Below are 53,925 nucleotides of genomic sequence, written 5' to 3'. Positions count from 1 at the left end.
GCTGCACGTCACCAACCAGGCCATGATTTTCGGCATCAGCGCCCAGGCGCACAGCCGCCTGGTGGGCGGCTACATGATGTTCTACGCCGCCGGCAGCGGCCTGGGCTCGATCGCCTCGACCGCGGTATACGCGCAGGCCGGATGGCCGGGCGTCTGCGCGCTGGGCGCGGCGATCAGCCTGGCGGCGCTGGCGTTCTGGGCGCTGACGCTGCCGCGCCGCGCAAAGGCGCGGGATGTGAGGTGTGATGTGGGTGATGTGTATGATGCGTGATGCGGGTAGGATGGGTGCAGCGCGAGAATCCTTGAAGAAGAACGCGGACACCCAGCGCGCGAAACCCATCAGGCGGCGATAGCCGCCGTTTTTCGCGGCAAGCAAACGCCGGCTATCGCACGCTCGAGCGGCAGGCCATACACACCCCAATCAAGGCATCGCGTAATCCTTCGACCCCAGCACCACCGCCGCCAGCCCCGGCGCCTGGCTCAGCTTGTGCAGCGCATAGCATTGCGCGGTGGCGATCTTGGCGTCGTGGAACGCCGGGTCTTCGTCGCGGTGCGCCAGGCTGGCGAGCAGGGCGCGCGCCATCTGCCAGCCGGCCAGGGTGGTGCCGGCCAGCAGCAGGTAGGGCACGGCGGCGCCGAACACCGCGTTGGGATGGCTGGCGGCGTTGGCCAGCACGAAATCGACGGCGTCGGACAGCGCCGCGCTGGCCCGGCGCAGGGGCGCGAGCATGCGGGCCGCGGCGGGATCGCCGCTGGCTTCCAGCGCCGCTTCGGTCTGGCGGACTTCGGCCAGCAGGGCGCGGGCGACGGCGCCGCCGTCGCGCAGGGTCTTGCGGCCCACCAGGTCGTTGGCCTGGATCGCGGTGGTGCCTTCGTAGATGGTGAGGATGCGGGCGTCGCGGTAGTACTGCGCGGCGCCGGTTTCCTCGATGAAGCCCATGCCGCCATGCACCTGCACGCCGAGGCTGGCCACGTCGATCGACATCTCGGTGCACCAGCCCTTGACGATGGGAACCAGGAATTCCTGGACCGCCAGGTGGCGCTTGCGCGCTTCGGCGTCGGGGCTGGCGTGGGCCAGGTCGGCATGGCCGGCGGTGACGTAGGCCAGCGCGCGGCCGGCCTCGGTCAGCGCGCGCATGGTGCCCAGCATGCGGCGCACGTCGGGGTGCTGGATGATGGGCACGGCCTCGCGCGAGGAGCCGTCCACCGGCCGGCTCTGCACGCGTTCGGCGGCATAGGCCAGCGCATGCTGGTAGGCGCGGTCGGCGACGGCGATGCCCTGCACGCCGACGGCGTAGCGGGCGGCGTTCATCATGATGAACATGGCGTCCAGGCCGCGGTTTTCCTGGCCCACCAGATAGCCCACCGCGCCGCCGGCGTCGCCGAACTGCAGGGTCGCGGTGGGGCTGGCCTTGATGCCCAGCTTGTGCTCGATCGACACGCATTGCACGTCGTTGCGCGCGCCCAGCGTGCCGTCCTCGTTGACCAGGAACTTGGGCACCAGGAAAAGCGAAATGCCCTTGACCCCTTCGGGCGCGTCGGGCAGGCGGGCCAGCACCAGGTGCACGATGTTCTCGGCGAGATCATGTTCGCCATAGGTGATGAAGATCTTGGTGCCGGAAATCCGGTAGGTGCCGTCGTCCGCGGGCTGCGCGCGAGAGCGGATCATGGCCAGGTCGGAGCCGGCCTGCGGCTCGGTCAGGTTCATGGTCCCGGTCCAGCGGCCTTCGATCATGGGGCCGATGTAGCGCTCGCGCAGCTCGGGCGAGCCGGCGGTCAGCAGCGCCTCGATCGCGCCGTTGGTCAGCAGCGGGCACAGCGCGAAAGACAGGTTGGCGGCGTTGAGCATCTCGGAGCAGGGCGAGCCCAGCAGCCCCGGCAGGCCCTGGCCGCCGTACTCGACCGGATGGGTCATGCCCTGCCAGCCGGCTTCGGCGTACTGGCGGAAGGCCTGCTTGAAGCCGGGCGAGGTGGTCACCGCGCCATCGCGCCAGGCGCTGGGCTCGCGGTCGGCCGGCTGGTTCAGCGGCGCCAGCACGTCGCCGGCGTAGCGCGCGGATTCCTCCAGCACGGCCTGCACGGTGTCGGGCGTGGCTTCCTCGAAGCCGGGCAGGGCGGCCACCTGGGGCAGGCCGGCCAGGCGGTTCAGCACGAACAGCATGTCTTTCACGGGGGCTTGGTACGTCATTGCGTTGGCGCTCCTGGATGGGGTGTGGTCAGGCCGTCTTGCCCGGGGCGGCCAGGTCGATGGCCGAGGTCGCGCCCACGGCGGCGCGCAGTTCGAACTTCTGGATCTTGCCGGTGGAGGTCTTGGGCAGTTCGCCGAAGCGCACCGCGCGCGGGACCTTGAAGCCCGGCAGCAGGCTTCTGCAATGCGCGATGATTTCCTCGGCGGTGGCGCTGCAGCCGGGCTTGAGCTCGATGAAGGCGCACGGGGTTTCGCCCCACTTGGGATCGGGCATGGCCACCACCGCGGCCGCCGCCACCGCGGGATGGCGGTAGAGCGCGTCCTCGACTTCGATGCTGGAGATGTTCTCGCCGCCCGAGATGATGATGTCCTTGCTGCGGTCCTTGATGCGGACGTAGCCGTCGGCCGTCATCACGCCGAGGTCGCCGGTGTGGAACCAGCCGCCGGCGAACGCGGCGTCGGTGGCGCGCTCGTTCTTCAGGTAGCCCTTCATGCAGATGTTGCCGCGGAACATGACTTCGCCCACGGTCTGCTCGTCGGGCGGCACCGGTTCCATGGTTTCCGGGTCGCGCACCGACACGCCGGCCTGCAGGTGGTAGCGCACGCCCTGGCGGGCGGTGAGCAGCGCGCGCTGCTCGTCTTCCAGCGCGTCCCAGGCGTCCTGGCGCGCGCACACGGCCGCCGGGCCGTAGACCTCGGTCAGGCCGTAGACGTGGGTCAGCTCGAAACCGATGTCGCGCATCTTGGCGATGACGGCCGGCGCCGGCGCCGCGCCGGCGACCATGGTGCGCACGGTGTGCCGGATGCCCGCCCGCATTTCGGCCGGCGCGTTGGCCAGCGCGCTTTGCACGATGGGCGCGCCGCAGTAATGGGTCACGCCTTCGTCGCGGATCAGGTCGAACACCATCTTGGGGTCGACCTTGCGCAGACAGACGTTGACGCCCGCGCGCGCGGCCACCGTCCACGGGAAACACCAGCCGTTGCAATGGAACATGGGCAGGGTCCACAGATAGACCGGATGCTTGGGCATGTCCCATTCGAGGATGTTGCTGACCGCGTTGAGATAGGCGCCGCGGTAGTGGTAGACCACGCCCTTGGGATCGCCGGTGGTGCCGGACGTGTAGTTCAGCGCGATGGCGTCCCATTCGTCGGCCGGCGGCTGCCAGTCGTAGCGCGCCGGCGCGGCGGCCAGGAAGTCTTCGTAGTCGATCGCGCCGGGCAGGGCGGCGGGCGCGCTCTCCAGGTCGTGCACCGAAATCAGTTTCAGGTGGGGATACTCGGCCACGGCGCGGCGCGCGACCTCGGCGTATTCCGTGTCCACGATCAGCGCCCGGGCCTCGCCGTGGCCCAGCATGAACAGCACGCTGGGAATGTCCAGCCGCGTGTTCAGGGTGTTGAGCACCGCGCCCAGCATGGGCACGCCGAAGTGGGCCTCGACCATGGCGGGGATGTTGGGCAGCATGACCGCGACCGTATCGCCGCGCCGCACGCCGGCCTGCTCCAGCGCGCCGGCCAGGCGCTGCGCGCGCTCGTAGGTCTGGGCCCAGTTGCGCCGCACCTTGCCGTGGACCACGGCCAGGCGCTGCCCATACACTTCGGCGGCGCGGGCGATGAAATCCACCGGCGTCAGGGGCGTGTAATTGGCCTCGCGGCGCGCGAGGCCGTGCTCGTACATGCTGCTCATGCTTGTCTCCTGTCGGATGCGGAAGGCACCCGGATATTCTTTGCGCGGAGGGCGTTTGTTCCGCGTCGCTTGCTAGAGCTTATCGGCGGCCGGAAAATGCAGTCTGTCACCTGCATGACAGACCCATCCCGAGTTTTACACGGATCTTCCCATGTCCGACGTTTCAAACATCGTTTCCGCCGAAGAACCGGCGCCGTTGTTCGCCGCCTGCGCCTGGTTCGGCGCGCTGCAGGCCGAACACCAGGAGCTGGTCCTGGCGAGCTCGCGCGCCGAGCGCGTGGACGCCGGCGCCTGGATCGCGCGGCGCAACGCGCCCTCGGATTACTGGCTGGGCGTGCATACGGGCCTGCTCAAACTGGCCATCTACAACGAGTCGGGGCGCAGCTGTACGTTTTCGGGCGTGCCGCCGGGCGGCTGGTTCGGCGAGGGCAGCGTGATCAAGCGCGAATTGCGCAAGTACGACGTGGTGGCCATCCAGCCCTCGCTGGTGCTGCTGGTGCCGGCGGCGACCTTCCATGCGCTGCTGGCGGCCAGCCTGCCGTTTTCGCATTTCGTCATCGGCCAGCTGAACGACCGCATGGGCGAATTCATCGCCTCCATCCAGAACCACCGCCTGCTGGACGCGGACGCGCGGGTGGCGCAGTCGCTGGCGCAGTTGTTCAATCCGCGGCTGTATCCGTCCACCGACCTGACCCTGGCGATTTCGCAGGAGGAGCTGGGCTATCTCACCGGCCTGTCGCGCCAGCGGGTCAACCAGGCGCTGCAGGCCCTGGCCGACCAGGACATGCTGGCGCTGGCCTACAACCAGATCAAGGTGCTGGACCTGGAGCGCCTGCGCCAGTACGGGCTGGAGCAGATCTGAGCGCGCGGGCCAGCGCGGCGCGCGCCAGGATGCGGGTGGAGTCCAGCGTGGGCAGCGCGCAATTGGCGTCGTCCAGCACCAGCGGCAGTTCGGTGCAGCCCAGCACCACGGCGTCGCAGCCGGCCGCGCGCAGGCGCTCGACCACGGCTTGCAGCCGCGCCACCGATTCGGGCTTGAAGACGCCGTACACCAGTTCGTCCATGATGATGCGGCCCACCAGCGCGCGGTCCTGCGGTTCGGGGCGCAGCCATTGCAGCCCGCGTTCGGCCAGCTTGTCCGGGTAGACCTCGCTGTCGGCCAGCCAGCGCGTGCCCAGGATGCCGAGGCGGCGGTGGCCGCGCGCCTGCGCCTGGGCGGCGACTTCCGCGGCGATGTGCAGCCAGGGCAGCGGCGAGCGCGCCAATATCGGGTCCAGCGCCTGGTGGATGGTGTTGTCCGGGCAGATCAGGAAATCGGCGCCGGCGCGCGCCAGCTTGTGCGCCGAGGACAGCATCAGCGCGCCCACGCCGTCCAGGTCGCCGCGGTCCAGGCAGGCCACGTAGTCGGCCAGCGAATGCGTATGCAGCGAGATCTCGGGGTGCGCGTGCGGACCCAGGCGCTGCGCGCCTTCGGCGCACAGCGTGCGATAGCACAGCGCCGCGCCTTCGGCCGAGCAGGCCACGATGCCAATATGCAAGGGGGCGGGGTTGTCGCTTGCGGTCACCATGCGGTCGGCTCCTTGTAGAGGGACGGGAAGAGGCTGCGCCATCGTAAATGGCGCAGAAGGGTAGAAATGACCTTTAAGGAGTTATTTATACCCTTATGTGTCACGGTAAAAAAAACCTGATAAATCACAATCCATTGATTTAAAGGGAAATTTTTCTGGCACGGAATTCGCATATAGGAGCGTACCCAAAAACCGCAACACTGGAGGGCGTTCCCATCATGGGTCCGTATCGGAAATTATGGTTCACGCTGATCGCCGTGCTGACGATCACATTCGCACTGCTGGGTTTCTATGGCGGCGAAGTCTACCGAAAGGCGCCGCCGATCCCCGGCCAGGTGGTGTCGGCCGACGGCACCCGCCTGTTCGGCCGTGACGACATCCTGGACGGCCAGACCGCCTGGCAATCGATCGGCGGCATGCAGCTGGGATCGATCTGGGGGCACGGCGCCTATCAGGCGCCCGACTGGACGGCCGACTGGCTGCACCGCGAACTGACGGCCTGGCTGGACCTGGCCGCGCGCGACGCGCACGGCAAGGACTACGCGCAGTTGTCCACGCCCGAGCAGGCCGCGCTGCGCGAGGCCCTGAAGGCCGAATACCGCGGCAACGGCACCGACGCCGCGACCGACACGCTCACGGTCAGTCCGCGCCGCGCGCGGGCGATGGCGCAGACGGCGGCCTACTACGACCTGCTGTTCTCCGACGCGCCGTCGCAGCATCGCACCCGCGAAAGCTACGCCATGAAGGAAAACACCCTGCCCGATCCGGCGCGGCGCGCGCAGCTCACGCAGTTCTTCTTCTGGACCGCGTGGGCCGCGGCGACCGAGCGCCCGGGCCAGGACGTCACCTACACCAACAACTGGCCGCACGAGCCGCTGATCGGCAACACGCCCAGCACCGAGAACATTGTCTGGTCCATCGTCAGCGTGGTGGTGCTGCTGGCCGGCATCGGCCTGCTGGTGTGGGCCTGGGCCTTCCTGCGCGGCGAGGAAGAGCCGGAACCCGAGGCGCCCGCCAAGGATCCGTTGACCAGCTTCGCGCTCACGCCCTCGCAGCGGGCGCTGGGCAAGTACGTGTTCCTGGTCGCGGCGCTGTTCGGGTTCCAGGTGCTTCTGGGCGGCTTCACCGCGCACTACACCGTCGAAGGGCAGAAGTTCTACGGCGTCGACCTGTCGCAGTGGTTCCCATACTCGCTGGTGCGCACCTGGCACATCCAGAGCGCGCTGTTCTGGATCGCCAGCGGCTTCCTGGCGGCCGGCCTGTTCCTGGCGCCGGTGATCAACGGCGGGCGCGATCCCAAGTACCAGAAGCTGGGCGTCGACATCCTGTTCTGGGCGCTGGTGGTCGTGGTGGTCGGTTCGTACATCGGCAATTACCTGGCGATCGCCCAGATCATGCCGCCGAACCTGAACTTCTGGCTGGGCCATCAGGGCTATGAGTACGTGGACCTTGGCCGCCTGTGGCAGATCGGCAAGTACGTGGGCCTGTGCTTCTGGCTGGTGCTGATGCTGCGCGGCATCGTGCCGGCGCTGCGCACCAAGGGCACCGACAAGAACCTGCTGGCGCTGCTGACCGCGTCGACGGGCGCCATCGGCCTGTTCTACGGCGCCGGCTTCTTCTACGGCGAGCGCACCCACCTGACGATCATGGAATACTGGCGCTGGTGGATCGTGCACCTGTGGGTCGAGGGCTTCTTCGAAGTCTTCGCCACCACCGCGCTGGCCTTCATCTTCTCGACCATGGGCCTGGTGTCGCGCCGCATGGCCACCACCGCCAGCCTGGCCTCGGCCTCGCTGTTCATGCTGGGCGGCGTGCCAGGCACCTTCCACCACCTGTATTTCGCCGGCGCCACCACGCCGGTGATGGCGGTGGGCGCGAGCTTCTCGGCGCTGGAAGTGGTGCCGCTGATCGTGCTGGGCCACGAGGCCTGGGAAAACTGGCGCCTGAAGTCGCGCGCGCCGTGGATGAACAACCTGAAGTGGCCGCTGATGTGCTTTGTCGCGGTGGCCTTCTGGAACATGCTGGGCGCGGGCGTATTCGGCTTCATGATCAACCCGCCGGTGTCGCTGTTCTACATCCAGGGCCTGAACACCACGCCGGTCCACGCGCACGCCGCGCTGTTCGGGGTGTACGGCTTCCTGGCGCTGGGCTTCACGCTCATGGTGCTGCGCTACATCCGTCCGCACTACACGCTCAACCCCGGCCTGATGAAGCTGGCGTTCTGGGGGCTGAACATCGGCCTGGCGCTGATGATCTTCACCAGCCTGCTGCCGATCGGACTGATCCAGTTCCAGGCCAGCGTGAGCGAGGGCATGTGGTACGCGCGCAGCGAAGCCTTCATGCAGCAGGAGATCCTGCAGAACCTGCGCTGGGGCCGCACCTTCGGCGACGTGGTGTTCCTGCTGGGCGCGCTGGCGATGGTGGTGCAGGTCATCCTGGGCCTGCTCAGCGGCCGCGCCGTGCCCAACGAGCCGCGGCTGCAGGCCCGTCCGGCCCGCGGCTGATCCCGGTTCGCCGCCCTCATTGCGCCAGCGCAAAGAGGGCGGCGGCGGGAGCCGGTCCAATAGATCCAGGTCCCGGGGCGTCCCGCCCCGGAACGCAACCGGAGCCTCATCCGTGCGCAGCCTGTCGATCGCCGCAATCCTCTTGTCGTTGACCGCATGCGGGCCCGCAGACCGGGCCCCTGCGTCCTTGCCGCAGGTGCTGCGGCTGCCGGCCGGCGAAGTGTCGTACCGGCCTTCCGACACGACGCTGCGCGGCGGCTATCCGGTGACCCCGGCGCCGCTGACGGCGCGTTTTCCGCGCGGGCTGTCCATCATGAAACACCAGGTCAGCCAGGCCGAATACGCGGCCTGCGTGAAGGCGGGCGGCTGCAAGCCGCTGGACGGCGCGCATCGAGGCGCGGGCGCGCCTGACATGCCGGCGGTGGGCGTCAGCTGGACCGATGCGTCGGCGTATGCGGCCTGGCTGTCGGCGCGCACCGGGCGGCGCTGGCGCCTGCCCACCTATCCGGAATGGGTCTACGCGGCCGGCGAAGCCTTTCGCGAGCAGGCCGCGCTGCCCGACGCCGGCGACGATCCCGCCCAGCGCTGGCTGGCCGAATACGACGCGCAGAGCAACCGCCAGCGGGAGGACGCCGAGGTGCGCGCGTTCGGCGCCTACGGCGTGAACGCAAGCGGCCTGATGGACATGGCCGGCAGCGTGTGGGACTGGACCAGCGACTGCCATGCGGTGCGGGTCCTGGACGCGCCGGCCGGCGAGGCCGACGGCGGCCGCAACTGCGGCATCCGGATCGCGGCCGGGCGCCACGTGGCCTACCTGCCGGACTTCATCCGCGATCCCAAGAGCGGGGCCTGCTCGGTCGGCCTGCCGCCGGCCAACCTGGGCCTGAGGCTGGTGCTGGACGAGGCTGCCGTCGCGGGCTGATGTTGGAGTTTTGCTGCGAAACCCGGCGGCTGGGGCCGCCTGATGGGTTACGCGCGTTCGAGATAGGCGTCCTCGCTCAAGAACGCTCGCGCTGCACCCATCCTACGGCGCTGCGCGGGCGGCGGCTCGGCCGGCGGCGGGCCGTCCAGGCAGGAAGTACAGCCCGAACAATCGGGCGCGGCCTGGGCGTCGCTGCAGACGCGCGCCAGCGCGGCCGGCGAGCGCAGCACGATGCGCTTGCGGCTGCCGTCGACGATCCCGCGCTGGCGCCAGTCGCTCAGCAGGCGGCTGACGGTGTGCAGCGTGGTGCCCGTCATTTCCGCGATGTCCTGGCGCGTGATCGGAAAACTAATGCCGATGCCGCCGGCGGTGGGCTGGCCGGCGCTTTCCACCAGGCGCAACAGCGTGCGCGCCACGCGCTGCTCGACCTCGTCGGTGGACAGTTCCTGGATGCGCAGGTGCGCGTCCTGCAGGCGCTGGCCCATGGTCTGCAGCGCCATCGCGCCGAGCTGCGGATGGTTGCCCACGAAACGCTCCCACAACTCGTCCGGCCAGGCCAGGCACACGCTTTCCAGCACGGCCTGCACGGTGGCGGGATAGCGCGATTGGCGCATGGCGCGGGCCAGTCCGAACATGTCGCCCGGGTTGACGTAGCGCACCACCACCTGTTCGCCGTCGGCGGTGATCTGCGCCACTTTCAGCCGGCCGCTGAGCAGCACGAAGAAGTGCGAGGCGATGCCGCCCTGGCGGTAGGCGGCGGCGCCGGCGACCAGCCGGCAAGGCTGGGCGCCGCGCAACGCGGACTTCAATTGCGCATCGGAAAGAGGCTTGAAGATCTCCAGGTTGCGCAGCAGCGCGTGACAAAGCGGGGAAGGCATGGCGGTCCTAGAAAACGGGGGGAGACGGACGAATCTCCATGGCTTCATGTTGACACCGCAGTCCCGCGCTGACAATGCGCCCGGCGCGCGCGCCCGCCTTCGAGTTTGCGCTACAGCAAAGAACGGCGCCTGCGTCGGTTCTTCAATAGGGGTGCCGGCTTTCCCGGCGATTGAAGAACTGGATAAGGAGCTGGATATGAACGCACTACGGCCCCCCTTGCTGGCTGCGGCGCTGGCTTTCACGCTGGCCGCGACGGCCGTGTTCGCGCAGGATGCCGACAAGCTGCCGCGCGCCAAGGTCACGCTGGTCGCCCCGCCGATGGTCCACCCGCACGAGCAGGTCGCGACGTCGGGCCCGAAAGTGGTCGAATTCGAAATGAGCATCGAGGAAAAGAAGATGGTCATCGACGACAAGGGCACCACGCTTCAGGCCATGACGTTCAACGGGTCCATGCCCGGCCCGACGCTGGTGGTGCACGAGGGCGACTACGTCGAGCTGACGCTGATCAACCCCGCCACCAACGCCATGCGCCACAACGTGGACTTCCACGCCGCCACCGGCGCGCTGGGCGGCGCCAAGCTGACCAACGTCGATCCGGGCCAGCAGGCCACGCTGCGCTTCAAGGCCGACCGGACCGGCACCTTCGTGTACCACTGCGCGCCCGAAGGCATGGTGCCGTGGCACGTGGTGGCCGGCATGAGCGGCGTGCTGATGGTGCTGCCGCGCGACGGCCTGAAAGACCCGGAAGGCAAGCCGCTGCGCTACGACCGCGTCTACACGATAGGCGAATTCGACCTCTACATCCCCAAGGACGAAAACGGCAAGTACAAGGACTACGCCACGCTGGTGGAAAGCTACGCCGACACGGTCGAGGTGATGCGCACGCTTACGCCGTCGCACATCGTGTTCAACGGCAAGGTGGGCGCGCTGACCGGGGCCAACGCGCTGCAGGCCAAGGTCGGCGAAACCGTGATGCTGATCCATTCGCAGGCCAACCGCGACACGCGTCCGCATCTGATCGGCGGCCACGGCGACTGGGTCTGGGAAACCGGCAAGTTCGCCAATCCGCCGCAGCGTGACCTGGAGACCTGGTTCATCCGCGGCGGCTCGGCGGGCGCGGCGCTCTACACCTTCAAGCAGCCGGGCGTGTACGCCTACCTGAACCACAACCTGATCGAAGCCTTCGAGCTGGGGGCGGCCGGCCACATCAAGGTCGAGGGCAAGTGGAACGACGACCTGATGAAGCAGATCAAGGCTCCGGGCCCGATCCCGCGCTGAACGTCCGGGGCCGGGCGCCCGCGTCCGGCCTTCACCCCCAGAGATCTTCCGACGGAGCTTTGCCATGTCCACATTACGACGCATTCTGCTGGCGGCCGCACTGGCCGGCCTGCCGGCTTCATGGGCGCAGGCGGAAACCTCGGCCACCGTCCATGCGGCCGGCGAAAAAGTCTACAAATCCGCCTGTTTCGTGTGCCACGCCAGCGGCGTGGCCAACGCGCCCAGGCTGGGCGACAAGCAGGCCTGGTCGCCGCTCATCGCCCAGGGCGCCGACGCGCTGGTGGCGACGGTCATGAAGGGCAAGGGCGCCATGCCGCCGCGCGGCGGCTCGTCGGCCGACGAGGCCGCGCTGCGCGCCGCCGTGGAGTTCATGATGGCCGCCGCACAATAGGGACGCAGGACGCATCGGCCCGCCGCGTGGTGTTAAATACGGTTTTCCCAGACACAGAACGCGCGGTCCTGCGGCGGCGCGAAGGAAACATCATGGCATTTGATTTCGACTTGTTTGTGATCGGCGCGGGGTCGGGCGGCGTGCGCGCGGCGCGTTTCGCGGCCGGTTTCGGGGCGCGCGTGGCGGTGGCGGAAAGCCGCTACCTGGGCGGCACCTGCGTGAACGTGGGATGCGTGCCCAAGAAGCTGCTGGTCTACGGCGCCCATTTCAGCGAAGACTTCGAACAGGCCCGGGGCTTCGGCTGGAACGCCGGCGAACCCGCGTTCGACTGGCCCACCCTGATCGCCAACAAGAATCGTGAAATCGAGCGTCTCAATGGCATCTACCGCAACCTGCTGGTCAACAGCGGCGTGACGCTGCTGGAAGGGCATGCCCGCATCCAGGACCCGCACACGGTCGAAGTCAACGGCAAGACCTACAGCGCCGCCCACATCCTGGTGGCCACGGGCGGCTGGCCCCAGGTGCCGGACATTCCGGGCAAGGAACATGCCATCACCTCGAACGAGGCCTTTTTCCTCGAGGCGCTGCCGCGCCGCGTGCTGGTGGTGGGCGGCGGCTACATCGCGGTGGAATTCGCCTCGATCTTCAACGGCATGGGCGCGCAGACCGTGCAGGCCTATCGCGGCCCGCTGTTCCTGCGCGGCTTCGACCAGGGCGTGCGCGAGCACCTGCGCGACGAGCTGGAGAAAAAAGGCGTGGACCTGCGTTTCAACGCCGAGGTCGCGCGCATCGACAAGCGGGCCGACGGCACGCTGGCCGCCACGCTCAAGGACGGCTCGGTGATCGAGACCGATTGCGTGTTCTACGCCACCGGCCGGCGCCCCATGCTGGACAACCTGGGGCTGGAGAACACCGCCGTCAGGCTCAAGGACGACGGCTTCATCCAGGTGGATGACGAGTACCGTACCGCCGAGCCTTCCATCCTGGCCATCGGCGACGTGATCGGCCGCGTGCCGCTGACGCCGGTGGCGCTGGCCGAGGGCATGGCGGTGGCGCGGCGCCTGTTCCGTCCGGAGGAATACCGCAAGGTGGATTACCAGCTGATCCCGACCGCGGTGTTCAGCCTGCCCAACATCGGCACGGTGGGCATGACGACCGAAGAGGCCCGCGCCGCCGGCCACCGGATCAAGCTGTTCGAAAGCCGCTTCCGTCCCATGAAGCTGACCCTGACCGAGTCGCAGGAAAAGACGCTGATGAAGCTGATCGTCGACGCCGACACCGACCGCGTGCTGGGCGTGCACATGGTGGGCCCGGACGCCGGCGAGATCATCCAGGGCATCGCGGTGGCGCTGAAGGCCGGCGCGACCAAGCAGGTGTTCGACGAAACCATCGGCATCCATCCCACGGCCGCCGAGGAATTCGTGACCCTGCGCACGCCGGTCGCGCAATAAGCCTACAAGCGCTCGATCAGGGCGCGCGCCGCCGCCGGCGCGCGTTCCTTGGCGCCGTTGATGAAAAAGGCGTAGACGTCGCGCGGCTGCGCCGCGGCCCCGGCCGGCTCGCCGGCCCGCGGCAGGTCGGCGGGCCGCGCGCCGCCGGCCCAGGTCTGCAACCGCGCGGCCCAGGCGTCCAGCGCCTTGGGCGCGTAGCCGGCCTTGAAGCCGGCGCTGGCGCGCATCAGCCGCGCGTACACGAAATCGGCCGTGCAATCGGCCATCGAGGGGTAGTCCTCGCTGTCCGTGTACACGGTGGCGGCGCGGTGGCGGCGCGCCAGCCTCAGGTAGTCCTCGCACAGGAAGCTGGGGTGGCGCACGTCCAGCACGTGGCGCAGCGCCAGCCCGTCCACCCGCTCCGGCAGCAGTTCCAGGAAAGCGCCGAAGTCTTCGGCGTCGAAGGTCTTGGTCGGCGCGAACTGCCAGACGATGGGGCCCAGCTTGGGGCCGAGCTCGGCGATGCCGCTGTGCACGAAGCGCTCGACCGAATCCTTGGCGCCCGCCAGCTGCCGGCGGTTGGTCGCGTAGCGCGAGGCCTTCAGCGTGAACACGAAGCCGTTCGGGGTGGCGTCGCGCCACTTGGCGAAGGTGGCGGGCTTCTGGCTGCTGTAGTAGGTGCCGTTGACTTCGATGGCGGTGAGCTGGCGGCTGGCGTATTCCAGCTCCTGCGCGTGGGGCAGGTCTTCGGGGTAGAAGACGCCGCGCCAGGCGGGGTAGGTCCAGCCGCCTATGCCGACGCGGATCGCGCCGGCGCGGTGTTGTGGGGACATTCCGGACGCTCCAGGGAAAACCGACCGCTCAACTGTATCGCCGGCGCCACTGGCGCGTAAACGCCCCGCGGGAAAGTTTCTGTTGCGCCACCGTTTTGCGCTAAGGTGTCTGTCTACGCTCCCCACTTGCCGCTCCATCATGCCAGATCTCGCCCATTTCCTGACTTTCGCCCTGGTGGCCCTGGGCATGGTGCTCACCCCCGGGCCGAACATGATCTACCTGGTGTCGCGCTCGATCTCGCAGGGCGCCCAGGCCGGCCTGATCTCGCTGGGCGGCGTGGCGGTCGGCTTCGTCTTCTATGTATGCTGCGCCGCCTTCGGCATCACGGCGCTGCTGATGGCCGTGCCTTACGCCTACGACGCGCTGCGCATCGGCGGCGCGCTGTACCTGCTGTACATGGCGTGGCAGGCGCTGCGCCCCGGCGGACGCTCGCCGTTCCAGGTGCGCGAACTGCCCAGGAGCAGCCCGCGCACGCTGTTCATGATGGGGCTGCTGACCAATCTGCTCAATCCCAAGATCGCCATCATGTACGTATCGCTGCTGCCGCAGTTCATCCAGCCCGAGCGCGGCAGCGTGTTCGCGCAGTCGCTGGCGCTGGGCATGACCCAGGTCGCCATCAGCCTTTCGGTCAACGCCCTCATCGCGATCATGGCCGGCTCCATCGCCGGCTTCCTGGCCGGCCGTCCGCTGTGGATGGCGGCGCAGCGCTGGCTGATGGGCACCGTGCTGGCCGGACTGGCCGTGCGCATGCTGACGGACGCGCGGCGCTGATGGGGGCCGGCGACGGATTCTTCGCTTCGCTGGGCGGGATGCTCGGCGAAGCCCTGCGCAGCATCGTGGCGGGGCTGAAGTGGCTGCTGGGCGGCATCGGCGGCGCGCTGGGCGATTTCTATTCGGGCCTGGCCGGCGCGATGGGCATGAGCCCGTCCGTGTTCAACCTGGTCCTGCTGGTGCTGGGGCTCATGCTGCTGTGGGCGGCGGTCAAGTCGCTGCTGCGCCGCTCCATCCTGGGCTTCGTTTTCTGGCTGTTCCTGGCCGTGCTGGTGCTGGGCGGGCTGATCAACTGAGCGGCCGGCGCCGCCCGCCGCATTCCAGCGCGACCTCGCGCAGCCGCCGCAGCAGCGCCGGAAAGCGCTCCGCGCCCGTGTTGCCGTAGCCGATCACCAGGCCGTTGTCCTGCGGCCGGGGCGACACCGCGAACGAGGACAGCGCGCTCGGGTTCATCCCCAGCGCGCGCGCCTGCCGCACGATTTCCTGGTCCGGGTACGCCGGCGGCAGCCGCACCGTCAGGTGCAGGCCGCTGTGTCCGCCCAGCACTTCGTGCTCGATCCCGAAATGGGCGGCCAGCGCGTCGCGCAGCGCCGCCTGCCGTTCCCGGTACAGCCGGCGCATGCGCCCCAGATGGCGCGAGAACTGGCCGTTTTCGATGAAGGCCGCCATGGTCAGCTGTTCGAGCCGGTGGCCGCCGCGCAGCATCTCGGCGACGGACGGCATGGCCTGCGCCGCCAGCGCCCGCGGCAGCACCAGATAGCCCAGCCGCAGGGCGGGGAACATGGTCTTGCTGAAGGTGCCCACATACAGCACGGGCGCGTCGGCCACCAGGCCCTGCATGGCCGCGATGGGTTCGCCCTGGTGGCGGAACTCGCTGTCGTAATCGTCTTCGATGATCCACGCGCCGGCCTGCCGCGCGCGCTCGATCAGGTCCAGCCGGCGGGTCAGCGACAGCACCGCGCCGGTGGGGTACTGGTGCGACGGCGTGGTCTGGATCAGCCGCGGCGGATGGTCGCGCCAGGCGCTGTCGGGGATCACGATGCCGTCGTCGTCCACGCGCAACGGCAGCATCTCCAGGTCGCCGCCGTGGAAGGCGGCCTTGGCGCCGCGGTAGCCGGGCTCTTCCAGCCAGGCGGTGTCGCCGGGGTTGGTCAGCAGCTGCACGCACAGCGCCAGCGCGCCTTGCGCGCCTTCGGTGATGACGATGCGCGAGGCGTCGCAGCGCACGCCGCGCGAGACCCGCAGGTATTGGGCGATGGCTTCGCGCAGCGCCGGTTCGCCCAGCGGATCGCCATAGCCCAGCGCGGCGGCCGGCGCGGCCTGCAGCGCGCGGTCCTGCGCGCGGCGCCAGGCGCTGGCCGGGAACTGCGTCAGCGCCGGGGTGCCGGGCGTCAGCGGCAGCGAACCGTCGTGCGCGTAGCGCGTGGACACGATGCGCGCCAGGCGCCGGGCCGTGGCCGGAACCGGGGAGGGCGGCGCGGCGGCATGGCCGGCCGCGCCGGCGGCGGCCGACAAGGGCGCGACCCGCGTTCCCTGCCGGTCGGCGATCACGAAGCCTTCGGCCGTCAGCTGCTCGTAGGCGATCAGCACGGTGTTGCGCGAGATCTCCAGCTCTTCGGCCAGGGCGCGCGACGAGGGCAGCTTGCCGCCGGCCGGCAGCTGGCCGGCCAGGATGGCCTGCTTGAGGCGCTGGATCAGCTGGCGCTGGCGCGGCAGGGCGCCGGGGCCGCGCGCCAGCGGGCTGGCGAGCAGGGCGGAGGAGGTCATCATGGCCCTATTAAAGTCCTTAGGCGTGGTGCTTTTTATCATGCCACGGTTCCGATATCGTGAGGCCATGCAGATTGCGTCCCGCCATACCGGCGGCGCGCCAACCAGGAAGAGGTCCGAATGCCCGCCCGCGTCAACGCTTTTCAGCAACCCATCGGCCCGGAAGTGCCCGGCTGGACGGCGCGCCCGCGCCCGCCCGCCACGCCGCTCTCCGGCCGCTACTGCCGGCTCGAACCGCTGTCGGCCGAGCGCCACGCGGCGGATCTGTACCAGGCCTTCAGCCGGGCGCCCGACGACAGCGACTGGACCTACATGTCGGTGGGCCCCTTCGCCGACGAGGCCGCCTACCGGGCGTTCGCCGAAAAGGTCCAGGATGGCCCCGATCCCATGCACCACGCCATCATCGACCTGCAATCGGGCCGCGCCGTCGGCACGCTGGCGCTGATGCGCATCGATCCGCCCAACGGCGTCATCGAGGTCGGCTTCGTGTCTTTCTCGCGCCAGCTCAAGCGCACCCGCATCGCCACCGAGGCGCAGTTCCTGCTGATGCGCCGCGTCTTCGACGAACTGGGCTATCGCCGCTACGAATGGAAGTGCGACAGCCTCAACGCGCCGTCGCGCGCCGCCGCCGCGCGCCTGGGCTTCGAGTTCGAAGGGGTGTTCCGCCAGGCCACGGTCTACAAGGGCCGCAGCCGCGACACGGCCTGGTTCTCCATCGTGGACGGCGAATGGCCGGCGCTGCGCGCGGCCTACGAACAGTGGCTGGGCGCGGACAACTTCGACGCCGAAGGCCGCCAGCGCCGCGGGCTGGCCGCCATGATCGCAGAGGCCCGCGCCGCGTGCGCCTGATTCCCGTCGCGCTGGCCCTGTTCTGGGGGCTGAACTGGCCGGCCGTGAAAATCGTGCTGGGCGTCGTCCCGCCCTTCACCCTGCGCCTGCTGGGGCTGGGCAGCGGCGCCTTGCTGTTGCTGCTGCTGGCGCGGGTCAAGCGGCTCGATCTGCTGCCGCCGCGCGCTTCGTGGGCGGGCATCGTGGTGGGCGGCCTGCTGGCCATCGCGGTGTTCAACCTGGCGGTGGCCTGGGCGCAGCTCAGCACCAGCACCTCGCGCGCGGCGGTGCTGACCTTCACCATGCCCATGATGTCGGCGCTGCTGGCGTGGGCGGTGCTGGGCGAACGGCTGGACCGGCGCCGCGCGCTGGCGCTCGCGCTGGGCGCGGCCGGCGTGGCCATCCTGGCATGGCCGGTGCTGCGCGCGGTCTTCGGCGGGCATGACGCGGCGGCGGCCCTGGGCCTGGCGTATCCGCTGGTGGCGGCGTTCGGCTGGGCCGCCGGCACGGTCTACCTGAAAGCGCGGCCGGTGGCCGGCCACCGCATCGTGGTCACGGCCTGGCAGCTGGTGGTGGGCGCGGGTTGCGCGCTGGCGGGCGTGCTGCTGTCCGGCGAACGCTTTCCGCTGCACGGCTGGAACGGACGCGTCGCGGGCGCGCTGACGTTTCACATCGTGCTGGGCACGGCGGTGGCCTATTGGCTCTGGTTCGTGCTGAGCGAGCGGGTCAGCGCCACGGTGGCCACGCTGACCACGCTGATGGTGCCGGTGGTGGGCGTGCTGGGCGCGATGGCGCTGGTGGGCGACCGGCCCGCCGCCATGGACTGGTGGGGCTTCGCCCTGGTGCTGGCGGGGGCGGCGCTGATCGTGCTGAACCTGGACGCGGCGCCGCGCCGGCGCCGGGCCTGATCAGCGCACGCGGCGCAGCTTCTCGCGCAGCAGCTCCGCGCCGCTGACCAGCGTGATGCCGGACAGCACCAGCGCCGCGCCCAGCACGAAGGCGGCGTCCAGCGGCTCGTCCAGGATCAGCACGCCGAAGCTCACGCCGAACAGCGGGGTCATGAAAGACAGCACCGACAGGCGCGAGGCCAGGTAGCGGCGCAGCAGCCAGAACCAGGCCAGGTAGCTGGACAGGGCCACCACCACGCACTGGAAGGCCACGCTGGCGAGCGCTTGCGGCGTGTAGCGGAAGCCGTCGTTGCCGGTGGCCGCGGCGTAGGCCAGCAGCGCCACCGCCGCCACCGCCATCTGGTAGAGCAGGGTCTTGGCGGGCGCGGCCTCGGACAGCGAGGTCTTGCGGATCGCCACGGTGGTGGCGCCCCACAGCAGGCCGGCGAGCAGGCCCATCGCGTCGCCCAGCAGCATGTCGGGCGCGCCGGCCTGGCCTTCGGGGCGGCCCTTGCCCAGGAACGCGATGGCGATGCCGCAGAACGCGATCGCCACGCCCAGCCACTGCAGCGGCTTCATGCGCTCTTCGGGCAGCAGCCAGTGCAGCCCGAGCGCGGCGAAGATGGGCGCGGTGTACAGGAACACGGACATGTGCGAGGCGGTGGTGTAGACCAGGCCCTGCGCCACGAACAGGAATTCGCCGGCGAACAGCAGGCCCACCACCAGCCCGGGCAGGGCGGTGCCGTCGCGCACGGCCTGCGCGCCCTCGCGCCGCCACACCACCGCGGCCAGCACCAGCGCCGCGAAGGCCGAGCGCAGGCCGATCTGCATGATGGGCGCGACGTCGTCGGCCACCAGCTTGATCGCGATCTGCTGGAAGCCCCAGCAGACGCACAGCAGCAGCATGGCGCCGGTGGCCAGCGCGTCCAGCGGCTGGCGCAGCGGCCGGGGAGCCGGCAGCGCGCTCATGGCAGTTCCGCCGGATAGCTGTCCAGGGCCAGGCCGATCTGCTGGCGCAGGTCCCATTCCGCCAGGCTGGCCTGCACCGGGCCGAAGAACGCGCCGTCGCGGGTCACGAACATGGCGGGCAGGTGGAAGACTTCGTAGCGCTCGACCAGGCCGCCGTTCTCGCCGGCGTCCACCCAGCACAGGCGCTCCACCGGCAGTTCCAGCCGCGGCAGCTGCTCGCGCGCGACCCGGCAGTTGCCGCAGGTGCGGCTGTGAAAGACCAGCAGCGACAGGCCGGGGGCGTCGAGCAGGTAGCGGTCGGCGGTGCAGTCGTTGAGTTCTATCTGTTCCATGGTCTCAGGCGCCGCGCAGCACGCGGTCCAGTTGCAGCACGGACTGGTACAGCACGCGGGTGCCGTCCAGCAGCTGCGCGGGTTCGATCGATTCCTCGGGGCAGTGGCTGCGCCCGTTCAGGCAAGGGATGAAAATCATGCCGATGGGGCCGGTGGGCGCCATGTAGACCGCGTCGTGGCCGGCGCCGCTGGGCAGGCGCATGCTGGCGTAGCCCAGCTGGCCGGCGGCGGCCTCGACCGCGTCCATCACCAGCGGCGCGCAGTCGGTGGGCCGCGCGCGGCTGAGCTGGGTCCAGCCGGCCGACAGCCGCAGCGCCTTCAGGTCCTGCGCCACGCCGGCCATCAGGGTTTCGGGAAAGGCGTCCAGCACCGCGTCGCTGTCGCTGCGCACTTCCAGCGTCAGTTCGACCAGGCCGGGCACCGCGTTGGCCGCGTTGGGCGTCATCGACAGGCGCCCGACCGTGGCCACCACGTAATGCGGATTGCCGCTGGCGGCGCTGGCCTGGCGGTTCGCGGCGTCGATGATGCGGGCCGCGCCCACCAGCGCGTCGCGGCGGATGTCCATGGGCGTGGTGCCGGCGTGGTCGGGCTGGCCCTGGACCGTGATCTGCACGCGGCGGATGCCGACGATGTTGGTGACCACGCCGATGGGCAGGCCGCGGCTTTCCAGCACCGGGCCCTGTTCGATGTGCAGTTCGACGAAGGCCGCGGTTTCGCCGGCGCGGCGCAGCGGCGCGCCCAGCGCCGCCGGGTCGCCGCCGATGCGGGCGATGCCTTCGGCCAGCGTCTCGCCCTCGGGGTTGCGCGAGGCCAGCATGTCGGCGCTCAGCTGGCCCGACAGCGCGCGGCTGCCGACACAGGAGATGCCGTAGTCGCTGGGCTCTTCGGACAGGAAATCGATGACCTCGAAGGGGTGTTCGAGCTGCACGCCGTGTTCGCGCAGCGTGTGGGCCACTTCGATGCCGGCCAGCACGCCGATGATGCCGTCGTAGCGGCCGCCGCTCATCACGGTGTCGCAGTGCGAGCCGGTGGCGATGGGTTTGCGCGCGGGATCGCGCCCGGGCAGCGTGCCGATCAGGTTGCCGCCGGCGTCCAGGCGGGTGGCCAGGCCGGCGGCTTCGAATTCGCCGCGCAGCCAGGCGCGGGCCTGGTCGAACTGCGGCGAGAACGCGCGGCGGGTCCAGGGCTGGTCGGGCAGGGTGTAGCGGGACAGGGTTTCGGCGCGGGCCCAGAGGCGCTCGGCGTTCAGCGGAGGAAAGGCGGAGGAGGTGGTTTGCGGCATGAGACTTCCTGGAGTGCGCGTGCAATTATGGCATGCGCGGCAGCGGCCATCGCGGCGCGCGCGGCTTACTATATCGGTGCCGGCGCATGGCCCGGATGCCGCGCGCCAACGAGAATTCAAACCACGAGAGACAAACCATGCTGTCCAGAGCCGATTCCTACGCGCAGCTCGCGTCCCAGTTCCAATGGCAGGTGCCGGCGGCCTACAACATCGGCGTGGACGCCTGCGACAAATGGGCCGACGGCAGCGGCCGCCTGGCCCTGATCTACGAGAAAAGCGACGGCGCGCAGTCGCGCTATACCTTCGACCAGATCAAGGCGCTGTCCAACCGCCTGGCCAACAGCATGGCGCGCCACGGCGTGCGGCGCGGCGACCGGGTGGCCGTCTACCTGCCGCAGGCGCCCGAGACCGCCGTGGCCCACATCGCGATCTACAAGATGGGCGCGGTGGCGGTGCCGCTGTTCACGCTGTTCGGCGTGGACGCCATCCAGTACCGGCTGGCCGACAGCGGCGCGGCCGCGCTGGTGACCGACGCGGCCGGCTGCCGCAAGCTGCGCGAAATCCGCGCCGGCCTGCCGGAACTGAAGGTCGTCTATTGCATCGACGACGAGGCGGTCGACGACGCCGTGCCGTTCCATGCCGCGCTGGCCGCCGAATCCGACGACTACGCGCCGGCGGCCACCTCGGCCGACGATCCGGCCGTCATCATCTACACGTCGGGAACCACCGGCAAGCCCAAGGGCGCGCTGCATGCGCAGCGCGTGCTGCTGGGCCATCTGCCCGGCGTGGAGATGTCGCACGAATTCTTTCCCGAAAACGCCGCGCTGATGTGGACGCCGGCCGACTGGGCCTGGATCGGCGGGCTGCTGGACGTGCTGCTGCCGTCCTGGCACCACGGCGTGCCGGTGCTGGCGCGCCGCTTCGAGAAGTTCGACGGCGCCGCCGCCTTCGAGCTGATGGCGCGCCACGGCGTGACGCATACGTTCCTGCCGCCCACGGCGCTGAAGATGATGCGCGCCGTGGCCCAGCCGCCCGCGGCCGGCTCGCTGGCGCTGCGCTCGGTGGCCAGCGGCGGCGAGTCGCTGGGCGCCGAGCTGATCGACTGGGGCCGGCGCGTGCTGGGCGTCACCATCAACGAGTTCTACGGGCAGACCGAGTGCAACATGCTGGTGTCCTCGTGCTCGTCGCTGTTCGATCCGGTGATCGGCTCGATCGGCCGCGCCGCGCCGGGGCACCGGGTCGCCATCGTGGACGACCGGGGCGTCGAAGTGGCCGATGGACAGGAAGGCAATATCGGCGTATTGCGGCCGGACCCGGTCATGTTCCTGGGCTATTGGAACAACCCGCAGGCCACGGCCGAGAAATTCGCCGGCGACTACCTGCTCACCGGCGACCAGGGCGTGCGCGACGCGCAGGGTTTCATCCGCTTCGTCGGCCGCAACGACGACGTCATCACCAGCGCCGGCTACCGCATCGGCCCGGGTCCGATCGAGGACTGCCTGCTGGGCCATCCGGCCGTGCGCATGGCGGCGGTGGTGGGCGTGCCCGACGCCGAGCGCACCGAGATCGTGATGGCCTATGTGGTCCTGAACGACGGCGTGCAGGGCGACGAGGCGCTGGTGAAGTCCCTGCAGGCCCACGTGCGCACCCGGCTGGCGGCGCACGAATACCCGCGCGCCATCCGCTTTGTAACCAGTTTGCCGACCACTGCAACGGGCAAGATCATCCGCCGGGAGCTGCGCGACGGACGCTACGGATAGCCGTCTCAACCCGTGACACTTCGTCCAAGAGGATGGGTTGACGGGCAGCCTGTGGCTGCAAGTATGATGGCCCAAATTGATACGGCCCCACTCAAACTGGGGCCGTATCATCATTCGCTGACTAGTATGGAGATAACCCCGATGGATAAGCCTTTGGATGGGGGATTGGCGGCCTTGAACGTACCTGCCTACGTCAAGCACCGTGGCCTGATCGACTGGGTGGCGAGCTTCGTCGCGCATGCCAAGCCCGAACGCGTCGTCTGGTGCGACGGCTCCCAGGAGGAGTACGACCGGCTCTGTGAGCAGATGGTGCAATCGGGAACCCTGCGCAGGCTGAACCCCGCCAAGCGGCCCAATTCCTATCTGGCCTGGTCCGATCCGTCCGACGTGGCGCGGGTCGAGGACCGCACGTTCATCTGTTCCGACCGTCCCGAGGACGCCGGCCCGACCAACAACTGGGCCGATCCGGCCGAGATGCGCGCCACGCTCAACGGCCTGTTCGAAGGCGCCATGCGCGGGCGCACGCTGTACGTGGTGCCGTTCTCGATGGGCCCGCTGGGTTCCGACATCGCCCACATCGGCGTGGAGCTCTCCGACAGCCCCTACGTGGCGGTGAACATGCGCATCATGACGCGCATGGGCAAGCAGGTCTACGAGGTGCTGGGCACCGACGGCGAGTTCGTGCCCTGCGTGCACTCGGTCGGCAAGCCGCTGGCGCCCGGCGAGGCCGACGTGGCCTGGCCGTGCAACCCCACCAAGTACATCGTCCACTTCCCGCAGACCCGCGAGATCTGGAGCTACGGCTCGGGCTACGGCGGCAACGCGCTGCTGGGCAAGAAATGCTTCGCGCTGCGCATCGCCTCGACCATGGGCCGCGACCAGGGCTGGCTGGCCGAGCACATGCTGATCCTGGGCGTGACCTCGCCCAAGGGCCGCAAGTACCACGTGGCCGCGGCCTTTCCGTCGGCCTGCGGCAAGACCAACTTCGCCATGCTGATCCCGCCCCAGGGCATGGACGGCTGGAAGGTCACCACCATCGGCGACGACATCGCCTGGATCAAGCCTGGCCCCGACGGCCGCCTGCACGCCATCAACCCGGAAGCCGGCTATTTCGGCGTGGCCCCGGGCACCAGCGAGCAGACCAACTTCAACGCCATGGCCACGCTCAAGGCCAATGTCATCTTCACCAACGTGGCGCTGACCGACGACGGCGACGTCTGGTGGGAAGGCATGACCGACACCCCGCCCGAGCACCTGACCGACTGGCAGGGCCAGGACTGGACGCCGGCCATCGCGCGCGAAACCGGCCGCAAGGCCGCGCATCCGAACGCGCGCTTCACCGCGCCGGCGGCGCAATGCCCGTCCATCGACCCCGAATGGGAAAACCCCAAGGGCGTGGTCATCGACGCCTTCATCTTCGGCGGACGCCGTTCCACCACCGTGCCGCTGGTCACCGAGGCCCGCAACTGGGTCGAAGGCGTCTACATGGCCGCCACCATGGGGTCGGAAACCACCGCCGCGGCCGCCGGCCAGCAGGGCGTGGTGCGCCGCGATCCCTTCGCCATGCTGCCGTTCTGCGGCTACAACATGAGCGACTACTTCAACCACTGGCTGAAGCTGGGCAAGCAGCTCGAAGCCGCCGGCGCCACGCTGCCGCGCATCTATTGCGTCAACTGGTTCCGCAAGGGGCCCGACGGCAAGTTCGTGTGGCCGGGCTTCGGCGACAACATGCGCGTGCTGCGCTGGATGCTGGGCCGCATCGACGGCCAGTCCAAGGGCGTGGAGCAGGTGTTCGGCATTTCGCCCAGCTACCAGGACATCGACTGGACCGGCCTGGAATTCAGCCCGGACAAGTTCGAGCAGGTGATGTCGGTGGACGCCGCCGCCTGGCGCGACGAGCTGGCGCTGCACGACCAGCTGTTCAAGCAGCTGGAGCAGGGCCTGCCCGCCGATCTGCCGGCCGCCAAGGCCCGGATCGAAGGCCGCCTGGCGGCCTGACGGCCCCATGAGGCTCGACGCCGAGGACCTGGCCAAGATCAGTGCGCTGACCCTGGCGCACTACCAGGAGAACGCCGAATCGTTCGAGGCCGGCACGCGGGACCACGATGTCAGCCAGAACATCGCCGCGCTGCTGCGCCACATCGAGGGCGCGCCGCCGTGCGACATCTTGGACTTCGGCTGCGGTCCCGGCCGCGACCTCAAGACGTTCACGGCGCTGGGCCACCGCGCGGTGGGCCTGGACGGCACGCCGCGCTTCGTCGAGATGGCGCGCCAGGCCAGCGGCTGCGAAGTCTGGCTGCAGGACTTTCTCAAGCTGTCCCTGCCCGCCGGCCGCTTCGACGGCATCTACGCCAATGCGGCGCTGTTCCACGTGCCCGGCCAGGAACTGCCCCGGGTGCTGCGCGAACTGCGCGCCGCGCTCAAGCCGCGCGGGGCGCTGTTCAGCTCCAATCCGCGCGGCGGCAACCAGGAAGGCTGGAACCGCGGGCGCTACGGCGCCTACCACGACCTGGACGGCTGGCGGGGGTTGATGAAAGAGGCCGGATTCGAGGAACTCGAACATTACTATCGGCCGCAGGGTTTGCCGCGAGATCAGCAGCCGTGGCTGGCCAGTGTGTGGCGGCGGGTTTAGGGTGATGGGTTTCGCGCGTTCGATGATTGGGTTCTTGCCCGTGGATTCTCGCGCTGCACCCATCCTACGATGCGATATTACGGCCGTAGGATGGGTGCAGCGCGAGAGACCCTGACCAAGAACACGAACGCCGAACGCGCGAAACCCATCAGGCGGCGCAAGCCGCCATTCATCCCCACACCCCCCCCTCAAGCAAGCACCACCCAATCCCCCCCCGGCAGCGGCGCCACCTCGCAATCCACCTGCGCGCCCGCGCGCTCCAGCACCGCGAAATCCCCATCCGCCAGCGCCATCAGCGGGTGATGCCAGACGCCGCGGCGCAGAGTGACGCCGGCGCCGGGCGCGGCCAGGAAGGCGCGCAAGGTGGCCGGGTCGGGCGCGTCCGCGCCCAGCGCCACCAGCACCACATAGGGCGCGGCGGCCAGGGGCAGGAAGGTCTGGCTGCCCAGGCGGTGGCGTTCCAGTTCGCGCGCGGCGAAGGGCAGGGCGATGGCGCGCGCGCGGAACACCGACAGCGACGGCCGGCCGCCGTCGCCCAGGATGTCGGGCTCGTCCATCTCCACCCGCAGCGAGGTGCCGGCATTGATGCTGCGGCCGCCGCGCCCCGCGCTGCTGACGACTTCGCCATAGGGCGCGAAGGCCTCGGCCGTGAGGGGCTGCGCCGTCAAGGTCCGTGTATCCATCAGAAATTGATCCCCAGCCATTCGCGCACCTGCTCGTGCAGGTCGCCGGCGAAATCCTCGGGCGAGCCGGAGGCGGTGATCTCGCCCAGGCTCAGCACGTAGATGTGATTGGACATGGCCACCACGCGGCGCACGTTGTGGTCCACCAGTAGAATCCCCATGCCCGCGTCGGCGAAGGCGCGGATCCACTGGAACACCTCGGCGGCCACGCGCGGGGCCAGGCCGATGCTGGGCTCGTCGATCAGGCAGACCTGCGGCTGCACCATGTAGGCCTTGGCGAATTCCAGCGATTTCTGCTGCCCGCCCGACAGGTTGCCGGCCTGGTCCTTGAGCTTTTCCTTCAGCACCGGAAAGCGCTCCAGCGTGTCGGCGTAGCGCGCCTCCAGCACGTCGCCGTAGCGCTTGCGACGGCCTTCCAGCGGCAGGCGCAGGTTCTCCTCCACCGTGAGGTAGGGAAACAGGCTGGATTCCTGCGGGATGTACCAGAGCCCGTCGTCGATCATGCGGTGCGGCGCCTGCCCGGAAATATCGCGGCCGGCGCGCGTGACGCGGCCGGACTTGGGCGGCAGGAAGCCGCAGATGGCCTTCATGAGCGTGGACTTGCCGGCGCCGTTCAGCCCGATCAGGCCGCTGATGCGGCCGGCCTGCACCGTCAGCGAAACGCCGCGCAGCACGTCGATGTCGCCGAGGTAGCCGGCGGTCACGTTCTCCATCGCCAGCAGCGTGTCAGCCATGATCGCGCTCCTCGTGTTGTGCTTCGCCGAGGTAGGCCTCGATCACGGCCGGCTCGCGCAGCACCTGCTGGGTCGGGCCGTCGGCCAGCACGCGGCCGGCGTTCATGCAGACCGAGCGCGGGCACAGGTCCACCACCACCGGCATATCGTGGCTGACCAGGATGAAGGTCTGGCCGTCCTGGTTGCGGCGGCGGATGAACGCCGACATGGTTTCCTTCATGACGGGGTGCACCGCGGCGAAGGGCTCGTCCAGCAGCGCCACGCGCGGCGGCACCATGAAGCACGCGCCGAACTCCAGCAGCTTTTTCTGGCCGCCCGACAGCTGCCCGGCGTCCAGGTGCATGACGTGGCCGAGTTTCAGCTCCTCCAGCAGTTCCAGCGCGCGCCGGCTGGCGCCGGCCTCGTCCAGGCCCAGCGCCAGCCCGCACACCACCAGGTTGTCGTAGGCGCTCACGCGGTTGAAGACCCGCGTCATCTGGAACATGCGCAGCACGCCCAGCCGGGTCAGGCGGGTCGGCCCCAGGCCCAGCACGCTGCGCCCGTCCAGCCGGACCTCGCCGGCGTCGGCCTCCAGGTGGCCCGACAGCACGTTCAGCAAGGTGGTCTTGCCCGAGCCGTTGGGGCCGATCAGCCCCAGCAGTTCGCCGTCGGCCACGTCCATGCCCGCGCCGTTGACGGCGAGCAGGCCGCCGAAGCGCTTGCGTATTCCGGATATCTGCAGCAGCGGCATCAGGCCCCCTTGGCGTTGGCGGAACGGCGCAGCGCGGCCCGGCGCGCCAGGCCCCACAGTCCTTCGCGGAAGAAGCGCGCGAACACGATGACCAGCAGCGCGAACACGATCATCTGGATATTGCCGGCGTCGCGCAGCAGTTCGGAGGCGACGTACACCAGCACCGCGCCCAGCAGCGGGCCGACCAGCGTGCCCATGCCGCCTATCACCACCATGGCGATGACGATGCCGGTCTGCGCCACGATGCCCAGCTCCGGGCTGACCAGCTGCGCGAACGTGCCGTACAGGCCGCCGGCGAAGCCGCAGATCGCGCAGCTCACCAGAAAGGCCAGGGTCTTGTAGCGCACCACGTCTATGCCCCGGCTGGCCGCGCCGATCTCGTCGTCGCGGATCGCCTGCAGGAAACGGCCCGGACGCGCCCGCAGCAGCAGGAACACCAGCAGCGTGACCGCCGCCAGCACGCCCAGGAACAGGTAATAGTTGCCGAGCCGGCTTTGGATCAGCGCCGGCACGTTCAGCCCCTGGTCGCCGCGGGTGAAGTCGATGGAGTTGTAGATCACCAGGCGCGCGATCTCGGCGAACGACAGTGTGGTCAGCGCCAGGTAGGGGCCCGACAGCCGCAGCACGATGCGGCCCAGCACCAGCCCGACCAGCCCCGGCACCACCGCCGACAGCGGCAGCCCCAGCCACAGCGGCGCCTGCCAGTGGTAGGCCAGCAGGCCGGTGGTGTAGCCGCCCAGCATGGCGAAGGCCGCCGGCGCCAGCGAGAACTGGCCGGTGTAGCCGGCCAGCAGGTTCCAGCCCGTGGCCAGCATGGCGAAATACATGCTGACGATGAGCACGCCCAGCCAGTACGGCGAGGACACGCCCAGCGGCAGCAGCGCCAGCACGGCCAGGAACACCAGCGACAGGCGCATTTCCTGGCTGAGCTTGTTGCGCAGCAGATTGGGATGAGCCAGCGGTTCCATGTTCAGACCTCCCGCGCGCGTTCGCCGAACAGGCCGCGCGGCCGGAACAGCAGGATCAGGATCAGCAGCGCCAGCCCGAAGGTGTCGCGGTAGTCGTAGGACAGATAGACCGCGCCGAAGCTCTCCAGCACGCCCAGCGCCAGCGCCGCCAGGATGCTGCCGGGAATCGAGCCCATGCCGCCGATCACCACGATGACGTAGGACTTGATGGCGGGGAACGCGCCCACGTCCGGCGCCGGATTGATGACCGGCGCCAGCAGCGCCCCGGCCAGCGCGGCGAGCACGCCCGAGGCCATGAAGATGATGCTGCTGGCGCGCGCGGTGTCGATGCCGGCGATGGAGGCGCCCAGTCGGTTCTGCGCCACCGCCTGGACCTGCCGGCCCCACAGCGAGCGCTTGATGAACAGCGCCAGCCCGACCAGCAGCACGATGGAAAGCCCGGCCGTGATCAGCTTCTGGCCGCTCATCATGAAGGGGCCGACGGCCATGCGCGTCACGTCCGACAGCGCCGGCCCGCGCATGGGGTAGGGGCCCACGACTTTGTCCACCAGATTGATCAGCAGCAGCGACAGGCCGAAGGTGACGACCACCGCGTACTCGTCCTTCATCAGGCCCCAGGAGCCGTAGCCGGCGTAGAGCGGGCGCATCAGCCAGCGTTCGGTGGCCCAGCCCAGCAGCGCGCCGGCGGCCGCGGCCACCGGCAGCGCCAGCCAGGGCGGCACGCCCAGCGCCAGCGACACCAGGGTATAGGTATAGGCGCCGATCATGTAGAACTCGCCGTGGGCGAAGTTCACGACCTTCAGGATGCCGAAGATCATGGTCAGGCCGACCGCCATCAGCGCGTAGTACAGGCCGATGATCAGGCCGTTGACGAACAGGTCCAGTGCCAGCACTCGATGCTCCCCGGCGCCGGGGAATGTTCCGGCGCGCATAGCGGTTCAGGAGTGGAGGCGTAAAACGCCTCCACGGGGGGCAGTCATTTTTCCGGTTTGACGGCCTTGTCGATCTGCAGCGGTTGGCCCGAAGCCTGGATCAGCGTGGTCTTGCTCAGCGGCTGTCCGACCTCGGTCAGCTGATAGGTGACGTACGGGATGTCGACCCATTGCTGGAAGCTGTAGCCGGGCTGCTGCGAAAAGCTGAACTTGCCGCGCACGCCTTCGAACTGCATGCCTTGCAGGGTCTTGATGATGGCGGCGCTGTCGGTGGACTTGGCCTCTTCGATGGCGCGGGCGATCAGCAGCACCGAGTCCGCGGCCTGGAAGATCAGGCGGTTGGGTTCGGTCTTGGCCTGCTTCTGGTAGGCGGCGCCCACGTCCAGGCCGAGCTGCGGCATGGGCATCTGCGGGTGGTACAGGCCGAAGGCCAGCATGTACTTGCCGGCTTCCTTCACGTTGTTCCAGAAGTCGGGGTAGTCGGCGATGCCGGCGCCGTCGTAGAACCAGGTGTGGGCGCTGGGCGCCACGCCCTGTTCGTACAGCTGGTTCATGAGGATGTAGGCGGCCGGCGGCAGCATGATGTTGACCACCAGTTCCGGCGGGCTGGCGCGCAGCGGCAGCACGGCGGGCGTGAAGTCCTTGCCGGCGCGGTCCAGCGCCACGTACTTGTATTGCGTCTGGGGCGCGGCCTTCTTGAGGAATTCGCCCAGCAGCTTGGCCTGGCCGATGCCGTAGTCGGTGTTCTCGGCGAAGGCGACCACGCTCTTGACCTTGAGCGCGGCGATGGTGTCGGCCATGGCGCTGGAGACGCGCGTGTTGTAGTTGGCCGGGTTGAATACCTCGGGGTAGCCCTTGGCGCGCACGTCGTCGGACCAACAGTTGGTATTGACGTAGGGCACCTTGTAGCGGTGGGCCACTTCGATTTCCGCCAGGCAGACCGAGCTCTGGTGGCCGCCGGTCACGGCCACGACCTTGTCGCGGGAGATGAGTTTCTCGGCCGCGGCGCGGCCTTTTTCAGGGATGCCCTGGTTGTCTTCGTAGATGATCTTCAGCGGCCGGCCCAGCACGCCGCCCTTGTCGTTGATCATCTTGGCGATGATCTCGACGCCGTCCTTGACCTGGGTGCCTTGCACCACCGAGCCGGGCGGGGATTGCGCGATGCTGACGCCGATGACGATGGGATCGGCGGCGAGGGCGGAGGAGGAGGCGAGTACGACCGCGGATACGGCTGCGGCGAAGCGAAGCAGTTTCATCGTGGTTTCCTTAGGCGAAGGCGCTGCGGCGGTGCCGGCGTGCGCGCGAAACGCACGGGATCGGCGGTCGGGAACGTCGTTTGTTTTTTAATCCTGTCGGACTGGTCTGACCAGTTAGTGTTTACCAGCATGCGCGGCCGCCCGGCCGCGCCGCGTTCAGGCAGCCAGCAGCGCCTCCACCCGCGCCGCGGCGTTGAGCACGCGCCAGTCGGCGCCGCGCGCGCCCGCGATCTGCAAGCCGATTGGCAGGCCGTTGGCGCCGCTGCCGCAAGGCAGCGTCAGCGCGGGCATGCCGGTCAGGTTGAAGGGCATGGTCAGGCCGGTGACGGCGGTGTGCAGCGGCACCTCCTGGCCGCCGATCTCGACCGCGCCGCCGCCCGAGCGCGGCGGCTCGATGCGCAGGGTGGGCGTGACCAGCACGTCCACCGCCTGCATCGCCTGCTCGAACCTATGCGCCAGCACGGCGCGGCCGCGCTGCGCCCGGGCGTACCAGGTGGCGGGAAAGAACTGGCCGATCTCCAGCCGCACGCGCACGTCGGCGCCCAGGGTCTCGGGCTGGTCGACCAGGCGGCGCCAATGGATGTCGGTGGCTTCGCTGCACAGCGTGGCGAACTGCAGCGCGGCGCTGTGTTCGACGCCGGGCAGGTCGATCGGCACCAGCACCGCGCCGTCGGCCTGCATGCGGGCCAGCGCCTGGTCCACGGCGTGGGCCACGTCCTCGGCCAGCGGCGCGTAGAAGTAATTGCGCGGCACGCCCACGCGCAGCCCGCGCAGCGCGCCGACGCTGACGGTGCGTTCGGCCTGGCCGGCCATGATGGAGTAGGCCAGCGCGGCGTCGGCCACGCTGGCGGCGATCGGGCCGATGTGGTCCAGGCTGGCGCCCAGCGCCTGCGCGCCGTCGCGCGAAATCGCGTCGAAAGTGGGCTTGAATCCGACCACGCCGCAGCACGCGGCCGGGATGCGGATCGAGCCGGCGGTGTCGGTGCCGATGGCCAGGCGCACGATGCCGGCGGCCACCGCCGCGGCCGAGCCGCCGCTGGAGCCGCCCGCCGTGTAGCCGGCCGCCCGCGGGTTGCCGACCCAGCCGTAGTGCGGATTCTCGCTGGTGATGCCGTAGGCCAGTTCGTGCAGGTTGGTGGTGCCCACCACCAGCGCGCCGGCCTCGCGCAGCCGCGCCACGGCCAGCGCGTCGCGCAGCGCGGGCGGAGGCTTGAGCCCGCCGCTGCCGTTGGTCTGCGAGAAGCCGGCCACCTGCATCAGGTCCTTGACCGCGAAGGGCACGCCCATCAGCGGCATGGCGGCGCCTTCCCGCAGCTTGCGCGCCGCGGCGGCGGCCGCGCCATCCAGCGCCGGCGTGTCCGACAGCGTGATGAAGGCGTTCAGGCCGGCCTGCTGGCGGGCCGCGGCCAGCGCGGCCTTGGCCGGTTCGGCCGCGCGCTCGGGCGCGTCGCGCGCTTCGCGCGCAATGGCCGCGATGCCGGGCGCATGGCGCGAGACGGCGATGCCGCGGCCGGCCTGGGCCGCCGGCAGCTTGTCGCCGGGCGCGGCCGGCGGCGGCGCCAGATAGCCCAGCTCGGTCTCCGGGGCCAGCGCGTCCAGCGCCTCCAGTTCCGGCAGGTTGACGCGCAGGCGGTCGAGCCAGGCCTGGCGCCGTTCGCCATAGGGGTAGTCGCCCAGCCGCGCCAGGGCGTCGACGGCGCGCGAGAATCTTTCGTACAGATCGGTCATGTCGTGCTTGTCCTTACCGGTCAGACCAGTTGGGTGTCATAATGCCGAGGCAGGTATGGGCTGTCAACGACGCTACGCGCCGGCCTGCGCACAGAGGGACGCCGCGATGAATACCGTTGAACACATAGCCCAGCAGCTGCAGGCCCGCATCCGCGCCGGCGAATGGGCGGCGGCCGGCAAGCTGCCGGGCCAACGCCAGCTGGCCGAGTCGCTGGCCGTGAGCCGCGCCTCGCTGCGCGAGGCCATCACCATGCTGGAAGGCCTGGGCCTGCTGCGCAGCGAAGCCGGCCGCGGCGTCTTCATCGCCCGGCCCGGCGAAAAAGGCCTGGGCAGCGCCTACGGGCGCTGGCGCTTCCAGGGGCGCTACGCGCTGCGCGACGTCTACCTGGTGCGCAACCAGCTCGAAGAACTGGCCGCGGGGCTGGCCGCCAGCGTGGTCACCCAGGCCGGGCTGGGCCGCCTGCACGCCACCATCGCGCAGATGGAGCAGGCCGCCGACGCCGGCGACCTGGTCACGATGTCCGAGGGCGACCATGCCTTCCATGCCTGCCTGTTCGAGATCGCCGGCAGCCCCATGCTGCTGGACCTGGCCGAAAGCATCGCCGACGTGGTCGACGGCAGCCGCCAGGTCGCCTTCGCCGACCCGGCCCGCGTGCGCGAGCCGATACGCGAACACGCCGAAATCATCCAGGCGCTGGCCACCGGCTCGCCTGAGGCCGCGCGCCGCGCGATGCGGGCCCATATCTGCAACGTGGCCGACCGCGCCGGGCTGTCGCTGACGATCCCCGGCGCTTGACCCCCTTGATACGCAGTCGATATCAGCAGGCAAATTCTTAATATTGGACACGAAGCGCGCCCGCCCTCTAGAGTCAGGTCACAACTAGACCAGACCAGACCAGGAGACACAGGTGCGAACCTACAGAAGACAATTGATGGCGGCCGCCATCGGCGGCTGCCTGCTGGCCGCGCTGCCCGCGGCGCACGCCGAGACCTTTCCTTCCCGTCCGCTGAAATTCGTGGTGCCGTTCGGTCCCGGCAGCGGAACCGACACCTCGGCGCGCTATTTCGCGCGCCAGCTGCAGGAGTTGACCGGCCAGCCCGTGGTGGTCGAGAACCGCCCCGGGGCCAACGGCTTCATCGCGGTCAAGAACGTGCTGGCCGCGCCGGCCGACGGCTATACCATCTTCATCGGCAGCAATTCCACGCTGGCCGTGAACGCCGCGCTGTTCAAGCAGCTGCCCTACGACCCGGTGGCCGACTTCTCGCCGCTGACCATGATGATGCGCTCGCCGGCCATGCTGGCCGTCAAGCCGCAGGCGACGTACGCCGACCTGAAAGGCTTGATCGCCTACGCCAAGGCCAATACGGGCAAGGTGAACTTCGGCGCCGGCTCGGCCGGCTACCAGTTGATGGGCGAGCTGCTCAACGACAGCGCCGGCATCCAGGCCGTGCACGTGCCGTTCAAGGGCGCGGCCGACGCCATCACCGCCGTGGCCTCGGGCACGGTGGACTACACCTTCGCCGAAGTGACGGCGGTGCAGGAGCTGGCCAAGGACGGACGGGTCAAGGCCGTCGCCGTCGCGTCGGACAAGCGCGTGTCGACCTCGCCCGACGTGCCGACCGCAAGCGAAGCGGGGCTGCCGGGCTTCGAGGCCTACACCTGGGTGGGCGCGATGGTCAGCGCCAAGACGCCGCCCGGGCAGACCGCCAGACTGGCGGAGCTGTTCACCCAGATCTCGAAAATGGACGAGACCCGGCGCTTCTACGAACGCCTGGGCGCCACGCCCATGACGGGCGGTCCGCAGCAGATGCGCACCTTCCAGGAAAACGAGATCGCGCTGTGGAAGCGCATCGTCGTCAAGGCGAAGGTGCCGCAGCAGTAAGCGCGCCGGCCACGCCCGCGGGCGTGGCCGCCGGCTTCAACGCTGGCCGTCGTGCACCTTGACGGCTTCTTTGGTCAGCCCGCCCAGCCGCGAATGCACGCGCCCGCCCGTGCCCATGACCAGCGCGAACAGGATCTCGTTGGCGCGCGGCGCGTCCTGGATGCCGATTTCGATGCTGTTGAAATGGCTGCGGACGTAAGAGGCGTGGATGTAGTGCACCGGCACCATCATGCGGTAGCCGGCCACGGCCACGGCCTTGACCGCCGGGACCATGGCCTTGGGCTCGCCCAGCACGCTGCGCATGGCCCAGCCGCCGGCTTCGTGCCAGACCGCGCCGTGTTCCATTTCGCCGTCCAGGCCCACGATGGCGGCCTTGCTGTAGACCTCGATCCTGTCCTTGCCGCCCAGCGTCTCCACCAGTTCGGTCGCCAGCAGCGTGCCCAGGCTGCGCAGTTCGGCCATGAAGGGCATGAGGTCCGGTTCGTAGCGGCCGGCGTAGGGATTGCGGATAACGGCGCAGGACGCGGCGAGCTTGAGCGGCTGCGCGGGCGGCGGGCCGTTTTCATGGAGCGTGGTCTCGACGATGAGGCAGCGTTTGCGGATATCGATCAGCGACATGGAAGTGTTCCTGGAAAAGTCGAAAGACGGAGTCATTGCGGCGGAATGCCGGTTTCCTTGACGATGGCGGCCCATTTGCCGATTTCGGCGCGCACGAAGCCGCCGAACTCGGCGGGGCTTTGCCGCTTGACGGTCAGGCCCTGGCGCGCGTAGGTCTGCTTCAGTTCCTCGTTGGCCAGCGCCTGGCCCAGCGATTGCGACAGGCGGTCGAGCACCGGCGCGGGCAGGCCGGCCGGGCCCATGAGGCCGAACCACACCGTCAGGTCGAAGCCGGGCGCGCCGGTTTCGTTCAGCGTGGGGATGTCCGGCGCCAGCGCGAAGCGCTCGGGCGTGCTGACGCCGTAGGGCTTGACCTTGCCGGCGCGCGCCTGCTGCAGGCCGTTGGCCAGGTCGGTGAAGGTCAGGTCCACGGTGCCGCCGATGACGTCGGTAAGCGCCTGGGGGCCGCCGCGGTACGGCACCGGAGTGACGTCGATGTTGCCCATGGCCGCCAGCTTGGCGCCGAACACCTGCGCGCTGCCCGAGCCATAGGCATAGGTCAGCTTGCCCGGATGCCGGGCGCCGTAGGCGTACAGGTCGGACACCTTGGTGCCCGGCATGCGCGGCGAACCCACCAGCAGGTAAGGGGTCTCGGCCACCGCGCCGATGGGAGCCAGGTCGGCGGCGGGATCGTAGGGCAGGTCCTTGAACAGGCTCACGCCGCTGGCCGCGGTGGAGACGCCCACCACGACCAGGGTGTAGCCGTCGGGCTTTGCCTTGGCCACGTCGTGCGTGCCGATGATGCCGTTGGCGCCGGGCTTGTTCTCCACCACCACCGGCTGGCCCAGGTCGTCGGCCATGGCCTTGCCCAGGCTGCGGGCCACCACGTCGGTGATGCTGCCGGGCGGAAAGGGCACGACCATGCGGATGGGGCGGTCGGGATAGGCGGCGTGCGCGGCGGCGGCCAGCAGGGCCGCGCCCAGGCCGAGCGCCAGCCCGAGCGCGGCGGCGGATGGTTTCATGTCTGTCTCCTGTGGATGTCGTTATGGTTTGCGCCGGCGCGTTCAGGCCGGCGCGCAAGCGTTCAGGCGTTCCAGGTAGCGATGGATCTCGGTGTTGTCCACGCCGGCCGGCATGGCCTCCAGGGCGCGCTGCCACAGCGCCGTGCACAGCGACAGCTGCGAGGCGGAAACGCCGGCCAGCGCCTGCAGCGAGTCGGCGGTGCGCAGGTCCTTGGCCATCAGCGCCAGCGCGAAGCCGCCGTTGTACGTGCCCGGCACGATGAACTGGCGCAGCTTGGTCTCGGTGGCCACGTTGCGGCCGCTGGAGGCGTTGAGCACTTCGGTGAACACGTCCAGGTCCAGGTCCATGCGGCGCGCGATCGTCAGCGCCTCGCTGGCCGCCAGCAGGCCGGCCGCGTAGACGTAGTTGTTGAGCGCCTTCATGGCGTGGGCCGAGCCCACCTTGCCGGTGTGGATGAGCGAAGCGCCCATGCGCGCGAGCACCGGCCGCACGCGCTCCAGGCCATCGGCGTCGGCGCCTATCATGATGGCCAGCGTGCCGTTGGCGGCCTTGGCCACCGCGCCCGACACCGGCGCGTCGATCAGCGTCACGCCGGCCTCGCGCAGCAGCGGCGCCAGCCGCAGCGTCTCGGCGGGGTTGGACGAACCCATGTCCAGCAGCACCGAACCGGCGCGCATCACGCCGGCCAATCCGTGCTCGCCCTCGATGACGGCGTTGGTCACGGCGCTGTCCGGCAGCATGGTGATGACCACGTCGCAGCCGGCCAGCGCCCGCAGGTCGGCGGCCGGCCGCAGCGTCCTGTTCCAGGCCGAATGCTGCGCCAGGCGTTCCAGCCGCGCGGGGTCGCGGTCATGGGCCAGGATCTCGAAGTTCTCTTCGCCGCGCGCCAGGTTTTCCAGCATGGGCAGGCCCATCATGCCCAGGCCGACGAATCCTATCTTGAGTGTCATGCATTCCGTTTATCGAACCGGCCTGGAAAGTGCTCCAGGCGCTTCCTGGAATGCTAATGAACGCCCGCATTTCCCGGTTATGCTAAGTTCGGCAGGGGATATAACAAACGATTATCGGATCATGCGTTTCAAGCTCAGGCAGATGGAAGTATTCCGCGCGGTCATGCTGACCGGCTCCATGAACGGGGCGGCCAGGCTGCTGTTCGTGTCGCAGCCGGCCGTCAGCCGCCTCATCGCCCATACCGAACTGAGCCTGGGGCTGCAATTGTTCGAGCGCGACAAGGGCAAACTCACGCCCACCCCCGAGGCCCACCGCCTGTTCCAGGAAGTGGGGCCGCTATTCGAGGAAGCGCTGCGCGTCGACGAGCTAGCGCGCGACCTGGCCGAGCGCCCGCAGGGCGCATTGACGCTGTGCTCCAGCCCCAGCCTGGCGCTGAACTTCGTGCCGCCTGTGATCGCGCAATACCTGGAGCTGTATCCCGGCGTCAGGCTCAAGTTCCACACCACGCTGCTGGCGGACATGGCGCACGAACTGCTGGGGCGCAAGGCCGAGCTGGCGGTGTCGGTGCTGCCCATCGACCATCCCAACCTGGTGGTCGAGCCCCTGGCCACCGGCGAAATGGTCTGCATCCTGCCGCAAGGCCATCCGCTGGCTTCGCAGCCGGCGGTGGGCCTGGCGGAGCTGGCGCAATACCGGCTGATCCTCTACAGCCGCAACATTCCCTTCGGGCAACTGGTGGCGGCCGCGTTCCAGCGCGCCAACGTCAGCTGGAGCGCGGCGGTGGACATCGTGCGCGCGGAACTGGCCTGCGCCCTGGTGCGGGCCGGCGCGGGCGTGGCGATCGTGGACCAGTTCTCGGTCGGCGAGCAGGGCTGGCCGGGCGTGGTGACGCGGCCGCTGCGCGAATCGATTCCGCTGTCGCTGAGCCTGGTGCGCTCGCGCTTCGAGCGTCCCAGCCGGCACGTGCAGCGGTTCGTGCGCCTGATCAAGGAACACGCGCGCGCCTCGCTCTAGCGTCCTGCCGCGCGCAGGCGATGGCGGGCGGGTTCATCGTCCCGGTTCCTGCGCCTCCAGTTCATGCAGGATCTTGCGCTTCAAGGCCAGCAGCGCCGGGCCGTGCCGCCGTTCGACCCAGGCCTGGGTTTCGTCGGTGATCAGACTGAGGTTCAAGGCCAGCGTCGCGCCCGCCGGCAGCGCCAGCGGCGTGGACATGGCGACGACGCCCGGCTGCCACGAGGCCAGGCAATAGCCGGCGCTGGCGACCTTGGCGATGGCTTTCCCGATGTCGGCGATGACCGGTTTCCAGGACGCGCTGCGATAGCCGCGCATGATGCCGGCGAGCAAGGCGTCGCGGGCGGCCTCGTCCAGGGTGGCCAGATAGGCCCGTCCCAGCGAAGTCAGCTCGATGGGCACGCGCTGGCCGGCCACGATGGTGCGCAGCGACGCCTTGCGGTTGTAGCGGATGGATTCCAGGTAGACCATCTCGGCGCGGTCGGCGCTGGCCAGGCCGATGTTCACGCGCAGCTTGTTCGAGGCCTCGCGCATCAGCGGCGTGGCCGCCTTGAGCACCGGAGACGCCGCGCGCATCGCATGCCCCAGGCTGAGCACGGGCGCGGCCAGCCGGTAGGCGCGGGCGCGGCGGTCATGCGCCAGGAAGCCGCTGGTGACCAGCGTCTGCGTCAGCCGGCTGACCGTGGCGGCCGACAGTCCGGTGCGTTCGGCCAGCTCGCCGTTGCCCAGCAGATCGGTGCCGGGCTTGAACGCCCGCAGGATTTCCAGGCCGCGCTCCAGCGAGCGGTTCTGGCTGACGCCATCGAAGCGCCGGCGCGCCGCGGGCGAAGAATCGGGAAGGGGACGAGCGTTCATGCAATTCCATTCTATGGAAATAGCTGCGTGTATTCGGCAACTGTAGCGCCTACTGTGTCGTCATAGCCAGCGCGGGGTCCGGCAACGGAGCGCGCCGGCCAGACCCCTAAGACGGAGCGTGGAGATGGGCGGGTACGAATACATCGGACTTCAATCGCAGGACGGCGTGGCGACGCTGACGCTGAACCGGCCGGACAAGCGCAACGCGATCAGCGACGCCATGCGCGCCGAACTGATACACGCGCTGGAGGCGGTGGCGCAGGACCGCGCCGTCCGCGCGCTGGTGCTGACCGGCGCGGGCAAGGGCTTCTGCGCCGGCGGCGACATAGCCGGCATGCAGCGCCGCATGGAGGCGCCCGCCGGCGAGGTCGGGTTCAACGGCTGGTCGCGGCAGCAGCGCGTGCATCATGCGGTCAACCTGCTGTTCCGCATGCCCAAGCCGACGATCGCGGCGGTCAATGGCGCGGCCGCGGGGCTGGGCGCGGACACGGCCCTGAGCTGCGATTTCATCGTGGCTTCCGAAGCCGCGACCTTCACCTGGAGCTACATCGCCCGCGGCCTGATTCCCGACGGCGGCGGCATGTATTTCCTGCCTCGCCGCGTGGGCCTGGCGCGCGCCAAGGAACTGATCTATTCCGGCCGCAAGGTGCAGGCCGACGAAGCGCTGCGGCTGGGCATCGCCGACCGGCTCGCGCCCGCGGGCGAGGAGCTGGGCGCCGCCCAGGCCTGGGCCGCCGAACTCGCGCGGGGCTCGGCCACCGCGCTGGCATTGAGCAAGTCCATCCTGGACCAGAGTTCCGAATTGACGGCCGACCAGGTCTTCGCCATGGGCAGCCAGGCGCAGGGCATCTGCTACACCAGCGCCGAGCACCGCGAGTCGGTGGCCGCGTTCCTGGCCGCGAGGCAGTCCAAATGAGCGCGCTGGAGAAACTGCTGCGTCCGCGCAGCGTGGCGGTGGTGGGCGCTTCGGCCGATCCCGCCAAGACCTCGGGCCGGCCGGTGGCGTACCTGCGCAAGCACGGTTTCCAGGGAGCCATCTACCCCGTGAATCCCAAAGCGTCCGAGATCGACGGGCTGGCCTGCTATCCGGACGTGCGTTCGCTGCCGCAGGCGCCGGACGTGGCCATCGTGCTGCTGGGCGCCGATCGCACGCAGCAGGCCGTGCGCGAGCTGGCCGATATCGGCGCGGGCGCGGCCATCGTGCTGGCCAGCGGCTATTCGGAAACCGGCGAGGCGGGCGCGCGCCGCCAGCGCGAGCTGCGCGAGGCGGCGGGCGCCATGCGCATACTCGGGCCGAACACGATCGGCCTGGTCAACCTGACCGACCGCATCGTGCTGTCGGCCAGCGGCGCATTGGAGATGGACGGCCTGGTCAGCGGCGGCATCGGCCTGGTGTCGCAAAGCGGCGGCATCCTGGGCGCGCTGCTGTCGCGGGCCACGGCGCGCGGCATCGGGTTTTCCAAGCTGATTTCCACCAGCAACGAGGTCGACCTGGACCTGGCGGATTTCGTCGACGCGCTGGCCGACGACCCCGCGACCCGCGTGATCGCGCTCTACGTCGAGAGCATCCGCAATCCCCGGACGTTCCGCGCGGCGGCGCGCAAGGCCGCCCGCGCGGGCAAGCCCGTGGTGGCGTTCAAGATCGGCCGCTCCGACTCGGGCGCGCAGGCCGCGGCCTCGCACACGGGCGCGCTGGCCGGCGCCGACGCCATGTACGGCGCGCTGTTCGAAGAAACCGGCATCATCCGCGCGCAGACGTTTTCCGATCTGCTGGACATTCCGCTGGCCCTGGCCAGCGGACGTCCGCTGGGCGGGCGCCGGGTCGCCATCCTGACCTCGACCGGCGGCGCGGGCACCCTGGTGGCCGACAGCCTGGGCGTGGCGGGCTTCGCGCTGCCCGCGCCCGATGCGCGCTGCGGCGCGGCCCTGCGGGCGCTGCAGACCGGCGACCATGCGGCGCTGGACCGCAATCCCATCGACGTGACGCTGGCGGGCCTGCAGCCCGAACTGCTGCGCGGCGCCATCCGCATCGTGCTGGAGAGCGACCAGTACGACGCGATGGTGGTCATCGTGGGTTCGTCCGGCGTGGCCCGGCCCGAACTGATGGCCGGCGCGCTGAAGGACACGCTGGCGCTTTCGGACAAGCCGCTGCTGGCCTACATCAGCCCGCACGCGCCGCAGGCTGCCGAGACGCTGGGCCGCTACGGCATCCCGGCCTTCCATACGCCCGAGAGCGTCAGCGCCGCCTTGTCGGCCATGTGGCAGGCGCGCCCGCGCGGCCTGCCGGCGCAGGCCGAAGCCGTCGCGCCGGCGCCGCGCGCTCCGGTGGACTGCCCCGGGCAGGGACAGCTGGACGAAGCCCAGGCCAAGGCGCTGTTCGCCCGCTTCGGGATTCCGGGCGTCCGGGAAATCGTGGTGCATACCGAGGAACAGGCCGCCGAGGCGGCGCGGCAACTCGGGCCCCGCGTCGTGTTGAAGCTGCTGTCCAGCGAGATCACGCACAAGAGCGACGTGGGCGGCGTGGCGGTCGGCGTGCCGGCCGAACACGTGGCGGCCCGCCTGCGGCGGATGGCCGATGACGTGCAGCGGCATACGGGCCGCCGGCCCGACGCCTTCCTGGTCCAGGAGATGGTGACCGGGGCCGCCGAAGTGATCGTCGGGCTGCACAAGGACCCGCTGGGCGCGGCGATTCTGCTGGGCATGGGCGGCGTCGTCGCCGAACTGATCCGCGACACCACGCTGCTGTTGCTGCCAGAAGACGGCGCGGCGCTGACGCCCGCGCAGGTCGAGGCGGCCTTGCGGCGCCTGAAGACCTGGCCCTTGCTGGACGGCTATCGCGCCCGCGAACGGGCCGACGTGCCGGCTCTGGTCGAGGCCGTGCTGGCCTTCGCCCGCATGGCGCAGGCATTGCAGGACCGGCTGGCCGAGGCGGAGATCAATCCGCTGTTCGTCAGGCGCATGGGGCAGGGCGTATGCGCGGCCGACGGCGTCGCGGTGCTGGACCATCCCCGTGCGCCTTGAGCGTACGGGCGTTAAAAAACACGAGGAGACGACAATGAACTTCAGCAGCATATCGACGCGATGCGTCCGGGCCCTGGCCGCCGCGGCGGCGGTGGCGGGCGTTCTGGCGGCGGCGCCGGCGCAGGCCGCTTTTCCGGAACGGCCGCTGCGCATCGTGGTGCCGTTCACGCCGGGCGGCGGCACCGACATCGTCGCGCGCCAGTTGGCCAAGGGACTGACCGATGAACTGGGGCAGTCCGTCATCGTCGAGAACCGGCCCGGCGGCAGCACCATCATCGGCACCGAAAACGTGGCCAAAAGCCCGGCGGACGGCTACACCATGCTGATGGCGACCTTCGCCCACGCCGTGAATCCGGCCATGCAGAAAAAGCTGCCCTACGACACAGACCAGGCCTTCGCGGCGGTGGCGATGATAGGCAAATCGCCCAACGTCCTGGTCGTGTCCGCCAAGTCCCGCTTCAACAGCGTGCGGGACATCCTGGCCTATGCCCGCGCCAATCCGGGCAAGCTGACGTTCGGCTCCTATGGCAACGGCACCTCCGCGCACCTGGCGGGCGAGCTGTTCAAGAGCCTGGGCAGGGCCGACATCCTGCACGTGCCGTACAAGGGGGCGGGACCCGCCATCAACGATCTGATCGGCGGCCAGATCGACATGATCTTCTCGACCTCGGCCAGCGTCAGCGGCCAGGTCAAGAACCGGCAATTGCGCGCGCTGGCGGTGACGACCAAGAACCGTTCGCCCGCCTATCCGGGCGTGCCGACCGTGGCCGAGTCCGGCGAGCCGGACTACTTCGTCGACAGCTGGTATGGCGTGTTCGTGCCCCAGGGCACGCCCAGGCCCGTCATCGACCGCCTCAACGCCGCGATCAAGAAGGTCTCGACGGACCAGGCGTTCCAGGCGGCGCTGGAATTGGAAGGACTGGCCGCCCAGGTCGGAACGCCCGAGGAGTTGGACGCGTACGTGAAGCAGGAGGAAGCGCGCTGGACCAGGATCGTGGAGCAGGCGGGAATCGCCGAGCAGCCCTAGGCGCGCCGGCCCGGCGGAAAACCCGTTGCGGGGCCGGCCGCCGCCGGCCCCGGCGCTTCAATGCATCTGGCCGTAACGCCCGGCGTTGAAGTCCTGGATGGCCTCGACGATCTCGGCCTGGGAGTTCATCACGAAGGGGCCGTAGCCGACCACCGGCTCGTCGATGGGCTCGCCGCTCAGGATCAGGAACACCGCATCGTTGTTGGCCTCGATGCTGATGTCCTCGCCGTCCTGCGAGAACAGCGCCAGCTGCGCGTCGCGGGCGACGGTTTCGCCGTTGACCAGCACCGTGCCGCGCAGCGTCACCAGCATGCTGTTGCGGCCGGCGGCGATCGGGAAGGTCGCCGACTTGCCGGCGCTCATGCGCACGTCCCACACGTCCATGGGCGTGAAGGTGCGCGCCGGCCCCGCGTGGCCCGCGTAGTCGCCCGCGATCACGCGCAGCGTGCCCGCGCCGTCCGGCAGCGCCACCGCCGGGATGTCGGCGTCGAGGATGCTCTGGTAGCCCGCCGGGGCCTTCTTGTCCTTGGCCGGCAGGTTGACCCACAGCTGCACCATTTCCAGTTCTCCGCCCTTGCGGGTGAATTCATGGGAATGGAATTCCTCGTGCAGAATGCCCGAGGCGGCGGTCATCCATTGCACGTCGCCGGGACCGATGACGCCGCCCTTGCCGGTGGAATCGCGGTGCTCGACTTCGCCGCTGTAGACGATGGTCACGGTTTCGAAGCCGCGATGCGGATGCTGGCCCACGCCGCGCGGCTGGTCGGCCGGCTCGAAGCGGGCCGGGCCGGCGTAATCCAGCAGCAGGAACGGGCTGGTGTTCTTGCCCTTGTCGCTATAGGAGAACATAGAGCGAACCGGGAAGCCGTCGCCCACCCAGTGGGGACGGGGGCTGGCATGCAAACCGAGGATCTTCTTCATGGTTGTATTTCCTGTTGCGCGGCCCCATCGGGGCCGTTCGTCATGTCTATGAAGATAAGGGCGCAAGGCCGCTGGCGGTAGCCCCTGCCATTGATAAGCACTGTTCCATAAGCTGAACGATGGCGCGGGATTTTGCCGTTGGCGTATTCTGTGGCCATGCAACGTTCCACAGACCCGGCCCGGGCAGGGCATGACGACCGGGTGCAGGGCTTCGCGCCGGTGGCGCGCGCCGATGCGCGCGTCCTGGTGCTGGGCTCCATGCCCGGCGTGGCCTCGCTCAGGCAGGCCCGCTATTACGCGCATCCGCGCAACGCCTTCTGGCCCATCGCGGCCCGCGTTTTCGGCTTCGATCCGGCGCTGGACTACGCGGCCCGGCTGGCCGCGCTGCAGGCGGGCGGAGTCGCCTTATGGGACGTGCTGCAAGCCTGCGAACGCCCGGGCAGCCTGGACGCCGACATCCGCGCCGATACGCTGGTGGCCAACGATTTCGCCGCATTCCTGGAACGGCACCCGGGCATCGCGCGGGTCTGCTTCAACGGCGCCAAGGCCGCCGCGCTGTACCGGCGCCACGTCCTGCCGGGCCTGGACGCCGGGCTGGAATACGTCGCGCTGCCCTCGACCAGCCCGGCCCACGCCGCGGCCTCGTTCGAGCAGAAACTGGCCGTCTGGAGCAGGGCGCTCAGGCCGGCGGACTGACCCGGCGAGGCATTTTGGGGACGGATTCTCGATTAATCCGTCCCCCGTTGATTCATATCAAGCCTCTATATAATCCCGAGTGATAAGTTTATTCACGTAACACTTATGCGCTTGGAGAACCGTATGCATCCCCCCGCCAGCCCCCCGGAAACGCCTTTGCCGGGTAAACGTGGCTTCCTCAAAGGACTACTCGGGCTGGGGGCGGCGGCGACCGTCATTCCCATCCATGCCGAGGCCGCCGGCCTCAACGGGCAGCCGCCGCGCCGCCCCGGCATGGCGGGCAAGCGCTACGGCATGGTGGTGGACATGCGCAAATGCATCGGCTGCCAATCCTGTACGGTCAGCTGTTCCATGGAGAACCTGCCCCCCATCGGCCAGTTCCGCACCACCGTTCTGCAATACGAGGTCAAGCCCGACGACGGCCCGGCCGCGATGGTGATGCTGCCGCGCCTGTGCAACCACTGCGACAACCCGCCCTGCGTGCCGGTCTGTCCGGTGCAGGCCACGTTCCAGCGCGAGGACGGCATCGTGCTGGTCGACAACGAGCGCTGCGTCGGCTGCGCGTATTGCGTGCAGGCCTGTCCTTACGACGCCCGCTTCATCAACCACGAAACCCAGACCGCGGACAAGTGCACGTTCTGCGAGCACCGGCTGGAGGCCGGCCTGCTGCCGGCCTGCGTGGAAAGCTGCGTGGGCGGCGCCCGCGTGATCGGCGACCTGAACGATCCGGATAGCGCGATTTCGCGGCTGCTGGCCGAGCACAAGGACGAGGTCAAGGTGCTCAAGCCCGAGATGAAGACCGATCCCCACGTCTATTACATCGGCCTGCCCGATGCGTTCGTCCACCAGGTCGACGGCCAGGCCGGCGTGCGGCTGGCCGGCGCCCATTGAAGGGGATATCCATGCAGATCTCCGAATTGCTCACGCCGGTCTACGACGCCGCCTGGCTGCCCTGGGCGGTGCAGTACTTCTTCCTCATCGGCATCAGCGCCACCACGGCGCTGACCGCCGCCTTCTCGGCCTTCGGGCGCGAAGGGTCTTCCGCGCGCCGGCTGCTGCCGGCGGCGGTGGCGGTGCTGCTGGTCAGCGCCATCGCCGCGCCCGTGTCGCTGCTGGCCGACCTGCACCAGCCGGGCCGCTTCTGGCATTTCTATACCCAGCTCACGCCCTGGTCGTGGATGTGGCTGGGCGCGCTGCTGCTGCCGGCCTTCGTGGGCCTGGCGCTGCTGTTCAGCGCGGCCTGGTGGTGGGGCCGCGTCGGCGTGCTGCGCGCGACGGCCACGCTGCTGGCGCTGTCGGCGCTGTCCATCCTGGTCTATACCGGCGCCGAAGTCATGGTGCTGCGTTCGCGGCCGCTGTGGCACACGGTGTTCCTGCCCGTGAACTTCGCGCTGACCGCCTGGCTGGGCGCGCTGGGCGCCATGTTCCTGATGGGCCGCTGGCTGCCCGGCGGCATGCGCGCCTTGCCGGTGGACATGCTGCGCCGCCTGAGCGTGACCGCCGTGGTGATGATGGCGCTGGGCGCCGGCGCCTGGGCGCTGCTGGGCCTGCTGGGGCTGGACCCGTCGTTCGACGCGGCCCTGCGCCTGTTCGCGCAATTCCCCATCTGGCGCATCAGCCTGGCGGGCGCCGTGATCACGGCCTTCTGCATCATCGCGCTGCTGCAGCGCCCGGCCCGCACGCTGGCCGAGCCGCTGCCCTCGGCCGCGCTGGCGCTGACCATGCTGGCCGCCGCCTGGATATTCCGCTGGGTCGTGTTCATGAGCGTGCAGGGCGTGCCGAAGTACGGCGCCGGCCTCTATCTGTACGACATGCCCTGGGGCAGCGATGGCCTGCTCGGCATGGTGGGCGTGCTGGGCCTGTGCGTGGCGCTGGTCGCCGCCGTGACCTGGGCCCTGGAACTGTTCCCGGCGCGCAAGCCGGGCACGGCATCGGCCTGACGCAAGAACCTGGAAGACGAAGCAATGGACAAGCAACACAAAGACGACAAGCCTGGCGCAGCGCCGGAGCAGCCGCGCGACGAAGCGCGGCGCAAACTGATGGTGCGCGGCGGCCTGGTCGCCGGCGGCATGGCGGCCTTCGCGGCCGGCTACGGCGAAACCGTGGCGCGCGCGGTCAAGGGACTGGCGCAGGGCACGGCCGGCGCGCCCACGGCGCACGCCGTGCGCGGCAATTCGCTGACCCCGGAGTTCCGCATCGACCCGCTGACCGGCGCGCTGAGCGCCCAGCCGGGCCAGACCGTCAGCCCTTCCAGCTGCCTGGGCTGCTGGACCCAGTGCGGCGTGCGGCTGCGCGTCGACACCGAGCAAAACCGCATCCTGCGGGTGGCGGGCAACCCCTACCATCCGCTGGCCACCACCCAGCCGGCCGCGATGGAGACGCCGGTGCGCGACGTCTACGCGCAGCTGGGCGGCGACAACGGACTGGAAGGGCGGGCCACTTCCTGCGCGCGCGGCTCGTCCATGCTGGAGCAGCTGGAAAGCCCCTACCGCGTGTTGCAGCCGCTCAAGCGGGTCGGCCCGCGCGGCGCGGGCAAGTGGCAGACCATCTCCTTCGAGCAGCTGGTGCAGGAGGTCTGCGAAGGCGGCGACCTGTTCGGCGAAGGCCATGTGGACGGGCTGCGCGCCATCTACGACCGCGAGACGCCGCTGGACCCGCAGAACCCGGAATACGGCGCCAAGGTCAACCAGCTCCTGTTCACCGATGCCGGCAACGAAGGCCGCACGCCGCTGATCCAGCGCTTCGCCGCGCAATCGTTCGGCACGGTCAACGTCAGCAATCACGGCTCGTACTGCGGCCAGAGCTTCCGCGTGGGCGCGGGCGCCGCGCTCGGCGACCTGAAGGGCATGCCGCATGGCAAGCCGGACTGGGACCACGCCCGCTTCGGCCTGTTCATCGGCACCTCGCCGGCGCAGGCCGGCAACCCGTTCCAGCGCCAGGCGCGGCAGCTGGCCGAGGCTCGCGTGCGTCCGGAAGAAAGCGGCTTCTCGTATGTGGTCGTGTCGCCCATGCTGCCCGCGTCCTCCAGCCTGTCGGCCGGAACGGGCAACGAGTGGCTGCCGGTCAACCCGGCCGGCGACCTGGCGCTGGTGATGGGCATGATCCGCTGGATGCTGGAGCACGAACGCTTCGACGCCCGCATGCTGTCGCAGCCCGGCCCGGCCGCCATGCAGGCCGCCGGCGAGGCGGCCTGGACCAATGCCACCCACCTGGTCGTGGCCGAAGCAGGCCATCCGCGCCAGGGCAGTTTCCTGCGCGGCGCCGACCTGGGCTGGCCGCGTCCGGCCGACGCCGGCGAGAAGTGGGAAGACGTGTACGTGGTGCGCCTGGAGGACGGCACGCTGGCGCCGCACACCTCGGCCGTGCCGGCCGCGCTGTTCGTGGACCAGGCCGTGGCCGCGCCCGGCATGCAGGGCGCGCCGCAGTCGCTGCGCGTGCGCTCCTCGCTGTCGCTGCTGCGCGAGGAAGCGCGCCGCAAGACGCTGGACGAGTATGCCGAACTGAGCGGCGTGCCGGCCGCGAAGATCGCTGCGCTGGCCGAGCGCTTCACCAGCTACGGCAAGCGCGCCGTGGCCGACGCGCACGGCGGCACCATGAGCGGCGCGGGCTTCTACACCGCGTACGCCATCGCCATGCTCAACACGCTGGTGGGCAACCTGAACGTGGAGGGCGGCCTGCTGCTGGACGGCGGCCCGTTCCCGCCCTACGGCCCGGGGCCGCGCTACAACATCGCCGGCTTCGCCAACCGCGCCGCGCCCAAGGGCGTGCCGCTGTCGCGCAACCGCTTCCCGTACGAGAAGTCCAGCGAATTCAAGCGCAAGCAGGCCGCCGGCCAGCCCGTCTATCCGGCCGAAGCGCCCTGGTATCCGGCCACTGGCGGGCTCAGCTCCGAGATGCTGGCCTCCGCGCTGGCGGGCTATCCGTACCGCGCCAAGGTCTGGTTCAACCACATGGGCAACCCGGTCTACGGCGTCGCCGGCTTCCGCAACGTCGTGGCCGACAAGCTGAAAGACCCGCGCCTGCTGCCGCTGTCGGTGTCGATCAATCCCTTCATCAACGAAACCAACGCGCTGGCCGACTATATCGTGCCCGACACCGTGACCTACGAAAGCTGGGGCGTGTCGGCGCCGTGGGCCGACGTGGTGGCCAAGGCCTCCACCGTGCGCTGGCCGGCCGTGCAGCCGCGCGTGGCGCGTACGGCCGCCGGCGAGCCGGTGTGCCTGGAGACCTTCCTGATCGCCTGCGCCAAGCGGCTGGACATGCCGGGCTTCGGCGCCGGCGCGATCTCGGACAAGGAGGGCGGCAAGTATGCGCTGGACACGCCCGAGGACTTCTTCCTGCGCGGCATGGCCAATATCGCGTTCGCCGCGGGCCGCCCGGTGCCCGAGGCCAGCGACGAAGACATGGCGCTGACCGGCGTGGACCGCTACAAGGACCTGCTGCAGCAAAAGCTCAAGCCGGGCGAGTGGCGCCAGGTCGCGATGCTGATGAGCCGCGGCGGCCGCTTCGACAAGATGGAGGACGCCTGGGTCGGCGAGGGCGCCGCGCGCCGCCTGCGCGCGGCCTATGCCAAGCCGCTGACGGTCTGGAGCGAGGAGCTGGCGGGCTTTCGCCATTCGCTCACCGGCGAGCGCTACAGCGGCTGTCCGACTTGGTATCCGACGCGCCTGGCCGACGGCCGCGACATGCGCGCCGAATACGGCAGGCAGGAATGGCCGTTCCTGCTCAGCTCGTTCAAGTCCAACCTGATGAGCTCCATGTCCATCGGCGTGAGCCGCCTGCGCCAGGTGCATCCGCACAACCCGGTGTCGATCAACCGCCAGGACGGCGAGCGCCTGGGCCTGCGCAACGGCGATCCGGTGCGCATCGTGACGCCGGGTGGCGCGGTCACCGGGCTGGCGCTGCTACGCGACGGCATCCAGCCGGGCGCGGTCGGCATCGAGCACGGCTACGGCCATACCGAGCTGGGCGTGCGCGCGCATATCGTGGACGGCAAGCCCATGCCGCACGATCCGGCGCTGAGCGCGGGCGTGAACCTGAACGACCTGGGCTTCGGCGACGCCACGCGCGGCGCGCACGCCAACGTCTGGATCGACTGGGTCTCGGGCGCGGCGGTGCGCCAGGGCCTGCCGGCCCGCATCGAGCGCGCCTGACGCTAGCGCACGACGGTATCGGCCACCAGGTCGACGCCGTCGCTGGGCACGGCCACGCCGGCCAGCGCGCCGCCCAGGTCTCCGGGCCGGGCGGCCGCCGCGCCCGCGCGGCTTACCCGGATCTCCACGCGCACCTTGCTGGCGCCCGACAGGGTCGCCTGCGGCGACATCGCGCTGCTGTCGTCGAGCACGAAATCGCGCGGCAGGTCGGAGACCTGCATCTGCAGGATCGCCAGCGGCATGCGCGGGCCGTCCTCCGGCCGCGCCAGGATGAATACGGTATCGGTGGGCTGGACCTGCGCGCGCAGCGCATCGGCGATGCGGGCGCGTCCGCTGATGCGGGCCGTGGCCTTGGCTGCGGTGGCCGCGTTCGGCGGCGGCGAACCCGTCGCCATGGCGCGCGCCTGCGCGATATTCGATTGGATCTGGCGCGCCGCTTCCGAGTCGGGCGGCAGCCGCGCCTGCAGGCGCTCCCAGTGCGCCAGCGCCTCGGCCGCGTCGCCGCGGCGCAGCGCCATCATGCCGGCCAAGGCCAGGGCCTTGGGCTGGTCGGGCTGGGCCGCCAGGGCCTGCGCGACGGCGGCGATCGATTCGGCGTCGGGCGCGCCCTGGTTGGCCGACAGCAGCGCGTCGGCCAGGTCGGCCAGCACCGCCGGCTGGTCCGGCGCCAGGCGCAGCACCTGCCGGTAGGCGGCCACCGCGTCGCTGTAGCGTCCCAGGGTTTCGTAAGAGCGCGCCAGCACATACCAGCCGTCGGGGTCGTCGGGGGCGGACCGCAGGCGCCGGGCCAGCGCGTTGATCGCCATCGCCATATCGTCGTTGGAGGCGCCCGCGTGCGGCTCGGCGGCGGCCACGACCGCGGCCGCGCTGGCCGCCGCGCGCGGATTGCCCAGCTGGCCGTAAAGCAGCACCGCCGCCACCGGAATCAGCACGCTCAGCAGGCAGGCGGCGGCCACGCCGGCGCGCTGGCCGGCCCACGGCGCGGCCCGGCTGCGGCGCAGCGCCAGGTCCTGCAGCAGGTCGCGCTGCAGTTCCTCTTCGGCGCGGGCCCGGGCCTCGGGGCTGAGGCTGCCGTTCTTCAGGTCGCGCTCCAGCTGCTCGCGCTGCGCCAGGTAAAAGGCGCGCACACTGGCCTCGGCGGCCTGCGCCGCCGGCGCGCGGCGCAGCAGCGGCGGGATCAGGCAGAGCAGGGTCGCCAGCAGCAGCACGAGCACGGCAATCCAGAGCGCGGTCATGAGCCGGTGTCCAGGAAACGGGCGGCGCGTTCGCGCTCGTCGGCGGTCAGCGGCGCGCGCGCGCCGGCGCGCCGCCTGAGCGTGCGCAGCAGCACGGCGAAGCCCAGCGCCAGCAGCGCGAACGGGCCCAGCCACAACAGCCAGGTGATCGGCTTGAACGGCGGGTCGTAGCGCACGAAGTCGCCGTAGCGCTCCTCGAAGAAACGCATGATCTGCGCATCGGTCCTGCCGGCGGCCAGCTGGCCGCGGATCAGGTCGCGCATGTCCTGCGCCAGCGGCGCGTTGGATTCGGCCAGGGTCTGGTTCTGGCACACCAGGCAGCGCAGGCCGTGCGCCAGCTTGTCGGCGCGCTGCTCCTGTTCGGCCGACAGCGCCGGCGCGGCCGCCGCCGGGGCCTGGACCTGGGCCTGCGCCTGCGCCAGGACCAGCGCCAGCGCCGCGAGCATGGCCGCCGCCTTCATTGCAGCGCCTCGATCACGGGCAGCATGCGGGCGCTCCAGATCTCGGGCGTGATGAGGCCGAGCTGCCTGTAGCGGATGCGTCCTTGCTTGTCGATCACGAAAGTCTCCGGCACGCCGTACACGCCGTACTCGATGCCGATGCGGCCGTCGGCGTCGCTGGCCGAGGCGATGTACGGGTTGCCGTTGCGCGCCAGCCAGGCGGTGGCGTCGTCCGGCTTGTCCTTGTAGTTCAGGCCGTACAGGGGGATGCCGTGGCGCTGCGAGACCTCGCGCAGCACCGGCAGTTCGTCGCGGCAGGGGCCGCACCACGACGCCCACACGTTCAGCAGCCAGACCTGCCCGCGCAGCGCCTGCACGTCCAGTTTCCGGTCCGGCGCCAGCAGCACCGGCAGGCCGATGGCCGGGGCCGGCTTGTCTATCAGGACCGAGGGCACCGCGCGCGGATCGCGCGACAGCCCCATCGCCAGGAACACGGCCATCGCCAGGAAAGCGGCCAGCGGCAGCAGGTAACGCAGCATCAGGCGCCCTCCCGGGTGGGCGCGGCCACCGGCGCGGGCATGCGCGCCTGCGCCTCCAGCGCGCGGCGGTAGCGCTTGTCGCCGGCCGCCAGCAGCCCGCCCAGCGCCATCAGGATGCAGCCCGACCAGATCCAGGTCATGAAAGGCTTGACCTGCAGGCGCACCGTCCAGGCCTGATCGCCCACCGGTTCGCCCAGCGCCACGAACAGGTCGCGGGTAAAGCCGCTGTCGATGTCGGCCTGGCTGAGCGCCATGTCCTGCACGGTGTAGAGACGCTTTTCCGGATAGAGCGTGGTCACCGGCCTGCCGTCGCGCGTCACCGTGAAGACCGCGCGCTGCGCGCTGTAGTTGGGGCCGGCGGCCGGCCCCAGGCCGGCGAAGGTGAAGCGGTAGCCGCCGGCCTCGCGCGTCTCGCCCAGCGCCAGCCGCAATTCCTGCTTGACCTCGTAGCCGTTGGCCAGCGTGACGCCGGCGATGAATATGCCCACGCCGGCGTGGGCCAGCAGCATGCCATACCAGGCGCGCGGCTGGCGGCCCAGACGGCGCAGCCAGTCGCCGTCGCCGTCGGTCAGGCGCTGCCAGGCATGGGCGGCGGCGCTGGCCACCGACCATGCCGCCAGCCACAGCCCCAGTATCACCATGGGCGAGCCCAGCCGCGCCGGGCCGGGCATGGCCAGCGGCAGCAGCACGGCGGTGGCCACGCTGACGGCGAAGGCCGCGCGCAGGCGCCGGCCCAGGTCCGGCAGTTCCGCCTGCTTCCAGCGCGCCACCGGCCCCACGCCCATGAGGAAGATGGCCGGCGTCATCAGCGGCACGAACACGGCCTCGAAGTAGGGCGGGCCGATGGAGATCTTGCCCCACTCCAGCACGTCCAGCACCACTGGATACAGCGTGCCCAGCAGCACCGAGCCGGCCGCCACCGTCAGCACCACGTTGTTCGACAGCAGCAGCGATTCGCGCGACAGCAGGGCGAAGCCGCCGCCCAGGCCCACCGTGGGCGCGCGCCAGGCATACAGCGTCAGCGAGCCGCCCACGATCAGGGTCATGAACCCGAGTATGTACAGGCCGCGGCCCGGGTCGACCGCGAAGGCGTGAACCGAGGTCAGCACGCCCGAGCGCACCAGGAAGGTGCCCAGGATGCTGAGCGAGAAGGCGCAGATGGCCAGCAGCACCGTCCAGCTGCGGAAGGCGCCGCGGCGCTCGGTCACGATCAGCGAATGGATCAGGGCGGTGCCGGCCAGCCAGGGCATGAACGAGGCGTTTTCCACCGGGTCCCAGAACCACCAGCCGCCCCAGCCCAGCACGTAGTAGGCCCAGGCGCTGCCCAGCAGAATGCCTACGGTCAGGAAGGTCCAGGCCGCCAGCGTCCACGGCCGCACCCAGCGCGCCCACATCGCGTCCAGCTCGCCGGACAGCAGCGCCGCGATGGCGAAGGCGAAGGCCACGGAAAAGCCGACATAACCCATGTACAGCATGGGCGGATGCACGATCATGCCCGGGTCCTGCAGCAGCGGATTCAGGTCGCGCCCGGACATGGCCGGCGGCATCAGGCGTTCGAACGGATTGGACAGGAATAGCAGGAACAGCAGAAAGCCCACGCTGATCCAGCCCATCACGGCCAGCACCCGTCCCACGAAAGGCAGCGGCAGCCGGCGGCTGCACAAGGCCACCGCCAGCGTCCAGGCGGTCAGCAGGTACAGCCACAGCAGCAGCGATCCCTCGTGCCCGCCCCAAACCGCCGCGAACCGGTAGCCGGCGGGCAGGTCGGCATGGGAATTGGCGGCCACGTACAGCACCGAGAAATCGTTGTCCACGAAGGCCCAGGCCAGGCAGCAGAAGGCCACCGTGGTCAGGCCGAACTGCCCGACGGCGGCCGGTCGCGCCACCCGCAGCCCGGCCTGCCAGCCGGTGGCCGCGCCCACCAGCGGCAGTATGCCCTGGGCCAGCGCCGTCAGCAGCGCCAGGATCAGGCTGAACAGGCCGATCTCCGGAATCATTGCGCCTCCCGCATCAGATGGGCGGGCGCGGCGCCGGCGCGCTTGATGGCGTCGGCCGCTTCGGGCGGCATGTAGTTCTCGTCGTGCTTGGCCAGCACCTCGGTGGCGCGGAACACGCCGTCGGCGCCGAGCTTGCCGGCCACCACCACGCCCTTGCCCTCGCGGAACAGGTCCGGCAGCAGCCCCTGGTAGCTCACCGGCACGGTGTGCGCGGTGTCCGTCACCACGAAGCTCAGCGTCAGGCCATCGGCCTCGCGCCGCAGCGACCCCTGTTCGACCAGGCCGCCCACGCGGAAGCTGCCGCTGGCCGGCGCTTCCCTGGCCACCACCTGGGTCGGGCTGAAGAAGAACACCAGGTTCGATTGCAGCGCATTGAGCACCAGCGCGGCGGCCAGGGCCAGCAGCCCCAGGCCGCCGGCGATCGCCAGGGCGCGGCGCTTGCGCGGGCTCATGGGCGGCCTCCGCCGGGTTGCGCCTGCCGCGCCGCGCGCCGGGCGCGGGCGCGGCGCCACAGCACGAACGCTTCGACGCCGATCAGCGCCAGCGTCACGCCGTAGGCGCCCAGCAGGTAAGGGCCGTGGCCCTGCATCGAGAACAGCGCGTCCCAGCTCATCGCGCCTCCCGCGCGGCGCGCCCGAT

52 protein-coding genes (2 of these 52 running past the window's edge) are annotated in these 53,925 nt (G+C 70.0%); 24 read left to right on the top strand and 28 right to left on the bottom strand.

Features of this window, described 5'->3' with window-relative positions; translation table 11 throughout:
- Positions 1-271, top strand: partial view of an MFS transporter gene (locus AC1IQ6_RS17045; RefSeq protein ID WP_485865000.1) — the 3' end only. It extends 953 nt beyond the left edge of the window; 271 of the gene's 1,224 nt are visible here — the last part of the coding sequence; the start codon falls outside the window, past its left edge; it ends in the stop codon at positions 269-271.
- Between the two features lie 150 nt (positions 272-421).
- On the opposite strand, the gene AC1IQ6_RS17040 is transcribed toward AC1IQ6_RS17045, so the two are convergent.
- Positions 422-2,188, bottom strand: a complete 1,767-nt coding sequence (locus AC1IQ6_RS17040) for an acyl-CoA dehydrogenase (RefSeq protein WP_485864999.1) — start codon at positions 2,186-2,188, stop codon at positions 422-424.
- Positions 2,189-2,216: 28 nt separating this feature from the next.
- Positions 2,217-3,872, bottom strand: coding sequence for an acyl-CoA synthetase (locus tag AC1IQ6_RS17035; protein ID WP_102771554.1), 1,656 nt, complete (start codon positions 3,870-3,872; stop codon positions 2,217-2,219).
- 151 nt (positions 3,873-4,023) lie between these two features.
- Between AC1IQ6_RS17035 and AC1IQ6_RS17030 the strand changes: the two genes are divergently transcribed.
- Positions 4,024-4,734, top strand: a complete 711-nt coding sequence (locus AC1IQ6_RS17030; protein WP_102771553.1) for a Crp/Fnr family transcriptional regulator — start codon at positions 4,024-4,026, stop codon at positions 4,732-4,734.
- Here AC1IQ6_RS17030 and AC1IQ6_RS17025 read toward each other — a convergent pair.
- Positions 4,682-5,440 carry an aspartate/glutamate racemase family protein gene (locus AC1IQ6_RS17025; protein WP_111825442.1) on the bottom strand — a complete coding sequence of 253 codons (759 nt, stop codon included), beginning with the start codon at positions 5,438-5,440 and terminating at the stop codon, positions 4,682-4,684. The two genes, AC1IQ6_RS17030 and AC1IQ6_RS17025, sit on opposite strands and share 53 nt — an antisense overlap.
- A gap of 218 nt (positions 5,441-5,658) precedes the next feature.
- Between AC1IQ6_RS17025 and AC1IQ6_RS17020 the strand changes: the two genes are divergently transcribed.
- Entirely contained in the window at positions 5,659-7,944 is a 2,286-nt protein-coding gene (locus AC1IQ6_RS17020; protein WP_102771551.1) for a nitric-oxide reductase large subunit, read from the top strand.
- A gap of 196 nt (positions 7,945-8,140) precedes the next feature.
- Entirely contained in the window at positions 8,141-8,866 is a 726-nt protein-coding gene (locus AC1IQ6_RS17015; protein ID WP_485866576.1) for a formylglycine-generating enzyme family protein, read from the top strand.
- Positions 8,867-8,913: 47 nt separating this feature from the next.
- Here AC1IQ6_RS17015 and AC1IQ6_RS17010 read toward each other — a convergent pair whose 3' ends face one another.
- Positions 8,914-9,744, bottom strand: coding sequence for a Crp/Fnr family transcriptional regulator (locus AC1IQ6_RS17010; RefSeq protein ID WP_102771549.1), 831 nt, complete (start codon positions 9,742-9,744; stop codon positions 8,914-8,916).
- A gap of 196 nt (positions 9,745-9,940) precedes the next feature.
- Here AC1IQ6_RS17010 and nirK point away from each other — a divergent pair, with 196 nt between their 5' ends.
- The 3 genes from nirK to gorA all read left to right on the top strand — a co-directional run bounded on the left by nirK (position 9,941) and on the right by gorA (position 12,865).
- Positions 9,941-11,023 carry a copper-containing nitrite reductase gene (gene nirK / locus AC1IQ6_RS17005; RefSeq protein WP_485864998.1) on the top strand — a complete coding sequence of 361 codons (1,083 nt, stop codon included), beginning with the start codon at positions 9,941-9,943 and terminating at the stop codon, positions 11,021-11,023.
- A gap of 64 nt (positions 11,024-11,087) precedes the next feature.
- Complete coding sequence (locus tag AC1IQ6_RS17000; RefSeq protein WP_111825440.1) at positions 11,088-11,414, top strand: c-type cytochrome; 327 nt, start codon at positions 11,088-11,090, stop codon at positions 11,412-11,414.
- A gap of 92 nt (positions 11,415-11,506) precedes the next feature.
- Positions 11,507-12,865: a glutathione-disulfide reductase gene (gene gorA / locus AC1IQ6_RS16995; RefSeq protein WP_102771546.1), complete on the top strand. Its 1,359-nt coding sequence runs from the start codon at positions 11,507-11,509 to the stop codon at positions 12,863-12,865.
- A 2-nt stretch (positions 12,866-12,867) separates the two neighbouring features.
- Here gorA and AC1IQ6_RS16990 read toward each other — a convergent pair whose 3' ends face one another.
- Complete coding sequence (locus AC1IQ6_RS16990) at positions 12,868-13,677, bottom strand: DUF72 domain-containing protein (RefSeq protein ID WP_485864997.1); 810 nt, start codon at positions 13,675-13,677, stop codon at positions 12,868-12,870.
- 139 nt (positions 13,678-13,816) lie between these two features.
- Here AC1IQ6_RS16990 and AC1IQ6_RS16985 point away from each other — a divergent pair, with 139 nt between their 5' ends.
- Positions 13,817-14,449 carry a LysE family translocator gene (locus AC1IQ6_RS16985; protein ID WP_102771544.1) on the top strand — a complete coding sequence of 211 codons (633 nt, stop codon included), beginning with the start codon at positions 13,817-13,819 and terminating at the stop codon, positions 14,447-14,449.
- The gene (locus tag AC1IQ6_RS16980) at positions 14,449-14,745 is read left to right on the top strand and encodes a hypothetical protein (protein ID WP_102771543.1); all 297 of its coding nucleotides are present in this window, start codon (positions 14,449-14,451) and stop codon (positions 14,743-14,745) included. Before AC1IQ6_RS16985 ends, AC1IQ6_RS16980 begins: the two co-directional genes overlap by 1 nt.
- Here AC1IQ6_RS16980 and pdxR read toward each other — a convergent pair.
- On the bottom strand, positions 14,738-16,258 hold the full coding sequence (pdxR, locus tag AC1IQ6_RS16975; protein ID WP_485864996.1) for a MocR-like pyridoxine biosynthesis transcription factor PdxR: 1,521 nt from the start codon (positions 16,256-16,258) through the stop codon (positions 14,738-14,740). The two genes, AC1IQ6_RS16980 and pdxR, sit on opposite strands and share 8 nt — an antisense overlap.
- A 78-nt stretch (positions 16,259-16,336) precedes the next feature.
- Between pdxR and AC1IQ6_RS16970 the strand changes: the two genes are divergently transcribed.
- Both AC1IQ6_RS16970 and AC1IQ6_RS16965 read left to right on the top strand, forming a co-directional pair.
- Entirely contained in the window at positions 16,337-17,065 is a 729-nt protein-coding gene (locus AC1IQ6_RS16970) for a GNAT family N-acetyltransferase (RefSeq protein WP_485864995.1), read from the top strand.
- Positions 17,056-17,952 (top strand): DMT family transporter, encoded by an 897-nt coding sequence (locus AC1IQ6_RS16965; protein ID WP_111825437.1) that lies wholly within the window; start codon positions 17,056-17,058, stop codon positions 17,950-17,952. Before AC1IQ6_RS16970 ends, AC1IQ6_RS16965 begins: the two co-directional genes overlap by 10 nt.
- Here the strand turns inward: AC1IQ6_RS16965 and AC1IQ6_RS16960 are convergent, their stop codons facing one another.
- The 3 genes from AC1IQ6_RS16960 to AC1IQ6_RS16950 are packed head-to-tail and all read right to left on the bottom strand — an operon-like array spanning position 17,953 to position 20,514.
- Positions 17,953-18,900 carry a DMT family transporter gene (locus AC1IQ6_RS16960; RefSeq protein ID WP_479730040.1) on the bottom strand — a complete coding sequence of 316 codons (948 nt, stop codon included), beginning with the start codon at positions 18,898-18,900 and terminating at the stop codon, positions 17,953-17,955.
- Positions 18,897-19,232 carry a thioredoxin family protein gene (locus tag AC1IQ6_RS16955; protein WP_485864994.1) on the bottom strand — a complete coding sequence of 112 codons (336 nt, stop codon included), beginning with the start codon at positions 19,230-19,232 and terminating at the stop codon, positions 18,897-18,899. Before AC1IQ6_RS16955 ends, AC1IQ6_RS16960 begins: the two co-directional genes overlap by 4 nt.
- Before the next feature lie 4 nt (positions 19,233-19,236).
- Complete coding sequence (locus tag AC1IQ6_RS16950) at positions 19,237-20,514, bottom strand: N-carbamyl-l-glutamate amidohydrolase ErtE (RefSeq protein ID WP_485864993.1); 1,278 nt, start codon at positions 20,512-20,514, stop codon at positions 19,237-19,239.
- 137 nt (positions 20,515-20,651) lie between these two features.
- Between AC1IQ6_RS16950 and AC1IQ6_RS16945 the strand changes: the two genes are divergently transcribed.
- From AC1IQ6_RS16945 to AC1IQ6_RS16935, 3 genes are all read left to right on the top strand, one after another.
- Positions 20,652-22,274: an acyl-CoA synthetase gene (locus AC1IQ6_RS16945; RefSeq protein ID WP_479730038.1), complete on the top strand. Its 1,623-nt coding sequence runs from the start codon at positions 20,652-20,654 to the stop codon at positions 22,272-22,274.
- A gap of 141 nt (positions 22,275-22,415) precedes the next feature.
- A complete protein-coding gene (locus tag AC1IQ6_RS16940) occupies positions 22,416-24,272 on the top strand; it encodes a phosphoenolpyruvate carboxykinase (GTP) (protein WP_102771536.1) in 1,857 nt (618 codons plus the stop codon).
- 7 nt (positions 24,273-24,279) lie between these two features.
- A complete protein-coding gene (locus tag AC1IQ6_RS16935; RefSeq protein WP_485864992.1) occupies positions 24,280-24,906 on the top strand; it encodes a class I SAM-dependent methyltransferase in 627 nt (208 codons plus the stop codon).
- A 188-nt stretch (positions 24,907-25,094) separates the two neighbouring features.
- Here AC1IQ6_RS16935 and AC1IQ6_RS16930 read toward each other — a convergent pair whose 3' ends face one another.
- The 7 genes from AC1IQ6_RS16930 to AC1IQ6_RS16900 form a co-directional block, all read right to left on the bottom strand.
- A complete protein-coding gene (locus AC1IQ6_RS16930) occupies positions 25,095-25,589 on the bottom strand; it encodes an ureidoglycolate lyase (RefSeq protein WP_102771534.1) in 495 nt (164 codons plus the stop codon).
- Entirely contained in the window at positions 25,589-26,323 is a 735-nt protein-coding gene (locus AC1IQ6_RS16925) for an ABC transporter ATP-binding protein (RefSeq protein ID WP_102771533.1), read from the bottom strand. Before AC1IQ6_RS16925 ends, AC1IQ6_RS16930 begins: the two co-directional genes overlap by 1 nt.
- Positions 26,316-27,053: an ABC transporter ATP-binding protein gene (locus AC1IQ6_RS16920; protein WP_209164859.1), complete on the bottom strand. Its 738-nt coding sequence runs from the start codon at positions 27,051-27,053 to the stop codon at positions 26,316-26,318. The genes AC1IQ6_RS16925 and AC1IQ6_RS16920 overlap by 8 nt, the downstream gene beginning before the upstream one ends.
- Complete coding sequence (locus tag AC1IQ6_RS16915; RefSeq protein WP_485864991.1) at positions 27,053-28,021, bottom strand: branched-chain amino acid ABC transporter permease; 969 nt, start codon at positions 28,019-28,021, stop codon at positions 27,053-27,055. Before AC1IQ6_RS16915 ends, AC1IQ6_RS16920 begins: the two co-directional genes overlap by 1 nt.
- A 2-nt stretch (positions 28,022-28,023) precedes the next feature.
- Positions 28,024-28,914 (bottom strand): branched-chain amino acid ABC transporter permease, encoded by an 891-nt coding sequence (locus AC1IQ6_RS16910; RefSeq protein WP_102771530.1) that lies wholly within the window; start codon positions 28,912-28,914, stop codon positions 28,024-28,026.
- Between the two features lie 83 nt (positions 28,915-28,997).
- The gene (locus AC1IQ6_RS16905; protein ID WP_485864990.1) at positions 28,998-30,209 is read right to left on the bottom strand and encodes an ABC transporter substrate-binding protein; all 1,212 of its coding nucleotides are present in this window, start codon (positions 30,207-30,209) and stop codon (positions 28,998-29,000) included.
- A gap of 156 nt (positions 30,210-30,365) precedes the next feature.
- Positions 30,366-31,937, bottom strand: coding sequence for an amidase (locus AC1IQ6_RS16900; protein WP_102771528.1), 1,572 nt, complete (start codon positions 31,935-31,937; stop codon positions 30,366-30,368).
- A 106-nt stretch (positions 31,938-32,043) separates the two neighbouring features.
- Between AC1IQ6_RS16900 and AC1IQ6_RS16895 the strand changes: the two genes are divergently transcribed.
- The gene (locus tag AC1IQ6_RS16895) at positions 32,044-32,733 is read left to right on the top strand and encodes a FadR/GntR family transcriptional regulator (protein ID WP_102771527.1); all 690 of its coding nucleotides are present in this window, start codon (positions 32,044-32,046) and stop codon (positions 32,731-32,733) included.
- A gap of 136 nt (positions 32,734-32,869) precedes the next feature.
- Positions 32,870-33,820 (top strand): Bug family tripartite tricarboxylate transporter substrate binding protein, encoded by a 951-nt coding sequence (locus tag AC1IQ6_RS16890; RefSeq protein ID WP_102771526.1) that lies wholly within the window; start codon positions 32,870-32,872, stop codon positions 33,818-33,820.
- Between the two features lie 36 nt (positions 33,821-33,856).
- Here AC1IQ6_RS16890 and AC1IQ6_RS16885 read toward each other — a convergent pair whose 3' ends face one another.
- The 3 genes from AC1IQ6_RS16885 to AC1IQ6_RS16875 are packed head-to-tail and all read right to left on the bottom strand — an operon-like array spanning position 33,857 to position 36,390.
- Positions 33,857-34,438: an amino acid synthesis family protein gene (locus AC1IQ6_RS16885; RefSeq protein WP_102771525.1), complete on the bottom strand. Its 582-nt coding sequence runs from the start codon at positions 34,436-34,438 to the stop codon at positions 33,857-33,859.
- A gap of 32 nt (positions 34,439-34,470) precedes the next feature.
- A complete protein-coding gene (locus AC1IQ6_RS16880) occupies positions 34,471-35,439 on the bottom strand; it encodes a Bug family tripartite tricarboxylate transporter substrate binding protein (protein WP_246842398.1) in 969 nt (322 codons plus the stop codon).
- Between the two features lie 42 nt (positions 35,440-35,481).
- Positions 35,482-36,390 carry an NAD(P)-dependent oxidoreductase gene (locus AC1IQ6_RS16875; RefSeq protein ID WP_485864989.1) on the bottom strand — a complete coding sequence of 303 codons (909 nt, stop codon included), beginning with the start codon at positions 36,388-36,390 and terminating at the stop codon, positions 35,482-35,484.
- Positions 36,391-36,511: 121 nt separating this feature from the next.
- Between AC1IQ6_RS16875 and AC1IQ6_RS16870 the strand changes: the two genes are divergently transcribed.
- Positions 36,512-37,405 (top strand): LysR family transcriptional regulator, encoded by an 894-nt coding sequence (locus tag AC1IQ6_RS16870; protein WP_111825425.1) that lies wholly within the window; start codon positions 36,512-36,514, stop codon positions 37,403-37,405.
- 33 nt (positions 37,406-37,438) lie between these two features.
- On the opposite strand, the gene AC1IQ6_RS16865 is transcribed toward AC1IQ6_RS16870, so the two are convergent.
- On the bottom strand, positions 37,439-38,257 hold the full coding sequence (locus AC1IQ6_RS16865) for an IclR family transcriptional regulator (RefSeq protein WP_102771522.1): 819 nt from the start codon (positions 38,255-38,257) through the stop codon (positions 37,439-37,441).
- A gap of 124 nt (positions 38,258-38,381) precedes the next feature.
- Between AC1IQ6_RS16865 and AC1IQ6_RS16860 the strand changes: the two genes are divergently transcribed.
- From AC1IQ6_RS16860 to AC1IQ6_RS16850, 3 genes are read left to right on the top strand one after another with little or no spacing between them, the layout of a single operon-like run.
- A complete protein-coding gene (locus tag AC1IQ6_RS16860; RefSeq protein ID WP_102771521.1) occupies positions 38,382-39,173 on the top strand; it encodes an enoyl-CoA hydratase/isomerase family protein in 792 nt (263 codons plus the stop codon).
- Entirely contained in the window at positions 39,170-41,278 is a 2,109-nt protein-coding gene (locus AC1IQ6_RS16855) for an acetate--CoA ligase family protein (RefSeq protein ID WP_485864988.1), read from the top strand. Before AC1IQ6_RS16860 ends, AC1IQ6_RS16855 begins: the two co-directional genes overlap by 4 nt.
- 34 nt (positions 41,279-41,312) lie before the next feature.
- On the top strand, positions 41,313-42,305 hold the full coding sequence (locus AC1IQ6_RS16850; protein ID WP_485864987.1) for a tripartite tricarboxylate transporter substrate binding protein: 993 nt from the start codon (positions 41,313-41,315) through the stop codon (positions 42,303-42,305).
- Between the two features lie 57 nt (positions 42,306-42,362).
- Here the strand turns inward: AC1IQ6_RS16850 and AC1IQ6_RS16845 are convergent, their stop codons facing one another.
- Positions 42,363-43,226, bottom strand: a complete 864-nt coding sequence (locus AC1IQ6_RS16845) for a pirin family protein (RefSeq protein WP_485864986.1) — start codon at positions 43,224-43,226, stop codon at positions 42,363-42,365.
- Positions 43,227-43,484: 258 nt separating this feature from the next.
- Between AC1IQ6_RS16845 and AC1IQ6_RS16840 the strand changes: the two genes are divergently transcribed.
- The 4 genes from AC1IQ6_RS16840 to AC1IQ6_RS16825 all read left to right on the top strand — a co-directional run bounded on the left by AC1IQ6_RS16840 (position 43,485) and on the right by AC1IQ6_RS16825 (position 49,075).
- Positions 43,485-43,922 carry a DNA-deoxyinosine glycosylase gene (locus AC1IQ6_RS16840; protein WP_246842435.1) on the top strand — a complete coding sequence of 146 codons (438 nt, stop codon included), beginning with the start codon at positions 43,485-43,487 and terminating at the stop codon, positions 43,920-43,922.
- Positions 43,923-44,045: 123 nt separating this feature from the next.
- On the top strand, positions 44,046-44,813 hold the full coding sequence (gene dsrO / locus AC1IQ6_RS16835) for a sulfate reduction electron transfer complex DsrMKJOP subunit DsrO (protein ID WP_102771517.1): 768 nt from the start codon (positions 44,046-44,048) through the stop codon (positions 44,811-44,813).
- Between the two features lie 11 nt (positions 44,814-44,824).
- Positions 44,825-45,862, top strand: coding sequence for an NrfD/PsrC family molybdoenzyme membrane anchor subunit (gene nrfD / locus AC1IQ6_RS16830; RefSeq protein WP_479730029.1), 1,038 nt, complete (start codon positions 44,825-44,827; stop codon positions 45,860-45,862).
- Positions 45,863-45,886: 24 nt separating this feature from the next.
- Positions 45,887-49,075 carry a molybdopterin dinucleotide binding domain-containing protein gene (locus AC1IQ6_RS16825; protein ID WP_485864985.1) on the top strand — a complete coding sequence of 1,063 codons (3,189 nt, stop codon included), beginning with the start codon at positions 45,887-45,889 and terminating at the stop codon, positions 49,073-49,075.
- A gap of 2 nt (positions 49,076-49,077) precedes the next feature.
- On the opposite strand, the gene ccmI is transcribed toward AC1IQ6_RS16825, so the two are convergent.
- The 7 genes in view from ccmI to ccmC are tightly spaced (each overlapping or abutting the next) and all read right to left on the bottom strand, a layout consistent with a single transcriptional unit that may run on beyond the window.
- Positions 49,078-50,310 carry a c-type cytochrome biogenesis protein CcmI gene (gene ccmI / locus AC1IQ6_RS16820; RefSeq protein ID WP_485864984.1) on the bottom strand — a complete coding sequence of 411 codons (1,233 nt, stop codon included), beginning with the start codon at positions 50,308-50,310 and terminating at the stop codon, positions 49,078-49,080.
- Positions 50,307-50,771, bottom strand: a complete 465-nt coding sequence (locus AC1IQ6_RS16815; RefSeq protein ID WP_111825418.1) for a cytochrome c-type biogenesis protein — start codon at positions 50,769-50,771, stop codon at positions 50,307-50,309. Before AC1IQ6_RS16815 ends, ccmI begins: the two co-directional genes overlap by 4 nt.
- Positions 50,768-51,289 carry a DsbE family thiol:disulfide interchange protein gene (locus tag AC1IQ6_RS16810; protein WP_102771512.1) on the bottom strand — a complete coding sequence of 174 codons (522 nt, stop codon included), beginning with the start codon at positions 51,287-51,289 and terminating at the stop codon, positions 50,768-50,770. The genes AC1IQ6_RS16815 and AC1IQ6_RS16810 overlap by 4 nt, the downstream gene beginning before the upstream one ends.
- Positions 51,289-53,286 (bottom strand): heme lyase CcmF/NrfE family subunit, encoded by a 1,998-nt coding sequence (locus AC1IQ6_RS16805; RefSeq protein WP_485864983.1) that lies wholly within the window; start codon positions 53,284-53,286, stop codon positions 51,289-51,291. The genes AC1IQ6_RS16810 and AC1IQ6_RS16805 overlap by 1 nt, the downstream gene beginning before the upstream one ends.
- Complete coding sequence (gene ccmE / locus AC1IQ6_RS16800) at positions 53,283-53,738, bottom strand: cytochrome c maturation protein CcmE (protein ID WP_102771510.1); 456 nt, start codon at positions 53,736-53,738, stop codon at positions 53,283-53,285. The genes AC1IQ6_RS16805 and ccmE overlap by 4 nt, the downstream gene beginning before the upstream one ends.
- On the bottom strand, positions 53,735-53,899 hold the full coding sequence (gene ccmD / locus AC1IQ6_RS16795; RefSeq protein ID WP_102771509.1) for a heme exporter protein CcmD: 165 nt from the start codon (positions 53,897-53,899) through the stop codon (positions 53,735-53,737). The genes ccmE and ccmD overlap by 4 nt, the downstream gene beginning before the upstream one ends.
- Positions 53,896-53,925, bottom strand: the 3' end of a protein-coding gene (gene ccmC, locus AC1IQ6_RS16790) for a heme ABC transporter permease CcmC (protein WP_102771508.1). It continues 738 nt past the right edge of the window; the window shows 30 of its 768 coding nt (coding positions 739-768); the start codon falls outside the window, past its right edge; it ends in the stop codon at positions 53,896-53,898. The genes ccmD and ccmC overlap by 4 nt, the downstream gene beginning before the upstream one ends.

The organism is Achromobacter sp. MUI-25009338 (genome assembly GCF_057359325.1).
This window is presented reverse-complemented; position numbering and strand designations above follow the sequence as displayed.

What these genes read in the sequence shown, in the direction of transcription:
- AC1IQ6_RS16925 (WP_102771533.1), bottom strand. Translation starts at nt 26,323, where the DNA reads ATGGCTGACACGCTGCTGGCGATGGAGAACGTGACCGCCGGCTACCTC.
- AC1IQ6_RS16875 (WP_485864989.1), bottom strand. Translation starts at nt 36,390, where the DNA reads ATGACACTCAAGATAGGATTCGTCGGCCTGGGCATGATGGGCCTGCCC.
- AC1IQ6_RS16960 (WP_479730040.1), bottom strand. Translation starts at nt 18,900, where the DNA reads ATGAGCGCGCTGCCGGCTCCCCGGCCGCTGCGCCAGCCGCTGGACGCG.
- AC1IQ6_RS16845 (WP_485864986.1), bottom strand. Translation starts at nt 43,226, where the DNA reads ATGAAGAAGATCCTCGGTTTGCATGCCAGCCCCCGTCCCCACTGGGTG.
- AC1IQ6_RS16805 (WP_485864983.1), bottom strand. Translation starts at nt 53,286, where the DNA reads ATGATTCCGGAGATCGGCCTGTTCAGCCTGATCCTGGCGCTGCTGACG.
- AC1IQ6_RS16890 (WP_102771526.1), top strand. Translation starts at nt 32,870, where the DNA reads ATGGCGGCCGCCATCGGCGGCTGCCTGCTGGCCGCGCTGCCCGCGGCG.
- AC1IQ6_RS16970 (WP_485864995.1), top strand. Translation starts at nt 16,337, where the DNA reads ATGCCCGCCCGCGTCAACGCTTTTCAGCAACCCATCGGCCCGGAAGTG.
- AC1IQ6_RS16985 (WP_102771544.1), top strand. Translation starts at nt 13,817, where the DNA reads ATGCCAGATCTCGCCCATTTCCTGACTTTCGCCCTGGTGGCCCTGGGC.
- AC1IQ6_RS16935 (WP_485864992.1), top strand. Translation starts at nt 24,280, where the DNA reads ATGAGGCTCGACGCCGAGGACCTGGCCAAGATCAGTGCGCTGACCCTG.
- AC1IQ6_RS16950 (WP_485864993.1), bottom strand. Translation starts at nt 20,514, where the DNA reads ATGCCGCAAACCACCTCCTCCGCCTTTCCTCCGCTGAACGCCGAGCGC.
- AC1IQ6_RS17020 (WP_102771551.1), top strand. Translation starts at nt 5,659, where the DNA reads ATGGGTCCGTATCGGAAATTATGGTTCACGCTGATCGCCGTGCTGACG.
- AC1IQ6_RS16870 (WP_111825425.1), top strand. Translation starts at nt 36,512, where the DNA reads ATGCGTTTCAAGCTCAGGCAGATGGAAGTATTCCGCGCGGTCATGCTG.
- AC1IQ6_RS16900 (WP_102771528.1), bottom strand. Translation starts at nt 31,937, where the DNA reads ATGACCGATCTGTACGAAAGATTCTCGCGCGCCGTCGACGCCCTGGCG.
- AC1IQ6_RS16850 (WP_485864987.1), top strand. Translation starts at nt 41,313, where the DNA reads ATGAACTTCAGCAGCATATCGACGCGATGCGTCCGGGCCCTGGCCGCC.
- ccmD (WP_102771509.1), bottom strand. Translation starts at nt 53,899, where the DNA reads ATGAGCTGGGACGCGCTGTTCTCGATGCAGGGCCACGGCCCTTACCTG.
- AC1IQ6_RS16905 (WP_485864990.1), bottom strand. Translation starts at nt 30,209, where the DNA reads ATGAAACTGCTTCGCTTCGCCGCAGCCGTATCCGCGGTCGTACTCGCC.
- AC1IQ6_RS16810 (WP_102771512.1), bottom strand. Translation starts at nt 51,289, where the DNA reads ATGCTGCGTTACCTGCTGCCGCTGGCCGCTTTCCTGGCGATGGCCGTG.
- AC1IQ6_RS16880 (WP_246842398.1), bottom strand. Translation starts at nt 35,439, where the DNA reads ATGAAACCATCCGCCGCCGCGCTCGGGCTGGCGCTCGGCCTGGGCGCG.
- AC1IQ6_RS17000 (WP_111825440.1), top strand. Translation starts at nt 11,088, where the DNA reads ATGTCCACATTACGACGCATTCTGCTGGCGGCCGCACTGGCCGGCCTG.
- AC1IQ6_RS16955 (WP_485864994.1), bottom strand. Translation starts at nt 19,232, where the DNA reads ATGGAACAGATAGAACTCAACGACTGCACCGCCGACCGCTACCTGCTC.
- AC1IQ6_RS16855 (WP_485864988.1), top strand. Translation starts at nt 39,170, where the DNA reads ATGAGCGCGCTGGAGAAACTGCTGCGTCCGCGCAGCGTGGCGGTGGTG.
- ccmE (WP_102771510.1), bottom strand. Translation starts at nt 53,738, where the DNA reads ATGAGCCCGCGCAAGCGCCGCGCCCTGGCGATCGCCGGCGGCCTGGGG.
- AC1IQ6_RS16885 (WP_102771525.1), bottom strand. Translation starts at nt 34,438, where the DNA reads ATGTCGCTGATCGATATCCGCAAACGCTGCCTCATCGTCGAGACCACG.
- AC1IQ6_RS17010 (WP_102771549.1), bottom strand. Translation starts at nt 9,744, where the DNA reads ATGCCTTCCCCGCTTTGTCACGCGCTGCTGCGCAACCTGGAGATCTTC.
- AC1IQ6_RS17025 (WP_111825442.1), bottom strand. Translation starts at nt 5,440, where the DNA reads ATGGTGACCGCAAGCGACAACCCCGCCCCCTTGCATATTGGCATCGTG.
- AC1IQ6_RS16920 (WP_209164859.1), bottom strand. Translation starts at nt 27,053, where the DNA reads ATGCCGCTGCTGCAGATATCCGGAATACGCAAGCGCTTCGGCGGCCTG.
- AC1IQ6_RS16840 (WP_246842435.1), top strand. Translation starts at nt 43,485, where the DNA reads ATGCCCGGCGTGGCCTCGCTCAGGCAGGCCCGCTATTACGCGCATCCG.
- AC1IQ6_RS16930 (WP_102771534.1), bottom strand. Translation starts at nt 25,589, where the DNA reads ATGGATACACGGACCTTGACGGCGCAGCCCCTCACGGCCGAGGCCTTC.
- AC1IQ6_RS16945 (WP_479730038.1), top strand. Translation starts at nt 20,652, where the DNA reads ATGCTGTCCAGAGCCGATTCCTACGCGCAGCTCGCGTCCCAGTTCCAA.
- AC1IQ6_RS16940 (WP_102771536.1), top strand. Translation starts at nt 22,416, where the DNA reads ATGGATAAGCCTTTGGATGGGGGATTGGCGGCCTTGAACGTACCTGCC.
- AC1IQ6_RS16825 (WP_485864985.1), top strand. Translation starts at nt 45,887, where the DNA reads ATGGACAAGCAACACAAAGACGACAAGCCTGGCGCAGCGCCGGAGCAG.
- AC1IQ6_RS17040 (WP_485864999.1), bottom strand. Translation starts at nt 2,188, where the DNA reads ATGACGTACCAAGCCCCCGTGAAAGACATGCTGTTCGTGCTGAACCGC.
- AC1IQ6_RS17035 (WP_102771554.1), bottom strand. Translation starts at nt 3,872, where the DNA reads ATGAGCAGCATGTACGAGCACGGCCTCGCGCGCCGCGAGGCCAATTAC.
- gorA (WP_102771546.1), top strand. Translation starts at nt 11,507, where the DNA reads ATGGCATTTGATTTCGACTTGTTTGTGATCGGCGCGGGGTCGGGCGGC.
- nirK (WP_485864998.1), top strand. Translation starts at nt 9,941, where the DNA reads ATGAACGCACTACGGCCCCCCTTGCTGGCTGCGGCGCTGGCTTTCACG.
- AC1IQ6_RS16865 (WP_102771522.1), bottom strand. Translation starts at nt 38,257, where the DNA reads ATGAACGCTCGTCCCCTTCCCGATTCTTCGCCCGCGGCGCGCCGGCGC.
- AC1IQ6_RS17030 (WP_102771553.1), top strand. Translation starts at nt 4,024, where the DNA reads ATGTCCGACGTTTCAAACATCGTTTCCGCCGAAGAACCGGCGCCGTTG.
- AC1IQ6_RS16815 (WP_111825418.1), bottom strand. Translation starts at nt 50,771, where the DNA reads ATGAAGGCGGCGGCCATGCTCGCGGCGCTGGCGCTGGTCCTGGCGCAG.
- AC1IQ6_RS16980 (WP_102771543.1), top strand. Translation starts at nt 14,449, where the DNA reads ATGGGGGCCGGCGACGGATTCTTCGCTTCGCTGGGCGGGATGCTCGGC.
- AC1IQ6_RS16990 (WP_485864997.1), bottom strand. Translation starts at nt 13,677, where the DNA reads ATGTCCCCACAACACCGCGCCGGCGCGATCCGCGTCGGCATAGGCGGC.
- AC1IQ6_RS16895 (WP_102771527.1), top strand. Translation starts at nt 32,044, where the DNA reads ATGAATACCGTTGAACACATAGCCCAGCAGCTGCAGGCCCGCATCCGC.
- nrfD (WP_479730029.1), top strand. Translation starts at nt 44,825, where the DNA reads ATGCAGATCTCCGAATTGCTCACGCCGGTCTACGACGCCGCCTGGCTG.
- dsrO (WP_102771517.1), top strand. Translation starts at nt 44,046, where the DNA reads ATGCATCCCCCCGCCAGCCCCCCGGAAACGCCTTTGCCGGGTAAACGT.
- pdxR (WP_485864996.1), bottom strand. Translation starts at nt 16,258, where the DNA reads ATGATAAAAAGCACCACGCCTAAGGACTTTAATAGGGCCATGATGACC.
- AC1IQ6_RS16860 (WP_102771521.1), top strand. Translation starts at nt 38,382, where the DNA reads ATGGGCGGGTACGAATACATCGGACTTCAATCGCAGGACGGCGTGGCG.
- AC1IQ6_RS16915 (WP_485864991.1), bottom strand. Translation starts at nt 28,021, where the DNA reads ATGGAACCGCTGGCTCATCCCAATCTGCTGCGCAACAAGCTCAGCCAG.
- ccmI (WP_485864984.1), bottom strand. Translation starts at nt 50,310, where the DNA reads ATGACCGCGCTCTGGATTGCCGTGCTCGTGCTGCTGCTGGCGACCCTG.